Annotated in this window: 51 protein-coding genes and 3 rRNA genes (2 of these 54 cut by a window edge); 35 read left to right on the top strand and 19 right to left on the bottom strand. The window is 65.9% G+C overall.

Annotated features, from left to right (window positions below):
• The 3 genes from CLM74_RS01680 to rrf (CLM74_RS01690) form a co-directional block, all read left to right on the top strand.
• Positions 1–1,718, top strand: a 23S ribosomal RNA gene (locus CLM74_RS01680) (it extends 1,163 nt beyond the left edge of the window).
• Positions 1,719–1,887: 169 nt separating this feature from the next.
• Positions 1,888–2,002, top strand: a 5S ribosomal RNA gene (gene rrf / locus CLM74_RS01685).
• A 133-nt stretch (positions 2,003–2,135) separates the two neighbouring features.
• Positions 2,136–2,250: ribosomal RNA gene (gene rrf / locus CLM74_RS01690) — 5S ribosomal RNA — on the top strand.
• A 216-nt stretch (positions 2,251–2,466) separates the two neighbouring features.
• Here rrf (CLM74_RS01690) and CLM74_RS01695 read toward each other — a convergent pair.
• Complete coding sequence (locus CLM74_RS01695) at positions 2,467–4,182, bottom strand: M28 family metallopeptidase (protein ID WP_033830160.1); 1,716 nt, start codon at positions 4,180–4,182, stop codon at positions 2,467–2,469.
• Between the two features lie 78 nt (positions 4,183–4,260).
• Positions 4,261–4,923, bottom strand: coding sequence for a hypothetical protein (locus CLM74_RS01700; protein ID WP_032975637.1), 663 nt, complete (start codon positions 4,921–4,923; stop codon positions 4,261–4,263).
• A 169-nt stretch (positions 4,924–5,092) separates the two neighbouring features.
• On the opposite strand from CLM74_RS01700, the gene CLM74_RS01705 reads away from it, so the two are divergent.
• Positions 5,093–6,322 (top strand): peptidoglycan DD-metalloendopeptidase family protein, encoded by a 1,230-nt coding sequence (locus CLM74_RS01705; RefSeq protein WP_223483365.1) that lies wholly within the window; start codon positions 5,093–5,095, stop codon positions 6,320–6,322.
• Between the two features lie 107 nt (positions 6,323–6,429).
• Positions 6,430–7,887, top strand: a complete 1,458-nt coding sequence (locus CLM74_RS01710) for a S41 family peptidase (protein WP_105163296.1) — start codon at positions 6,430–6,432, stop codon at positions 7,885–7,887.
• An 86-nt stretch (positions 7,888–7,973) separates the two neighbouring features.
• On the opposite strand, the gene CLM74_RS01715 is transcribed toward CLM74_RS01710, so the two are convergent.
• Positions 7,974–8,666, bottom strand: a complete 693-nt coding sequence (locus CLM74_RS01715) for a rhomboid family intramembrane serine protease (RefSeq protein WP_025878304.1) — start codon at positions 8,664–8,666, stop codon at positions 7,974–7,976.
• A 226-nt stretch (positions 8,667–8,892) separates the two neighbouring features.
• Here CLM74_RS01715 and CLM74_RS01720 point away from each other — a divergent pair, with 226 nt between their 5' ends.
• From CLM74_RS01720 to CLM74_RS01740, 5 genes are all read left to right on the top strand, one after another.
• Positions 8,893–10,320 (top strand): outer membrane protein transport protein, encoded by a 1,428-nt coding sequence (locus CLM74_RS01720; RefSeq protein WP_105163297.1) that lies wholly within the window; start codon positions 8,893–8,895, stop codon positions 10,318–10,320.
• A gap of 109 nt (positions 10,321–10,429) precedes the next feature.
• Positions 10,430–10,870 carry a hypothetical protein gene (locus tag CLM74_RS01725; protein ID WP_051501537.1) on the top strand — a complete coding sequence of 147 codons (441 nt, stop codon included), beginning with the start codon at positions 10,430–10,432 and terminating at the stop codon, positions 10,868–10,870.
• A 71-nt stretch (positions 10,871–10,941) separates the two neighbouring features.
• Positions 10,942–11,550, top strand: coding sequence for a nicotinamide riboside transporter PnuC (gene pnuC, locus CLM74_RS01730; RefSeq protein ID WP_105163298.1), 609 nt, complete (start codon positions 10,942–10,944; stop codon positions 11,548–11,550).
• Positions 11,537–12,604 (top strand): AAA family ATPase, encoded by a 1,068-nt coding sequence (locus CLM74_RS01735; RefSeq protein WP_105163299.1) that lies wholly within the window; start codon positions 11,537–11,539, stop codon positions 12,602–12,604. The genes pnuC and CLM74_RS01735 overlap by 14 nt, the downstream gene beginning before the upstream one ends.
• 222 nt (positions 12,605–12,826) lie before the next feature.
• Complete coding sequence (locus CLM74_RS01740; protein WP_105163300.1) at positions 12,827–13,417, top strand: hypothetical protein; 591 nt, start codon at positions 12,827–12,829, stop codon at positions 13,415–13,417.
• A 54-nt stretch (positions 13,418–13,471) separates the two neighbouring features.
• Here the strand turns inward: CLM74_RS01740 and putA are convergent, their stop codons facing one another.
• Complete coding sequence (gene putA / locus CLM74_RS01745; protein ID WP_105163301.1) at positions 13,472–16,690, bottom strand: bifunctional proline dehydrogenase/L-glutamate gamma-semialdehyde dehydrogenase PutA; 3,219 nt, start codon at positions 16,688–16,690, stop codon at positions 13,472–13,474.
• A gap of 273 nt (positions 16,691–16,963) precedes the next feature.
• Between putA and CLM74_RS01750 the strand changes: the two genes are divergently transcribed.
• The 6 genes from CLM74_RS01750 (at position 16,964) to CLM74_RS01775 (ending at position 21,760) form a co-directional block, all read left to right on the top strand.
• Positions 16,964–17,440: a DUF2244 domain-containing protein gene (locus CLM74_RS01750; RefSeq protein ID WP_025878297.1), complete on the top strand. Its 477-nt coding sequence runs from the start codon at positions 16,964–16,966 to the stop codon at positions 17,438–17,440.
• 50 nt (positions 17,441–17,490) lie between these two features.
• On the top strand, positions 17,491–18,408 hold the full coding sequence (gene coxB, locus CLM74_RS01755) for a cytochrome c oxidase subunit II (protein ID WP_223494052.1): 918 nt from the start codon (positions 17,491–17,493) through the stop codon (positions 18,406–18,408).
• Positions 18,409–18,469: 61 nt separating this feature from the next.
• Positions 18,470–20,077: a cytochrome c oxidase subunit I gene (ctaD, locus tag CLM74_RS01760; RefSeq protein ID WP_025878294.1), complete on the top strand. Its 1,608-nt coding sequence runs from the start codon at positions 18,470–18,472 to the stop codon at positions 20,075–20,077.
• A gap of 8 nt (positions 20,078–20,085) precedes the next feature.
• On the top strand, positions 20,086–20,283 hold the full coding sequence (locus CLM74_RS01765) for a hypothetical protein (protein WP_099782535.1): 198 nt from the start codon (positions 20,086–20,088) through the stop codon (positions 20,281–20,283).
• A complete protein-coding gene (locus tag CLM74_RS01770; RefSeq protein ID WP_105163303.1) occupies positions 20,280–20,870 on the top strand; it encodes a cytochrome c oxidase assembly protein in 591 nt (196 codons plus the stop codon). The genes CLM74_RS01765 and CLM74_RS01770 overlap by 4 nt, the downstream gene beginning before the upstream one ends.
• A gap of 14 nt (positions 20,871–20,884) precedes the next feature.
• A complete protein-coding gene (locus CLM74_RS01775; protein WP_025878291.1) occupies positions 20,885–21,760 on the top strand; it encodes a cytochrome c oxidase subunit 3 in 876 nt (291 codons plus the stop codon).
• Between the two features lie 53 nt (positions 21,761–21,813).
• On the opposite strand, the gene CLM74_RS01780 is transcribed toward CLM74_RS01775, so the two are convergent.
• Positions 21,814–22,032, bottom strand: a complete 219-nt coding sequence (locus CLM74_RS01780) for a twin transmembrane helix small protein (protein ID WP_010484233.1) — start codon at positions 22,030–22,032, stop codon at positions 21,814–21,816.
• Between the two features lie 57 nt (positions 22,033–22,089).
• Between CLM74_RS01780 and CLM74_RS01785 the strand changes: the two genes are divergently transcribed.
• The 4 genes from CLM74_RS01785 to cyoE are packed head-to-tail and all read left to right on the top strand — an operon-like array spanning position 22,090 to position 25,498.
• A complete protein-coding gene (locus tag CLM74_RS01785; protein ID WP_080150744.1) occupies positions 22,090–22,806 on the top strand; it encodes an SURF1 family protein in 717 nt (238 codons plus the stop codon).
• A gap of 50 nt (positions 22,807–22,856) precedes the next feature.
• Positions 22,857–23,426 carry a hypothetical protein gene (locus CLM74_RS01790; protein ID WP_033830168.1) on the top strand — a complete coding sequence of 190 codons (570 nt, stop codon included), beginning with the start codon at positions 22,857–22,859 and terminating at the stop codon, positions 23,424–23,426.
• 10 nt (positions 23,427–23,436) lie between these two features.
• Entirely contained in the window at positions 23,437–24,600 is a 1,164-nt protein-coding gene (locus tag CLM74_RS01795; protein ID WP_025878285.1) for a COX15/CtaA family protein, read from the top strand.
• Between the two features lie 4 nt (positions 24,601–24,604).
• Positions 24,605–25,498, top strand: a complete 894-nt coding sequence (cyoE, locus tag CLM74_RS01800; protein WP_033830169.1) for a heme o synthase — start codon at positions 24,605–24,607, stop codon at positions 25,496–25,498.
• Positions 25,499–25,621: 123 nt separating this feature from the next.
• Here the strand turns inward: cyoE and CLM74_RS01805 are convergent, their stop codons facing one another.
• The 6 genes from CLM74_RS01805 to rpsU form a co-directional block, all read right to left on the bottom strand.
• Positions 25,622–26,593, bottom strand: a complete 972-nt coding sequence (locus tag CLM74_RS01805) for a bile acid:sodium symporter family protein (protein ID WP_025878282.1) — start codon at positions 26,591–26,593, stop codon at positions 25,622–25,624.
• Between the two features lie 40 nt (positions 26,594–26,633).
• Entirely contained in the window at positions 26,634–27,134 is a 501-nt protein-coding gene (locus tag CLM74_RS01810) for a protein tyrosine phosphatase family protein (RefSeq protein ID WP_105163304.1), read from the bottom strand.
• 26 nt (positions 27,135–27,160) lie between these two features.
• Complete coding sequence (gene dnaG, locus CLM74_RS01815) at positions 27,161–28,900, bottom strand: DNA primase (RefSeq protein ID WP_025878279.1); 1,740 nt, start codon at positions 28,898–28,900, stop codon at positions 27,161–27,163.
• Positions 28,901–28,960: 60 nt separating this feature from the next.
• Positions 28,961–29,920, bottom strand: a complete 960-nt coding sequence (locus CLM74_RS01820) for a YihY/virulence factor BrkB family protein (RefSeq protein WP_059065748.1) — start codon at positions 29,918–29,920, stop codon at positions 28,961–28,963.
• Between the two features lie 105 nt (positions 29,921–30,025).
• Positions 30,026–30,469, bottom strand: a complete 444-nt coding sequence (locus CLM74_RS01825) for a GatB/YqeY domain-containing protein (protein ID WP_032975623.1) — start codon at positions 30,467–30,469, stop codon at positions 30,026–30,028.
• A 133-nt stretch (positions 30,470–30,602) separates the two neighbouring features.
• Positions 30,603–30,818 (bottom strand): 30S ribosomal protein S21, encoded by a 216-nt coding sequence (gene rpsU, locus CLM74_RS01830; RefSeq protein WP_002808376.1) that lies wholly within the window; start codon positions 30,816–30,818, stop codon positions 30,603–30,605.
• A 166-nt stretch (positions 30,819–30,984) separates the two neighbouring features.
• On the opposite strand from rpsU, the gene tsaD reads away from it, so the two are divergent.
• Positions 30,985–32,010 (top strand): tRNA (adenosine(37)-N6)-threonylcarbamoyltransferase complex transferase subunit TsaD, encoded by a 1,026-nt coding sequence (gene tsaD, locus CLM74_RS01835; RefSeq protein WP_105163305.1) that lies wholly within the window; start codon positions 30,985–30,987, stop codon positions 32,008–32,010.
• Between the two features lie 41 nt (positions 32,011–32,051).
• Here the strand turns inward: tsaD and CLM74_RS01840 are convergent, their stop codons facing one another.
• Positions 32,052–32,711: a hypothetical protein gene (locus tag CLM74_RS01840; protein ID WP_105163306.1), complete on the bottom strand. Its 660-nt coding sequence runs from the start codon at positions 32,709–32,711 to the stop codon at positions 32,052–32,054.
• A 365-nt stretch (positions 32,712–33,076) separates the two neighbouring features.
• Between CLM74_RS01840 and folB the strand changes: the two genes are divergently transcribed.
• From folB to CLM74_RS01860, 4 genes are all read left to right on the top strand, one after another.
• Positions 33,077–33,430 carry a dihydroneopterin aldolase gene (folB, locus tag CLM74_RS01845; protein ID WP_025878255.1) on the top strand — a complete coding sequence of 118 codons (354 nt, stop codon included), beginning with the start codon at positions 33,077–33,079 and terminating at the stop codon, positions 33,428–33,430.
• 91 nt (positions 33,431–33,521) lie between these two features.
• Complete coding sequence (locus tag CLM74_RS01850) at positions 33,522–34,793, top strand: mechanosensitive ion channel domain-containing protein (protein ID WP_105163307.1); 1,272 nt, start codon at positions 33,522–33,524, stop codon at positions 34,791–34,793.
• A gap of 128 nt (positions 34,794–34,921) precedes the next feature.
• Positions 34,922–37,096: a glycoside hydrolase family 3 N-terminal domain-containing protein gene (locus CLM74_RS01855; protein ID WP_105163308.1), complete on the top strand. Its 2,175-nt coding sequence runs from the start codon at positions 34,922–34,924 to the stop codon at positions 37,094–37,096.
• Between the two features lie 137 nt (positions 37,097–37,233).
• A complete protein-coding gene (locus tag CLM74_RS01860; protein WP_033830175.1) occupies positions 37,234–37,827 on the top strand; it encodes a hypothetical protein in 594 nt (197 codons plus the stop codon).
• 106 nt (positions 37,828–37,933) lie between these two features.
• Here CLM74_RS01860 and CLM74_RS01865 read toward each other — a convergent pair whose 3' ends face one another.
• Entirely contained in the window at positions 37,934–39,100 is a 1,167-nt protein-coding gene (locus CLM74_RS01865; protein ID WP_025878249.1) for a PQQ-dependent sugar dehydrogenase, read from the bottom strand.
• Between the two features lie 171 nt (positions 39,101–39,271).
• On the opposite strand from CLM74_RS01865, the gene yiaA reads away from it, so the two are divergent.
• The gene (gene yiaA / locus CLM74_RS01870) at positions 39,272–39,724 is read left to right on the top strand and encodes an inner membrane protein YiaA (RefSeq protein WP_105163309.1); all 453 of its coding nucleotides are present in this window, start codon (positions 39,272–39,274) and stop codon (positions 39,722–39,724) included.
• A gap of 107 nt (positions 39,725–39,831) precedes the next feature.
• On the opposite strand, the gene CLM74_RS01875 is transcribed toward yiaA, so the two are convergent.
• The 6 genes from CLM74_RS01875 to CLM74_RS01900 form a co-directional block, all read right to left on the bottom strand.
• The gene (locus tag CLM74_RS01875; RefSeq protein WP_025878246.1) at positions 39,832–40,179 is read right to left on the bottom strand and encodes a hypothetical protein; all 348 of its coding nucleotides are present in this window, start codon (positions 40,177–40,179) and stop codon (positions 39,832–39,834) included.
• Between the two features lie 82 nt (positions 40,180–40,261).
• Positions 40,262–41,563, bottom strand: a complete 1,302-nt coding sequence (locus CLM74_RS01880) for an amino acid permease (RefSeq protein ID WP_033830177.1) — start codon at positions 41,561–41,563, stop codon at positions 40,262–40,264.
• Entirely contained in the window at positions 41,560–42,324 is a 765-nt protein-coding gene (locus CLM74_RS01885) for a L,D-transpeptidase family protein (RefSeq protein ID WP_025878244.1), read from the bottom strand. The genes CLM74_RS01880 and CLM74_RS01885 overlap by 4 nt, the downstream gene beginning before the upstream one ends.
• Before the next feature lie 12 nt (positions 42,325–42,336).
• Positions 42,337–43,185, bottom strand: a complete 849-nt coding sequence (locus CLM74_RS01890; protein WP_032975614.1) for a MurR/RpiR family transcriptional regulator — start codon at positions 43,183–43,185, stop codon at positions 42,337–42,339.
• 400 nt (positions 43,186–43,585) lie between these two features.
• Positions 43,586–44,680 carry a dipeptide epimerase gene (locus CLM74_RS01895; protein WP_025878242.1) on the bottom strand — a complete coding sequence of 365 codons (1,095 nt, stop codon included), beginning with the start codon at positions 44,678–44,680 and terminating at the stop codon, positions 43,586–43,588.
• On the bottom strand, positions 44,681–46,126 hold the full coding sequence (locus tag CLM74_RS01900) for an SH3 domain-containing protein (protein ID WP_080150761.1): 1,446 nt from the start codon (positions 46,124–46,126) through the stop codon (positions 44,681–44,683).
• Positions 46,127–46,258: 132 nt separating this feature from the next.
• Between CLM74_RS01900 and CLM74_RS01905 the strand changes: the two genes are divergently transcribed.
• The 9 genes from CLM74_RS01905 to CLM74_RS01945 form a co-directional block, all read left to right on the top strand.
• A complete protein-coding gene (locus CLM74_RS01905) occupies positions 46,259–47,731 on the top strand; it encodes a transglutaminase-like domain-containing protein (RefSeq protein WP_105163310.1) in 1,473 nt (490 codons plus the stop codon).
• 50 nt (positions 47,732–47,781) lie between these two features.
• On the top strand, positions 47,782–50,781 hold the full coding sequence (locus CLM74_RS01910; RefSeq protein ID WP_105163311.1) for a TonB-dependent receptor: 3,000 nt from the start codon (positions 47,782–47,784) through the stop codon (positions 50,779–50,781).
• Between the two features lie 83 nt (positions 50,782–50,864).
• The gene (locus tag CLM74_RS01915) at positions 50,865–52,421 is read left to right on the top strand and encodes a serine hydrolase domain-containing protein (protein WP_105163312.1); all 1,557 of its coding nucleotides are present in this window, start codon (positions 50,865–50,867) and stop codon (positions 52,419–52,421) included.
• On the top strand, positions 52,354–53,067 hold the full coding sequence (locus CLM74_RS01920) for a M15 family metallopeptidase (protein WP_105163313.1): 714 nt from the start codon (positions 52,354–52,356) through the stop codon (positions 53,065–53,067). The genes CLM74_RS01915 and CLM74_RS01920 overlap by 68 nt, the downstream gene beginning before the upstream one ends.
• 529 nt (positions 53,068–53,596) lie before the next feature.
• Entirely contained in the window at positions 53,597–53,968 is a 372-nt protein-coding gene (locus CLM74_RS01925) for a hypothetical protein (RefSeq protein ID WP_105163314.1), read from the top strand.
• A 227-nt stretch (positions 53,969–54,195) separates the two neighbouring features.
• Entirely contained in the window at positions 54,196–54,615 is a 420-nt protein-coding gene (locus CLM74_RS01930; protein ID WP_025878233.1) for an EF-hand domain-containing protein, read from the top strand.
• A 97-nt stretch (positions 54,616–54,712) separates the two neighbouring features.
• A complete protein-coding gene (locus CLM74_RS01935) occupies positions 54,713–55,465 on the top strand; it encodes an HAD family hydrolase (RefSeq protein ID WP_025878231.1) in 753 nt (250 codons plus the stop codon).
• A 31-nt stretch (positions 55,466–55,496) separates the two neighbouring features.
• A complete protein-coding gene (locus CLM74_RS01940; RefSeq protein ID WP_105163315.1) occupies positions 55,497–55,985 on the top strand; it encodes a hypothetical protein in 489 nt (162 codons plus the stop codon).
• Between the two features lie 162 nt (positions 55,986–56,147).
• Positions 56,148–56,836 carry the 5' portion of a VOC family protein gene (locus CLM74_RS01945; RefSeq protein ID WP_105163316.1) on the top strand. The gene runs 673 nt beyond the window's last position, so the window shows 689 of its 1,362 coding nt (coding positions 1–689); its start codon is at positions 56,148–56,150; its stop codon lies off the right edge, out of view.

The following is a 56,836-nucleotide window of genomic DNA, read 5'->3' on the forward strand; positions in this document are numbered from 1 at the left end:
TACGCGGTAGAGGAGCGTTCCGTAAGCCGTTGAAGGTGGATTGAGAAGTCTGCTGGAGGTATCGGAAGTGCGAATGCTGACATGAGTAACGATAATGCGGGTGAAAAACCCGCACGCCGAAAGCCCAAGGTTTCCTTGCGCAACGTTAATCGGCGCAGGGTGAGTCGGCCCCTAAGGCGAGGACGAAAGTCGTAGTCGATGGGAAGCAGGTTAATATTCCTGCACCTCGCGTAAGTGCGATGGAGGGACGGAGAAGGTTAGGCATACCGGGCGTTGGTTGTCCCGGGGAAAGGCGGTAGGTTTGGATCTTTGGCAAATCCGGGATCCTTTAAGACCGAGCACCGAGACGAGCCTTTATGGCGAAGTTGCTGATACCACGCTTCCAGGAAAAGCTCCTAAGCTTCAGCTTACGCAGACCGTACCGTAAACCGACACAGGTGGGTAGGATGAGAATTCTCAGGCGCTTGAGAGAACTCGGGTGAAGGAACTAGGCAACATGGCACCGTAACTTCGGGAGAAGGTGCACCCTTTTTGGTGGCTCGTGCGAGCTATAGCTGAAGAGGGTCGCAGTAACCAGGCCGCTGCGACTGTTTATCAAAAACACAGCACTCTGCAAACACGAAAGTGGACGTATAGGGTGTGACGCCTGCCCGGTGCTGGAAGGTTAATTGATGGGGTCAGCCGCAAGGCGAAGCTCTTGATCGAAGCCCCAGTAAACGGCGGCCGTAACTATAACGGTCCTAAGGTAGCGAAATTCCTTGTCGGGTAAGTTCCGACCTGCACGAATGGCGTAACGACAGCGGCGCTGTCTCCACCCGAGACTCAGTGAAATTGAAATCGCTGTGAAGATGCAGCGTTCCCGTGGCAAGACGGAAAGACCCCGTGAACCTTTACTATAGCTTTACACTGAACGTTGAGTTCGTCTGTGTAGGATAGGTGGGAGGCTATGAAACCATGGCGCTAGCTGTGGCGGAGCCATCCTTGAAATACCACCCTGTCGTGCTTGACGTTCTAACCTGGGCCCATTATCTGGGTCGGGGACCGTGTATGGTGGGTAGTTTGACTGGGGCGGTCTCCTCCTAAAGAGTAACGGAGGAGCTCGAAGGTACGCTCAGCGCGGTCGGACATCGCGCACTGTGTGCAAAGGCATAAGCGTGCTTGACTGCAAGATCGACGGATCAAGCAGGTAGGAAACTAGGACTTAGTGATCCGGTGGTTCTGTATGGAAGGGCCATCGCTCAACGGATAAAAGGTACTCCGGGGATAACAGGCTGATACCGCCCAAGAGTTCATATCGACGGCGGTGTTTGGCACCTCGATGTCGGCTCATCACATCCTGGGGCTGTAGTCGGTCCCAAGGGTATGGCTGTTCGCCATTTAAAGTGGTACGCGAGCTGGGTTCAGAACGTCGTGAGACAGTTCGGTCCCTATCTGCCATGGGCGTTGGAGATTTGAGAGGGGCTGCTCCTAGTACGAGAGGACCGGAGTGGACGAACCTCTGGTGTTCCGGTTGTCACGCCAGTGGCATTGCCGGGTAGCTATGTTCGGAAGCGATAACCGCTGAAAGCATCTAAGCGGGAAGCGCGCCTCAAGATGAGATCTCCCGGGGCACAAGCCCCCTGAAGGAACCATGTAGACTACGTGGTTGATAGGTCAGGTGTGTAAGTACAGCAATGTATTGAGCTAACTGATACTAATGATCCGAGAGGCTTGACCATATAACCTCAAGTTGCCTTGGCCGACATGACATGTCGATAGATCCAAGTGCACGCTACGTCACAAGACCAAACGAGAGGCAGGCGCTCAGGCGCGTCTCTTTGCATCGCTGGCATCACCATGCCCGCCCCCTGCAAAGACACGACGCCCAAGCGACACTCCAACCGCCTCCCTGGTGAAATTAGCGCTATGGAACCACCCGATCCCATCCCGAACTCGGAAGTGAAACGTAGCTGCGCCGATGGTAGTGTGGCCTAAGCCATGCGAGAGTAGGTCATCGCCAGGGTTTATACCCCGAAAACCCCGCTGCTCATGCAGCGGGGTTTTTTCTATTAAGTGAAGGCTCTGCTTTTTTGAGTTCCTTCCGCCCCAAGGGCAAGTACGCGAGCTGGCGCTGCAAGCGCTGCTGCAACCGTCTCCCTGGTGAAATTAGCGCTATGGAACCACCCGATCCCATCCCGAACTCGGAAGTGAAACGTAGCTGCGCCGATGGTAGTGTGGCCTAAGCCATGCGAGAGTAGGTCATCGCCAGGGTTTACATCCAAAAACCCCGCTGCTCACGCAGCGGGGTTTTTCTTTGCGCGCGAGAAACTGAAGGTAGTGCCGGCCGCTGGCCGGCAACCTCATGAACGTCACGCGGCTGCACGTGCCAGCCGGCCAGCGGCCGGCACTACCGGCGCCCAGCACTCACGCACAAAAAAAGCGGCGCCCAAGGGCGCCGCTTTCTTTGGAACTCAACGGCTGGGGGACTTACTTCGCCGCAGCGGCCGGTGCCTTGGCCTTCATCATCGTGTCGCGGGCAGCCTTGAACGGATTGCCTTCGTACCAGTTGGGCCAACGATCGCCGCCGGCCAGTTCCTTGCCGACGCCATACATCAGCTGCAGGTCCTCGACCGTGCCATCCAGCTTCCAGGTGGCCGGGTCATACTCGTCCTTCGGGCCGTGGTAACGGTTGGAACCGTAGTCCGCGGCCGCCTTGCGGCCAGCCTCGACACCGCCGTCGCGCAGGTCCTCACCGCCGTCGGCGTACAGCGCCGGCACACCCGCCTTGGCGAAGTTGAAGTGATCCGAACGGAAGTAGAAGCCGCTCTGCACCGAGGTCTCGCCGTGCAGGGTGCGATCCTGGGCTGCAGCCAGCGGCTTGAGGATGTCTTCCAGCTCCGAACTGCCGAAGCCGGTCACCGTCACGTCCTTGGCACGACCGGCCACCGACATCGCGTCGATGTTGATGACACCGGCGATCTTGTCCAGCGGGAAGGTCGGGTGGGCGACGTAGTACTTCGAACCCAGCAGGCCGGATTCTTCCAGGGTCACCGCCAGGAACACCACCGAACGTTCCGGCTTCGGTTCCTGATGGGCCATCGCTTCGGCCACCTCAAGAATGCCGGCCACGCCGGTCGCGTTGTCGACGGCACCGTTGTAGATGTTGTCGCCCTGTTCGCCCTCATGCTTGCCGAGGTGGTCCCAGTGCGCCATGTACAGCACGGCCTCATCGGCACGCTTGCTGCCAGGCAGCACGCCCACCACGTTGCGCGACTGCTTCTGCGCGACCTTGCTTTTCAGGTCCACCGAAGCGGTTGCCTTCAGCGGTACCGGCTTGAAGCCGGGCTTGCTGGCGTCCTTGTAGGCCTGGTCCAGATCCAGCCCGGCACCGGCGAACAGGGCCTTGGCCGCGTCGGCGCTCAACCAGCCCTGTACCGGCAGGCGCGGCTCCGCATCGTCCTTGGCCGGCAGGTCGTACTGCGGGCCGGCCCAGGAGTTCTTCACCACGTCCCAGCCGTACGAAGCGCCTGCCGTGTCATGGACGATCAGCGCGGCAGCAGCTCCCTTGCGCGCAGCTTCCTCGAACTTGTAGGTCCAGCGGCCGTAGTAGGTCATGCGCTTGCCGTCGAACAGCTTTTCGTCATCGACATGGAAGCCTGGGTCGTTGACGAACATGACCACCGTCTTGCCCTTCCAGTCCTGGCCGGCGTAATCGTTCCACTTCTGTTCCGGTGCATCCACGCCGTAGCCGACGAATACGAGGTCGCTGGCATCGACCTTCACTTCTGTCTGGCCGGTACGGGTGCCCACCACCATGTCGGTGCCGAACTTCAGTTCGCGGGTCTTGCCGCCCTGGGTGAGGGTGAGCACGGTCGATTCATCGGCCGTGGTCTCGGTCATCGGCACGTCCTGGAACCAGCTGTCGCCGTTGCCGGGCTGCAGGCCGATGCGCTGCATCTGGTCGCGGATGTAGTTGACCGTCAGTTCTTCGCCCTTGCTGCCGGGCGAGCGGCCTTCGAACTCGTCGGAGGCCAGGGTCTTCACCATCTCGGCGAAGTCGGCGGCGTTGATCGCCGCTGAGAAGGTGTGCGTGGCCGGCTTGGCGGCGCTGTCGACGCTGGGCGCCGGAGCCGGGGTGTCTTCGCCTTTGCAGGCGCTGAGCGCGGCCGCGGCGGCCAGGCACAGGAGGAGTTTGCGGGGCATCATCGGTTCCTGGAAACACAAGGGACGGCCACGCAGCACGCGCGGCCGGTAGCGGGGAGTATCGCCCAAGCCGCAGGCTCAGTCGGCCGGGGCGGTATCGGTATCGAAGGGGATCGGATCGGCGCCGGTGACCGGGCCGATCCGCGCACTGCGGTGGACGTACAGCACCACCTCGCGCTCGAACAGCAGGCTCCCGTTGACCACGGCATTCGGCCCGATGATGACCCGCGGCTTGCGACTGGCCGTCAGCGAGACGCTGAAGTTCGGCTTGCGCACATGCACGCCACCGCCGACCTGTGAGCCGATGCCGACGGTGATGTCGCCGTTGACGGTCTCCACGTCCTTGCGCACGCGGCTGCCGACCAGGCCGATGCCACCGTTGACGGTTTCCACGCCGCCTTCGATCTGGCTGCCCTGGTCGCTGAAGATGCTGCCGTTGACCGTGCTGACATCGCCGTGGGCCGTCACTTCGCGACCCAGGCGGATGCCGCCGTTGACGGTCTCGATGCTGCCCGTGCGCGCACGATCGGCGACCTTGACGCCGCCGTTGACGGTATCGATGCTGCCGGTTTCCACGCCTTCGCCGACACGGATGCCACCATTGACGGTGTCCAGCTTGCCGTAGCGCTGGCCCGGATCGGCGCTGATGCTGCCGTTGACCTTGCTCACGTCTGCCTGGGCCCAGGCCGGTCCACTGGCCAGCGCAATGCCCAACAGCAGCGGAATGGAGAGAGCTTTCATGGGAACCTCGTTGTTGTGCGGCTGGCAGGCCGCGTGCGGAGATGTCACCATTCCCTGCACGTCTCCGCATCTGCCTGAAGTCACTGGAAAGCCCTTGCGCAACAACGTCTTCCCCTCACGCCGGCATCACATCGCCACCCTGCGCGGTGGACGTTGCCTGTTGCTGGGAATGGCGCTGGCCCTGGCGCTGCCATTGCCGGGTGCGGCGCAGACCTCTTCGGCCCGCGAGGCCGAACGCAAGCTGCAGAAGCTGCGCACCGAACTGAAGGGCGTGGCGCAGGAGCGCCGGCAGATCGAGGGCCAGCGCGGACAGGCGTCGCAGCAGCTGCGCGAGGCCGATGAAAAGGTGGCACGCAGTGGTCGTGCGCTGGCCCAGACCGAATCGGCGCTGCGCGAGCAGACCCAAGCGCTGGCCCAGGCCGAACAGCGGCGCAATGCACTGCAGTCCAACCTGGAAAAGCAGAATCGCGAACTGGCCGGACTGCTGCGCGCGGCCTACCAGCTTGGCAACCACGCGCCGTTGAAGCTGCTGCTTTCGCAGGACACGGTGGCCGATGCCAACCGTGCCCTGGCCTATCACCGCTACCTGCAGCGCGAGCGCGCGCAGCGTATCACCACGCTGACGGCCGACCTCAAGGAACTGGAGACGCTGCAGGCACAGATCGCCCAGCGCCAACAGCAGTTGCAGGGCACTCACCGCGACCAGAAGCAGCAGGTCGCCACGCTCGCGTCGGACCGTCGCGAGCGTGCGCAGACCGTGGCTTCGCTGGAAGAGCGCTTCAAGGACAAGCGCGAGAAGGAACAGGCACTGGGCCAGGACGCCAAGGCACTGGAAACCTTGCTGGCCAACCTGCGCGCTGCCGCGGCCCGTGCCGAGGCCGAGCGCCGTGCCGCCGCCCGCAAGGCCGCTGCGGAGAAGGCCGCTGCCGAAAAGGCCGCACGCCAGGCCAAGGCCGAAGGCCGTCCGGCACCGGCAACCAAGATCCCGCCGGCCGTGGCGTCGGCACCAGCGCCCAAGGTGGGTGGCCTGGGCTGGCCACTGTCGGGCAATCTGCTGGCCCGCTATGGCGGCAAGCTGCCGGATGGCCGTACCAGCAGTGGCGTGTTGATCGGCGCCCCCGCCGGAAGCACCGTCACCGCCGTGGCCGACGGTACGGTGGTGTTCTCCGATTGGATGACCGGCTACGGCATGATCCTGATCGTCGACCATGGCAACGGCTACATGAGCCTGTACGCGCACAACGACACCCTGCTGAAGGATGCCGGTGCGCGGGTCAGCCGTGGCGATGCAGTGGCCAAGGTCGGCAACTCCGGTGGCCAGGGCGTGACGGCGCTGTACTTCGAACTGCGCCGCGGCGGGCAACCGGTCAATCCGGACAGCTGGCTGCAGCGGCGCTGAATTCCGCCTGGCCGCAGCAGGGCGGATTCAACGGGAATTTAGCCACGCTTCGCGCATAATCGGTGCATGTGCCTTGGGCACGATGCCATCGTCGACAGGAGTGATCCATGCGCGCAGCCCGTACCGCCACCCTCTTGCTGGCTCTGTTGCCGGCCCTGTCCTGGGCACAGCAGACCGCCCCCGTCCCGTTGAAGGAAACTCCCGGGAAGGCGGCCAGCAGCGAGGAGGCGGTGACCTCGAAGGTGCCGCTGGACGACATCCGGCGCTTCGTGGCCGTCTACAACGCGGTGCGCGCGGCCTACGTCGATCCGGTCGATGACAACAAGCTGATGCAGTCGGCTGTGCGTGGCCTGCTGCTCGACCTCGATCCGCACAGCACCTACTTCAACAAGGAGGATGCCGAGGCGTTCGACGAACAGGCCAATGGCGCCTATGAAGGCATCGGCGTGGAGCTGCAGCAGCAGCCGGACAACGCCAGCATGAAGGTGATCTCGCCGATCGACGACACGCCGGCGGCCAAGGCCGGCATCCTCGCCGGCGACCTGATCATCGCCATCGATGGCAAGCCGATCAGCGCGATCGATGCCAGCGAACCGCTGCGTGGCCCGGCGGGCAGCAAGGTGGTGCTGACCATCGTCCGCGACGGCAAGCCCAAGCCCTTCGACGTCAGCCTGACCCGGCAGACGATCCGCGTGACCAGCGTGCGCAGCCGCCTGCTGGAACCGGGCTATGGCTACATCCGCCTGAGCACGTTCCAGGCCGACACCGGCTCTGATTTCCAGAAGCACCTGCAGCAGCTGCAGAAGCAGTCCGGTGGCAACCTCAAGGGGCTGGTGCTGGATCTGCGCAGCAATCCGGGTGGTCTGCTGACCGCTGCGGTGCAGGTGGCCGATGACCTGCTCGACAAGGGCAACATCGTCAGCACCCGCGGCCGCATCAGCATCAGCGATGCACGCTTCGACGCAACCCCGGGCGACCTGCTGAAGGGCGCGCCAGTGGTGGTATTGGTCGATGCCGGTTCGGCCAGTGCATCGGAAGTGCTGGCCGGCGCACTGCGCGACAACAAGCGCGCGCGCGTGATCGGCAGCCGCACCTTCGGCAAGGGCTCGGTGCAGACCGTGCTGCCGCTGGACAACGGCGATTCGGTGAAGCTGACCACGGCGCGCTACTACACACCCAGCGGTAAATCGATCCAGGCCACCGGTATCGTGCCGGAAGTGGAACTGAAGGCAGCACCGCGTCCGGAAGACGAGGCATTGCCGGCCAGCCTGAGTGACTACAGTGAGGCGACGCTGCCGGGCCACCTGCGCGGTGACGAGGAAGGTACCGAGGGGTACCACGCAGGCGCCGTGTTGCCGGGCGATGGCCCGATCAACGATGCACTGGCCGAATTGAAGAGCCCGGGTTCGGTTGCGGCGCGCTTGAAGGCAGAAGCTGCGAAGGCCGAAGCGGACAGGGCAGCAAAGGCCGCCGCCAAGCCTGCACCGAAGGCGGAGCCCAAGGCTGAAGCAAAGCCGGAAGCCAAGCCCGAAGCCAAGCCTGCAGAGATCCCGGCCAAGCCTTGATTGCGTAGCGTCGAGCCATGCTCGACTGATGTGCGGACACCGCCCGAGCATGGCTCGGGCGTTTCGCAGAATGCAGCAAGCGGACGCTAGAACCCGTGCCGCTTGCGCAGACGCCGCGCGATCGCTGCGCGCACGTACATGCCGTACACCACGCCGAACACGAAGCCCCCGATGTGCGCCCACCAGGCGACCATGCCGAAGGTCGGGCCGATGTAGGCGAACACCACCTGCAGCGCCGCCCACACACCGATCAGCAGATAGGCCGGGGCCCGCACGAACTCCAGGAACAGCCCCAGCGGGATCACCACGCCCAGGCGCGCGCCGGGGAACAGCGCCAGATAGGCACCGATCAGCGCCGACACCGCACCGCTGGCGCCGATGATGATCTGGTCCGGGCTGCCCATGGTGTAGATCGCGACCAGGTTGGAGATCGCCCCGCCCACCAGGAACAGCAGCAGCAACCGCCACGGGCCCAGCACCCGCTCGGCCGGCAGGCCGAAGATCAGCAGGAACACCAGGTTGCCCAGCAGGTGCGACCAGTCGGCGTGCAGGAACAGGGCGGTGAACAGGCGCAGCACGCTGCCGTCCTGCAGCGTTGCCCACCAGTCCAGCGGGTGGGTCAGGCCGGTGGACAGGGCGCCCCAGTCCAGCCACAGGCTTCCGCGGGCATCGTCCGGGCGCGAGATCGACCACAGGAATGCCAGCCACAGTGCCGCAAACAGCACGGGTGTAGCCCAGCGCAGGGTCGCCTTCTTGCGCGAGGGGAGGGAGACAAACATGGCACTAGCCTAGCGTGCGGGCGCTTTTGGCGGGGAAGGAGCCTGTTCAGCTTTTGCGACGAAGAATGCGCCAGCGCTGTTATTGTTTCATTAACGGCTCTGGGTAATACTCGCATACGGCGTCGTATGTCGGGAGGGGAATCCGGCGCGCTTCGAAAGGCCATCCGGCCTGTCGGGCGCAGGCGCACTTAGAGCACCATCACCGCTTACCGGAGAGAGAACTACGATGCAAACTGCTTCTACCATTGCCCGCCTGACCCTGCTGGCCGTCGGCGTTGCCGGTGCGCTGGCCGCCGCCGACGCCAATGCCGCCGCCTTCCAGCTGAAGGAAAACAGCGCCAAGGGCCTGGGCCGCGCCTTCGCTGGTTCCACCTCTGCCGAAGGCGATGCCTCGGTGGTCGCCACCAACCCGGCCTCGATGCGCCTGCTGGAAGGCACCCAGATCCAGGGTGACGTCAGCGCCATCAGCTTCGGCGCCAAGTTCCGCGGCGAAGGCCGCTATGCCAACGGCGCTCCGATTTCCGGCGGCAACGGCGGCGACGCCGGCATGATCGCTCCGGTCCCGGCGGCGTACTTCCACGTGCCGTTCGGCGAGAAGGACAACATGCATTTCGGCGTGTCGCTGAGCGTGCCGTTCGGCTTCAAGACCGAATACGACCGCGACTGGGTTGGCCGCTACAACGGCGTCAAGACCGAACTGCAGGCCATCGACCTGGGCGCTGCGTTCTCCTATGACGTCAACCCGTACCTGTCGTTCGGTGCCTCGATCTTCGCCGAGCGCCTGAATGTCGACCTGACCAGCGCTGTCGATACCGGCACCGCGATCAATGCCACCGCCCAGCGCACCGCTGCTGCGCGCGTGCTGGCCGCCGGTGGCACCCAGGCCCAGGCTGCTGCTGCTTCGCAGGCTGCCGCTCGCCAGGCTGCCCAGCTCGGCTTCTCGCCGGGTACCGCTGATGGCTACCTGCGCATCAAGGGCGACGAAGTGTCCATCGGCTACACCCTGGGCATGACCGTCAGCCCAGTGGAAGGCACCAACATTGCCTTCAGCTACCGCTCGGAAGTGGAGCACAAGATTACCGACGGTGATGCCACCTTCGATGTCCCGCAGAACGCCGCTGCCTTCCTGGCCACCGCCGCCCCGGGCACCTTCATCGACAGCAAGGGCCGCGCCACCATCACCCTGCCGGCCAGCGCCAACGTCAGCGTGACCCATCGCGTGAACGACCAGTGGAAGATCATGGCCGACGTGTCGCGTACCGCCTGGAGCAAGTTCGACCAGGTGACCGTGGACTATTCGTCCAACCAGCCCGACAGCGTGCTGCCGTTCCACTACCGCGACACGACTTTCGCTTCGATCGGTACCGAGTACCGTTTGAACGAGCAGCTGACCCTGCGTGGCGGTCTGGCGTACGACCAGACCCCGACCACCGACGCCCACCGCGACGTGCGCGTGCCGGACACCACCCGCAAGTGGCTGTCGCTGGGTCTGACCTGGGCACCGTCGGAGAAGATGGAATACAGCGTGGGCTACACCCACCTGTTCACCAAGGATCCGAACGTCAACTCGACCTCGGCAACGGCCAACACCGTTACCGGCAAGTACAAGGTCACCGGCGACGTGCTGGCTGCGTCGATGCAGTACAAGTTCTGATTCCGGCGATTGCCTGAAGCAGTACGAAGGAGGTCCCGCGCAAGCGGGGCTTTCTTTTTTCCGGGGATCTGCATCCACGCATGGCGTGGATCTACGCGACAATGGCCTGATGGCCGATCGCCGATACCTGAAGAAGATGACCCGCTACTGGGCCGCCGAAGAGGCGAGGGCCACCGTGGCGCTGCAGGATGCGCTCGCATCGGAATGGTTCGACTACTGGCATACCCACTTGGACTGGAAGGGGCGTGGCAATCGCCACGGCAGTGATCGCACCGCCGTTGCCGCCGCGTTGCTGCGGCTGCTCGAGCGCGCGGTGGCCTGCAGGCGGCAGGACACCCAGTGCTGGGTGGTGTTGGCGCCGGATAGCGGCCAGAGCGCGCTGTTCCTGCATTCGCCGAATCCGCAGGGTACGCCTTGGCCGCATCCGTTCGATGGCGTGACCTGGGATATCGAAGCACCGGATTGGCTCGCGCCTGTGATGGCGCCGCACCATCAACTGGGCCGCTGGGGTAGCGCAGAGCCCCGGCTGCTGGTGCGCGTGCGCGCTTGATTTCCATCCACGCATGGCGTGGATCTACTGGCTCAATCCCGCGGGGCGTGGATCTACGCGACAATAGCGCGATGAACCTGTCCGACCCGAATTTCCAGCTGGAGCTGGCTGCCAACATCGCCGTTGCCGGCTCGATACTGCTGGCCGGCCGCAACAACGTGCATACGTGGTGGCTGGGCATCGTCGGCTGCGCGTTGTTCGCCGCGGTGTTCGAGCGCTCGCACCTGTACGCGGACATGGTCCTGCAGTTCTTCTTCGTGGTCATCAGCGTGTTCGGCTGGTGGCAGTGGCTGCGTGGTGACCATGGCGCGCCGTTGCCCATCACCCGCTTGCCAGCACGCGCGTGGAGCTGGCTGCTGCCGTTGGCGGTGCTGGCGACCTTCGGTTACGGCTGGATGCTGACCCGGCTGACCAATGCGTATGCGCCCTACATCGACTCGGCGGTGCTGGTGTTGAGCGTGATCGCACAGATCCTGATGATGCGGCGCAAGCTGGAATCGTGGTGGGTGTGGCTGCTGGTCAACACCATCGCGGTGCCGCTGTACTACAGCCGCGGGCTGCACCTGACCTCGATCCTGTATGCCGGTTTCTGGATCAACGCGCTGGTGGCGCTGCGTCACTGGCGGCACCTGATGCGCGCCGAAGCGGATACGGGCAGGGCGGCCGATGGCATTGCCTGAGCGGGTACCGCGCGGGTTGGTGGTCGGCAAGTTCTGCCCGCTGCACCTCGGCCACGAGCGCCTGATCGAATTTGCTTCTACACGCTGCACCCAGCTGCTGGTGATCGGGTGGTCTCAGCCGGGCTTTGCCGGCTACAGCGCGGCGCGTCGCGAGCGTTGGCTGCGCGCGCGCTTCCCGCAGGCGACGGTGGCGGTGCTGGATGATGCGCGGCTGGCGGCGTTGTGCAGGCAACAGGGTGTTCCCGTGCGTGCGCTGCCGCAGGACAAGGACAGTGAGCAGGTGCAACGCGCGTTCACCGCATGGCTGTGCGTGGCGCTGTTTGGCGGACCGGTCCAGGCTGTTTTCACCGGTGAAGACTACGGCGATGGTTTCGCTGCAGCCCTGGCGCAGCATTTCAATGCGCCGGTGCAGCACCATCGGCTGGAGCGTTCGACCGACATCGGTCAGGCCAGTGGTACCGAACTGCGCGCCGATCCGCATGCGCATCGACAGGGCCTGAGCCGGTCGGTCTATGCCGACCATGTGCAGCGGGTGGCCTTCATCGGCGGTGAGTCCACGGGCAAGAGCACGCTGGCGCGGGTGCTGGCCGAACGCCTGGGTACGGCATGGGTGCCGGAGTTCGGGCGTACGTTGTGGGAGCAGCAGGGCGGCGAGCTGCAGGCGCAGGATCTGCTGCGTATCGCTGCGACCCAGCCGCAGCACGAGCACCAGGCCGCGCAGCATGCATATCGCTGGGTGTTCTGCGATACCACGCCGTTGGTGACGCTGGGCTACAGCGGCTGGATGTTCGGCACTGCGCCCGAACCACTGCAGCGGGCCGCGGCGCGTGCGTACGACCTGCTGTTCCTGTGCGCCCCGGATATCCCGTTCGAGCAGGATGGGACGCGTGTGGGCGAGGAATTCCGCATGCAGCAACACGCGTGGTATCTGCAGCAGTTGCAGGCGCGTGGGATGGAATACGTGCTGCTGGAAGGTGACCTGGAAGCGCGTACCGCGCGCGTGCAGGCGGAGCTGGCAAAGCGTGCGGACAACCGGTTCAGTGTTCTTGCGTGATCGGCCAGCCGTTGCGATCTGGCATGGCTGTCCTCAGCATCCAGACCGGGAGGGCTCAAGTAGTGGCAAGTGCGACCAGCTATGACGGGTCTGCCTCCTGACGATGCGAAGGGGAGGCTTTAGCCTGATTTCCCTATGAATATCCCTTCACTTTCGCCGAGATCCGTGCGGCTTCGCTGTTCCCTCCTGCTCCTGCTTGTACCGGCTGCCAGCATCCCGGCCATGGCGGCAGCTGACTTTGCAGAGTGCTTCGTGCTCAAGCCGGGGGTTTCCTGGTCCAACGGTCAGTACAGCTTTTCCACGGCGACGGCCTCCTTCGGAGGTAAACCCAGCATGGTCGCGATTACCCACGGAGATGGAGTCAGGACCGCAGAGTACTTCGACCCTTCCGGTCGCGTACTTCTGGCGGAAATCCAGTACGGAATCGCAGGATTCGGCGGAGATCCTGCCAAGGCAGCGATAACCGACGAGTACGATGCCATGCCCACCTTCCCGCAGCGTGCCAAACCCGGAGAACAGTTCCATCGTTCTGGAAAGGGCGTACGTTTCCTGGCCTCAGAGCCTGGTGAAGCGCCAGAGGCAATCGAGTATCGGGGGATGTCCAACTTCACCTTCGTCGGTTTCGTTGATCTGGAGGCGACGGTCAACGGTGTGCCGCGAACGTTTGCCAACACCTGCCACCTGAAGGCGCAGGACGCCCAGCACACGATGGAGTACTGGTATGCACCGGGCTATGGTCCGGTCCGAAAGCGAGCCTTCTCCAACGGGACACGCTTGTTCGATGACACGATCAGGCGCATCACGGAAGAATGAGCACAAAAAACCCCGCTTTCGCGGGGTTTTTCGTTTACTGCATGACGCCTGGGATCAGTCGCCCAGGGTCAGCAGCGAGGCGTTGCCGCCGGCGGCGGTGGTGTTCACCGTCACCGTCTTTTCGGTGGCGAAGCGCAGCAGGTAGTGCGGGCCGCCGGCCTTGGGGCCGGTGCCGGACAGGCCCTGGCCGCCGAACGGCTGCACGCCGACCACCGCACCGATCTGGTTGCGGTTGACGTAGACGTTGCCGACGTGGACGCCGTTGCTGATGCGGTCGACGGTTTCGTCGATGCGCGAATGCACGCCCAGGGTCAGGCCATAGCCGGTGGCGTTGATCTGGTCGATCACCGCGTCGAGCTGGTCGCCCTTCCAGCGGATCACGTGCAGGACCGGCCCGAAGATTTCCTTCTGCAGCTGGCCCAGGTCCTTCAGTTCGTACGCACGCGGTGCGAAGAAGGTGCCGTTGGCCGCTTCGGCGGACAGTTCGGCCGCAGCGATCAGGCGCGCTTCGCGGTCCATGCGCGCGGCGTGGTCCTGCAGGATCTTCAGTGCATCGGCGTCGATCACCGGGCCGACGTCGGTGGACAGCAGACCGGGGTTGCCGACCTTCAGTTCCTTCATCGCACCGGCCAGCATGGTCATCACCTTGTCGGCGATGTCGTCCTGCACGAACAGCACGCGCGCGGCCGAGCAGCGCTGGCCGGCCGAGGTGAAGGCCGAACCGATGGCGTCCTTGACCAGCTGTTCCGGCAGTGCCGAGGAGTCGGCGATGAAGGCGTTCTGACCGCCGGTTTCGGCGATCAGCACGCCGATGGCGGCATCGCGTGCAGCCATCGCGCGGTTGATCGCACGGGCGGTGTCGGTGGAGCCGGTGAAGGCCACACCGGCCACGCGTGGGTCGGCGGTCAGCGCGGCACCGACGGTGGCGCCATCGCCCGGCAGGTACTGCACCACGTCAGCCGGCACGCCGGCATCGTGCAGCAGCTTCACTGCGTAGTAGCCGATCAGGTTGGTCTGCTCGGCCGGCTTGGCGATCACGCTATTGCCGGCGGCCAGTGCGGCAGCCACCTGGCCCAGGAAGATCGCCAGCGGGAAGTTCCACGGACTGATGCAGACGAACACGCCGCGGCCATGCAGCTGCAGTTCGTTGGATTCGCCGGTCGGGCTGGGCAGCTTCTCGGCGTGACTGAACTGCTCGCGCGCCTGCTTGGCGTAGTAGCGCAGGAAGTCCACGGCTTCGCGTACTTCGGCGATGCCGTCGGGCAGGCTCTTGCCGGCTTCCTTCACGCACAGCGCCATGAATTCGGGCATGCGCGCTTCGAGCTGGTCGGCGGCGTGCTCGAGGATGGCGGCGCGGCTGGCGGCCGGGGTGCGGTTCCAGGCCGGCTGTGCGGCCACGGCATTGGCCAGCGCCTTCTGCACGGTGGCGGCATCGGCGGCCTGCCACTGGCCGACCACTTCACGGGTGTCGGCCGGGTTGGTCACCGGCAGCGAGGCACCGGTCGGGTCCGCGCCCGGCACCAGCGGTGCGGCCTGCCAAGGCTTCACTGCAGCGTTGAGCTGCTCGGCCAAGGCGCGCAGTTCGTTGTCGTTGGCGAGGTTGGCGCCCATGGAATTCTTCCTGTCGTGGTTCTGGCTGCGCAGCAGGTCAACCGGCAGCGGGATCTTGGGATGCGGAATCGATTTGAACGAGGACACCATCTCGACCGGATCGCGGACCAGGTCGGCGATCGGCACGCGCTCGTCGGTGATGCGGTTGACGAAGCTGGAGTTGGCGCCGTTTTCCAGCAGGCGACGCACCAGGTACGGCAGCAGGTCTTCATGCGAACCGACCGGCGCGTACACGCGGCAGGGCAGGCCAAGGCGATCGGCCGGCACTACTTCGGCGTACAGGTCATCGCCCATGCCGTGCAGCTTCTGGTGCTCGTAGACGCCACCGTTGGCGATACTGCGCACTGCGGCGATGGTGTGTGCGTTGTGCGTGGCGAACATCGGGTAGATCGCGTCGGCATGGGTAAACAGACGCTTGGCACACGCCAGATAGGACACGTCGGTGTTCTGCTTGCGGGTGAACACCGGGTAGCCGGCATAGCCTTCGATCTGCGCGCGCTTGATCTCGGCGTCCCAGTAGGCACCCTTGACCAGGCGCACCTGCAGGCGACGACCGGCGCGACGCGCCATGTCGGCCAGGTGGTCGATCGTGTACGGCGTACGCTTCTGGTAAGCCTGCACGACCACGCCGAAACCATCCCAGCCGGCCAGCGAGGCATCGCCGAACACCTGCTCGATGATGTCCAGCGACAGTTCCAGGCGATCGGACTCTTCGGCGTCGACGGTGCAGCCGATGCCGTAGCTCTTGGCCAGCTGCGCCAGTTCCAGCACGCCGGGCACCAGGTCCTTCAGCACGCGCGCGCGCTTGGCGTGCTCGTAGCGCGGGTACAGCGCCGACAGCTTGATCGAGATGCCCGGTGCGTTGTTGACGTCGCCATCGGCACGGCCACCGCGCGCCTTGTGGTCACCACCGATGGCGTGGATCGCACGACGGTAGTCTTCCAGGTAACGCAGGGCGTCCTTCATGGTCAGCGCGCCTTCGCCGAGCATGTCGAACGAGTAGCGGTAGCTGGCGCTGTCGCCCTTGTGCGAGCGTGCCAGCGCTTCGCCGATGGTGCGGCCCATGACGAACTGGTGGCCCATGATCTTCATCGCCTGGCGCACGGCCAGGCGTACCACCGGCTCACCGACGCGGCCGACCAGGCGCTTGAACGCGCTGGGCGCATCGGCGCGGGTGGCGTCGTTCATCTGCACCAGCTTGCCGGTCAGCATCAGGCCCCAGGTGGAGGCGTTGACCAGCACCGAGTCGCTGCCGCCCAGGTGTTTTTCCCAGTCGGCATCGGCCAGCTTGTCGCGGATCAGCTTGTCGGCGGTCTCCTGGTCCGGAATGCGGAGCAGCGCCTCGGCCACGCACATCAGCAGCACGCCTTCCTCGCTGCCCAGGTCGTACTGGCGCATGAAGGCTTCGATCGCGCCCTGGTCCTTGGCGCGCACACGCACGCGGGCGACCAGGTCGGCGGCCAGCGCCTGCACCCGGGCCTGCTCGTCGGCCGGCAGGCGTGCCTGCGCCAGCAGTTCGCGCACATGGCTGGCCTCGTCCTTCAGCCAACCATCGGTAATGGCCTGGCGGAACGGGTTGGGGGACGCCGGCAGTTCCGGCGACAGCAGCGCCGAGTGACGCGGAGCGTCGCTGGCGGCAATGGGAGAGGAGGGTGCGTTCATGCCGGTCCGGCCAGTGGAAAACTTGGCGATTTTAATCATTTTTTCGACTTCAGGAAGGCCCGCGCAGCCACCTTCATGAATGCTGATAGCCCCTAGCGGTGGTGGATTCAGCGTGTTCAGCAAAGTCGGGCCGTTTTGTGCCGAATTCGTCATTCGTGCCGCTGGGCTCATGCTGTATTGCAGCATCGGAAAAAGTGTGAATGCACCCTTGCTACCGGCGAGAGGGCAGGGCTACCATCGAGACGTTTCCCGCGGCAGGAACGCGGTTGCGACATGATCGAGGTGCTTACAGCTCCGGATGGGTCAGGTACGCAGCTGCGACTGCGTCCCCCACGGGCGCTCGATGCCCGGCAGTTCGTCCTGTTGTTTGCTGTGTTGTCGGGAGTGATGTGGCTGGTGTCCGCCTTCGGGTGGGTGGCCGGCAACGCATTCGCCCCCCTGTTCGCGCTGCTGTACAGCCTGTTGCTGGCAGCTGCGTTGCGCGCGTTGTGGCGCAGTGGTGAACGGCAGGAGGAAATCCGGGTAGTGCCGGCGTGCGTGGAGGTCATCCCCGTGCCCGGTGGATCGCCGGTGTTCCGGGCTCATCCGCACTGGGTGCGCCTGCTCACCGACGACCAGAGGGTCCGGCTGGCATCCAGCGGCCGGCAGGTGGAGGTGGGGAGTTTCCTCGCGCCGGCCGAACGTCAAACGCTTGTTGAAACGCTTGAAGATTTGCTCGCCGCCAGCGATGGCGGCAACCGACGACGCTAAGGGTCTAGGCAATGAAGCAAAGCAGAGGGTGGGGCACGAAGTGCGTTGCAATGGCCGCTGCGATGGGGGCCCTGCTGTCGATGACGGGGACGGTGCTGGCCCAGGCGGCCGATCCAAAGCCGTGGCAGTTGAACATGGGCAAGGGGGTGACCCAGACCTCGCGCCTGGCCTGGGAATCGAACAACCTTTCGCTGATCGTCTGTACGGTGATCGGCGTGATCGTGTTCGGCGCGATGGCCTACGCGATGTTCAAGTTCCGCAAGTCCAAGGGTGCGGTCGCTGCCACCTTCAGCCACAACACCAAGGCCGAAGTCATCTGGACGGTGATCCCGGTGATCATCCTGGTGGTGATGGCGTGGCCGGCCACGGCCAACCTGATCAAGATGTACGACACCCGCGATGCCGAGATGACGGTCAAGGTCACCGGCTACCAGTGGATGTGGAAGTACGAGTACCTGGGCGAGAACGTGACCTTCACCAGCCGCCTGGACCGCGAGTCCGACCGCATGCGGCAGAGTGGCAAGGTACCGACACGCGAGAGCCATCCGCACTACCTGCTGGATGTCGACAACCGGCTGGTACTGCCGGTGGACACCAAGGTGCGCTTCGTCATCACCTCCGACGATGTGATCCACGCCTGGTGGGTGCCGGCGCTGGGCTGGAAGCAGGACGCCATTCCCGGCTTCATCAACGAAGCCTGGACCAGCATCGAGCAGCCCGGTGTCTACCGCGGCCAGTGCGCGGAGCTGTGCGGCAAGGACCATGGCTTCATGCCGATCGTGGTCGAGGCGGTGTCCAAGGAAGAATTCAAGCAGTGGCTGGCGCAGCGCAAACCCGCGCCTGCACCGGCAGCGCCTGCCGCGCCCGCCGAACCCACCGCACCTGCCAGTGAAACGCCGGCGCAGCCGGCGGCACCGGCAGCCGCCGAGGCCGGCAACGCGCCTGCGGCGGCGGCCAGCGGAGCCTGATGTAACTGCCCGCGGCCGTATCGCGGCTGCGGCGACAACCGATCCTGAGAGGTGTTTTGCAATGGCGCACTCGGCAGTTGGGCACGACGATCACCATCACCCGCAGAGCTTCTTCGAGCGTTGGTTCTTCTCGACCAACCACAAGGACATCGGCACGCTGTACCTGGGTTTCAGCTTCATCATGTTCGTCATCGGCGCGTTCATGAGCGTGCTGATCCGGCTGGAACTGGCCCAGCCCGGCATCCAGTACATCCGTCCGGAAATCTTCAACCAGCTGACCACCGTGCACGCGCTGGTGATGATCTTCGGCGGGGTGATGCCGGCCTTCGTCGGCCTGGCCAACTGGATGATCCCACTGCAGATCGGCGCGCCGGACATGGCGCTGCCGCGCATGAACAACTGGTCGTTCTGGCTGCTGCCGGTGGCCTTCAGCCTGCTGCTGCTGACCTTCCTGCTGCCCGGTGGCGCGCCGGCCGGTGGCTGGACGCTGTACCCGCCGCTGTCGCTGCAGGGCGGCTACAACGTGGCGTTCACCGTGTTCGCCATCCACGTGGCCGGCATCAGTTCGATCATGGGCGCGATCAACATCATCGCCACGGTGCTGAACATGCGCGCGCCCGGCATCGACCTGCTGAAGATGCCGATCTTCTGCTGGGCCTGGCTGATCACCGCGTTCCTGCTGATCGCGGTGATGCCGGTGCTGGCCGGTGCGGTGACGATGCTGCTGACCGACAAGTTCTTCGGCACCAGCTTCTTCAATGCGGCCGGTGGTGGTGACCCGGTGATGTTCCAGCACATCTTCTGGTTCTTCGGCCATCCCGAGGTCTACATCATGATCCTGCCCGCCTTCGGCGTGGTCAGCGAGATCATTCCGACCTTCAGCCGCAAGCCGCTGTTCGGCTACCAGGCGATGGTCTACGCCACTGCGGCGATCGCGTTCCTGTCGTTCATCGTCTGGGCCCACCACATGTTCACCGTGGGCATGCCGCTGGGCGGTGAGATCTACTTCATGTTCGCCACCATGCTGATCTCGATCCCGACCGGGGTGAAGGTGTTCAACTGGGTCAGCACGATGTGGCGCGGCTCGCTCACGTTTGAAGCCCCCATGCTGTGGTCGGTGGCGTTCGTCATCCTGTTCACCATCGGTGGGTTCTCCGGCCTGATGCTGGCGATCGTGGCCGCCGACTTCCAGTATCACGACACCTACTTCGTGGTCGCCCACTTCCACTACGTGCTGGTGACCGGCGCGGTGTTCGCGCTGATCGCGGCGGTGTACTACTGGTGGCCGAAGTGGACCGGGCGCATGTACAGCGAGAAGTGGGCCAAGGTGCACTTCTGGTGGTCGATCGTGTTCGTCAACCTGCTGTTCTTCCCGCAGCATTTCCTGGGCCTGGCCGGCATGCCGCGCCGCATCCCCGATTACTCGGTGGCGTTCGCCGACTGGAACCTGATCAGCTCGATCGGTGCGTTCGGCATGTTCGCCACGCCGTTCATGATGGCTGCGATCCTGCTGTCCTCGCTGCGCAATGGCGAGAAGGCCGAGGCCCGCTCCTGGGAAGGCGCGCGCGGTCTGGAGTGGACGCTGCCGTCGCCGGCACCGGCGCACACCTTCACCACGCCGCCGACCATCCGCCCGGGTGACCTGGCCCACGACGATATCGGTCATTGAGGTGATGCATGCATAACGAGAGCCCGATCACCCCGGCCAGAGCCGAGCCACGCGTGGCCGCAAGCGCATCGCCAGGCCTGCGGCCGGGCACCGCGCCGCTTTATGCGGAGCAGCGCCAGCGCGCCAAGCGCACCGCGTTGTGGGTGGGCGCGATCGCCGTGCTGGTGTACGTCGGCTTCATCCTCAGCGGCGTGATCGGTCGATGAGCGAAACACCGGCCACCGCTCCGTCACGCAGCGCCGGCCTGCCCCGCCTGATCGGCGTTGCGGTGGTGGTGTTTCTGCTGACGTTCTCGCTGGTACCGCTGTATCGCATCGCCTGCGAGAGGGTATTCGGCGTGCGCCTGGAACGTGGCCCGGGCAGCGAAGCCAGTACCGGTGCTGCCACCGGCAAGCGCACCGTGCGGGTGGAATTCGATGGTGGCGTCAATTCGCGGCTGCCGTGGTCGTTCCATCCCGAGCAGCTGACCATGGATGTGGTGCCTGGCGAGCTCAACGAGGCGCTGTACTTCGCCCGCAACGACAGCCAGCAGGCCGTGGTCGGCAGCGCGGTGCCTTCGGTGGCGCCGGCACGCGCGTCCGGGTTCTTCAGCAAGACCGAGTGCTTCTGCTTCACTGCGCAGACCCTGCAGGCCGGCGAAAAGCGTGACATGCCGGTGCGCTTCATCGTCGATCCGGACCTGCCGCCGGAAATCCGCACGATCACCTTGTCCTACACCTTCTACCGCAACGATGCGTTGTCCGATCGGCTGGCGCCCGCCGCCACGTCGGAAGGCGCCCACGCTGCTCCCTGACCCGGATACCGACCATGGCCCAGACACCTACCGACGCCAACGTGTACTTCGTCCCGGCCCAGAGCAAGTGGCCGTTCGTCGGTTCCATCGCGATGATGGTGACCATGGTCGGCGTGGCCAGTTGGCTCAATGACGCCAGCTGGGGCCGCTGGACGTTCTACATCGGCGTGGCGATGCTGGTGCTGACCCTGTTCTGGTGGTTCAGCGATGTGGTGCGCGAGTCGCAGGCAGGCAACTACAACCGGCAGGTGGATGGTTCGTTCCGGATGGGGATGGTCTGGTTCATCTTCTCCGAAGTGATGTTCTTCGGTGCCTTCTTCGGTGCCCTGTTCTACACCCGCCACCTCGGCCTGTCGTGGTTGAGCGGCGAAGGGCGCGGGGTGATGACCAACGAGCTGCTGTGGCAGGGCTACTCGGCCGGCTGGCCGACCAATGGCCCGGCAGCGATCGGTGGCGCGTTCCAGACGATCCCGGCCTGGGGCCTGCCGCTGATCAATACGCTGATCCTGCTGACCTCGGGCGTGACCCTGACCATCGCCCACCATGCGCTGAAGGCGGGCAACCGCCGCCAGCTGTTGATCTGGCTGGGCCTGACCGTGCTGCTCGGCTTGGGCTTCCTGACCCTGCAGGCCGAGGAGTACATCCACGCCTACAAGGAATTGAACCTGACGCTCGGCTCGGGCATCTACGGTTCGACCTTCTTCATGCTGACCGGCTTCCACGGCGCACACGTGCTGCTGGGAACGATCATGCTGATCGTGATGTGGCTGCGGTCGGCGAAGGGACACTTCACCCGCGACAACCATTTCGGCTTTGAAGCGGCCGCGTGGTACTGGCACTTCGTCGACGTGGTGTGGCTGATGCTGTTCCTGTTCGTCTACGTGCTTTGACCGCGCAGGCGTCGGCAGCGTCAGCCGCCGGCGCTGCCTGGTCTGATGGGGCGTCAGCCGCCGATGCCGTGCGGTTTGATCCAGCCCATGTAGATGCTGACGATCACCAGTACGATCAACGCCACCGACACTCCGATGCGGCGGGTCAGTGCATTGACCGTGCGCTTGGTCTGGCCGCGGTCCACCAGCAGGTAATACAGGCCGGCGCCCAGATTCCAGACGATGACGATCAGAAACGCGATTACCAGCAGGGTCTTCAGCGAATCACTCATGCGCGGCTCGAGGGCAGGGTGGATGTGCCTATCTGACCGCGTTTGCGCGGACTTGTCATGATGCGCCAGCACACGCGCCTGATCGGCTGGCTGATGGCGTTGCTGGCGATGGCCGGATTCACCGCGCTGGGGCTGTGGCAGCTGCAGCGGATGCAGACCAAGCAGGCGTTGCTGGATGCACAGGGGCCAGCTGTGGCGCAGGCGCTGCCGTTGGCGCAGGCGCTGGCGGCGCAGGGCGCGCTGCATGGCGTGGCCGATCACGGTCGCTTCCTGCCGGGCGTGGTGCTGCTGGACAACCAGACCCGCCACGGCCGCGCCGGAGTGAAGATCTATCGTCCGTTCCGCAGCGATGCGGGCAGCGTGTTGCTGGTGGACCTTGGCTGGCGCGCGCTGCCGCCGGACCGCAGGTTGCCGGTGGTGCCGGCACCGCCGTCGCCGGTGGCCGTGCGAGGCCTGTTGGCGCCGCCCCCTTCGTCCGGGCTGGCGCTGGGGCCGGCGTTCACTACCACCGATGTTGCAGGGCGCTGGCTGGCCAGTCGCCTTCCCGCCGATGGCCTGGCTGCGGCACTGGGCCTGCCATCGTTGCCCGAGCGCGTGCTGCGGCTGGACCCGGCGCTGCCGTTCGGCGATGAGCGCGATCTCGACCTGCTGCCGAACACGCTGCCGCCGCAGCGCCACCTGGGTTACGCCGTGCAGTGGTTCGGGCTGGCGCTGACCGTGCTGGTGGTGGCGCTGGTACTGGAATGGCGCAGAAGACGGCCCGTTGCCCGGTAGTGCCGGCCGCTGGCCGGCATCCCTTTCCCAACCATGAGAAAATGCCCTGCATGAACACTGCTACCTCCCCGCAGGCGCGCGGCAACGGCCGCCGGACCCTGGTGCTGCTGTTCGCCGTTTTCTTCGGGGCGATGGCGCTGGCCGCCCTCCTGCGTTTCTCCGGCTGGCAGCCAACCGCGCACCGCAATGCAGGGCAATTGCTGAAGCCGCCGGTGGATCTGCGCCAGCAACCGCCGACGCTGGCCAATGGCGCGGCCTACCCCTGGAACCCCGAGGCGCGCACATGGCGCCTGTTGGTGGCCCCGGCCGGAGCCTGCGACGCGCAGTGCGTCACTTTGTCGCAGGGACTGGGCAAGGTGTGGCAGCTGTTCGGCCATAACGCCGATAATGTCGAGATCCTGTGGCTGGGAACGCCACCGGCGTCGATCGCCTCGCTGCCCGCGCTGCGGCCGCTGGCCCCGTCGCCAGCCCTGCGCGCGGCGCTGCCTGGCGTCGATGATCCGGCGGGTCTGCCGGTCTACGTGATCGATCCGAACGGCTTCGTGATCATGCGTCATGCCCCCGGGAGCGATCTCGGCGGCCTGCGCAAGGACATGGCCACGTTGCTGAAACTGAAGTGAGTCCCGTTTGATGAGCCTTTCCGCGCGTCCGGCGCTGCACCGCAATTTCCACCGCCTGGCGTGGTTCGCCATGATCATGACCGCGAGCACGATCATGTTCGGTGCCTTCGTGCGCCTGTCCGATGCCGGCCTGAGCTGCCCGGACTGGCCGACCTGCTATGGGCAGGCGACCTGGCCGCAGCACGTGGAAGAGACCATCGGCCACCCGGCAGCGGAGATCCGTCCGCTGGAAACACACAAGGCCTGGCGTGAGCAGGTGCACCGCTTCCTGGCCGGCGCGCTCGGAATCGAGATCCTGACCCTGGCCCTGCTGGCCACGCGCAAGCGGCGTTTCGGAAGCACGGCGGTGGTCACCGCCTGCGTGCTGGTGGCCGCGGGCATACCGCTGTACATGATGGGCTGGCATGGAACCGCCAGCGCACTGGCGCTGGTCGGCGAGGCCATCCTGCTGATCGCGGCGCTGCGCTGGAGCAACATCGACCTGGCGCGCGCTGCGCTGCTGACGTTGGCGGTGGTGATCTTCCAGGCGCTGCTGGGCATGTGGACGGTGACCCTGCTGCTCAAGCCGATCGTGGTGATGGGTCATCTGCTGGGCGGCATGCTGATGTTCGGCCTGCTGGTGTGGATGGCCTGGCGTGCCACGCACATGCCGATCACCCTGGCTGAGGCGCCGAAGCTGAAGTGGCTGCTGCGCATTGGCGTGGCGGTGCTGGTCACCCAGATCGCGCTCGGTGGCTGGGTCAGCGCCAACTACGCGGCGCTGGCGTGCGGCGGCGGCAGCGCCTCGCTGGACAACTTCCCGCGCTGTGCCAACCAATGGTGGCCGCAGCACAACTTCGCCGAGGGCTTCACCCTGTGGCGCGGTATCGGCGTGGACTACGAAGGCGGCGTGCTCGACGGTGCCTCGCGCATCGCCATCCAGATGGCCCATCGCCTGTTTGCCATCGTCGTTGCCGTTTACCTGCTGTGGCTGGGCCTGCGCCTGTTCCGGCTGCCGAGCATGCGCGGCTGGGCTTCGGCCCTGGTCGCGCTGCTGGTGCTGCAGGTCACCCTCGGCATCCTCAACGTGAAGCTGGCGCTGCCGCTGGAAGTGGCAGTGGCGCACAACGGCGTTGCCGTTGCCCTGTTGTTTGTATTGGTCAGCCTGCTGGCCCGCCTGCGTGCCCCGGACTGATCCCATGTTTTCCAACTATCGCCAGTACTGGGACCTGACCAAGCCCAAGGTCGTTGCCCTTATCGTCTTCACCGCCCTGGTCGGCATGGTCCTGGCCATTCCCGGCGTGCCCAGCTGGGAGCAGGTGCGTGCCGGCCTGCTCGGCTTCCTCGGCATCTGGCTTGCCGCGTCCGCCGCTGCAGCCATCAACCAGCTGCTGGATGCGCACATCGACGCGCAGATGGCGCGCACCTCGTGGCGTCCGCTGGTGGTGGGCAAGGTCAAGCCGTGGCAGGTGCTGGTATTCGCCGGCGTGCTGATCGTGCTGTCGATGGCGATCCTGGTGCTGTGGGTGAACTGGATCACCGCGGTGCTGACCTTCGCCTCGCTGATCGGTTATGCGGTGATCTACACCGTCTACCTGAAACGTGCGACCTCGCAGAACATCGTCATCGGTGGTCTGGCCGGTGCGATGCCGCCGATGCTGGGGTGGGCGGCGGTAACCGGCATGCAGGGGCAGTCGGACTGGGCGTACTCGTCGCTGCTGGTGCTGATCATCTTCATCTGGACGCCGCCGCACTTCTGGGCGCTGGCGATCTTCCGTCGCGAGGATTACGCCAAGGCGGAAATCCCGATGCTGCCGGTCACCCATGGCGTGGTGCACACGCGCAAGCAGATCATGGCGTACTCGGTGGTGCTGGCGCTGGTCTGCCTGCTGCCGTACCTGGTTGGCATGAGCGGAGCGTTCTACCTGGGCGGGGCGATCGTGCTCAACGCGGTGTTCCTCTGGTACGCCTGGCGCATGCTCAACCCGCCGGACGAGCTGTTCTCGATGAAGATGTTCAGTTACTCCATCGTCTACCTGATGGCGCTGTTCGCCTTCCTGCTGGTGGACCACTGGATCCTGCCCTGGTTGTGACGGGGTGACGCCGCCGGGCATGGCCCGGCGCTACCTGTGAAACATCCACGCATGGCGTGGATCTACTTTTGTGGGCGCGGCCGACAGTAGATCCACGCCATGCGTGGATGGCTGTTCCACAGGTCAGGGCGCGCGCTTGGCATACCGTTGCGCGATCACCCCGCAGACGATCAGCTGGATCTGGTGATAGATCATCACCGGCAGCACGATCGCGCCGAGGCTGCCGCCAGCGAACAGCACCTTGGCGATCGGAACGCCGGTGGCCAGGCTCTTCTTCGAGCCGCAGAATACGATGGCGATCTCGTCTTCGCGGTTGAAGCGCAGGCGGCGGGCGATGAAGGTGATCAGCGGCATGGCGATGCCCAGCAGTACCGCCGCCACCACCGCCACCGCGAACAGTGACAGCAGCGGCGTCTTGCTCCACAACCCCTCGGTAACCGCTTCGCCGAATGCCGAGTACACCACCAGCAGGATCGTGGCCTGGTCGGTGTAGCGCAGCAGCGCGCGCTGCCTCTCAACCCAGCCGGCGATCCACGGGCGCAGCAGGTGGCCGGCCACGAAAGGCACCAGCAGCTGCAGCATGATGCCGCCGATGGCATGCAGCGGGTCGTGCACGCCGCCGGAGGTACCGGCCAGCGCGGTCAGCAGCAGGGGCGTGAGGAACACGCCGAGGATGCTCGACAGCGAAGCACTGCACACGGCCGCCGGCACGTTGCCGCGCGCCATCGAGGTGAACGCGATGGACGACTGCACGGTGGAGGGCAGGGTGCACAGGAACAGCACGCCCAGGTACAGCTCAGGCGTCAGCAGCCAGCCGGACAACGGCTTGAACAACAGCCCCAGCAGCGGGAACAGGATGAAGGTGCAGGCGAGGATCGTCAGGTGCAGGCGCCAGTGCAGCATGCCGCCGATGATCGATTCGCGCGGCAGGCGCGCGCCGTGCAGGAAGAACAGCGCGGCGATGGCGACGGTGGTGACATCGTCGAGCACCAGGGCGGCGGCGCCTTTCATCGGCAGCAGCGAGGCCAGGCCGACGGTGCACAGCAGGGCGAGGGTGAAGTTGTCCGGTCGCAGGCGCGACCACCAGCGGGTCATGGTGGATGGGCTCCTTGGTGCGGGGGGATTACCCCGGGAATCAGGGGGTGGGAGAAGGGATCGCCAGACGCTCGCGGGTGGCCGCTTCCAACGACTTCAGGCCGGCTCGCTGGCCCAGTTGCAGCGCCTGTTCCGGGCTGGCGTGTTCGTAGCGTGCGTTGACCAGGCCGAGCACGGCACCGGCGCGGTTGCCGGAAGCGCAGTGCAGCAGCACCGGCCCCTGGCTCTGCTGCAGCGCCTGGTGCACGGCGCGCAGGTTGGTGGCATCCAGGCCCTCGGCGCCGGCTACCGGGATGCGCACATAGCGCAGGCCGAGCGCTTCGGCCTCGCGTGTTTCATCGAAGCCGCGATCTTCATCGGGTTGGCGCAGGTCGATTACCGTGCGCACGCCTTGGGCAGCCAGTTCGTGCAGTTGCGCGGCCGTGGGCTGGCCACCGGCGTAGAGGCCGGGGCGGACTTCAGAAAGAACAGGGTCCGCAGCCCAGGCCGGCAGGATTGGGCAGAGCGACAACAACAGCAGGCAGGTCAGGCGCAGCAGCATGCTCTCTCCGGGGATGTGTTCTGCCGCTACAGGCGCAGATTGGCGCGCGCCTTCAGCAGCTCGCGCATCTCGTACTTGTCAGTATCGTCCAGACCCTGTTGTCGCTGCTTGGCGTTGAGGTCGTCGATCCGCTGGAACAGCAGCTGCTTCTCCAGCTGGCCGACCGCGTCATGCAGTTCCACCGTCCACATCGCTTCATCGCCCGCCAGCGTCTGCGCGGCCAAGGTGTGCAGCGAGGCCTGTTCTTCGCGGCCGTCGAAATGCTCCAGCAGGGCGCCGGTACTGATGTCCGGGCGCTGTTCGACCAGCCCCAGCAATTCCAGCAGCAGCTCAACGCCCGGCAGGCGCAGGCCCTGGAAGTGGTGCTTGCCGCCCAGGGTCAGGGCCAGCGACGGCTGCTGCAGCAGGACGGCGATCGCGCCACGCACCAGGCTGCGCTTGGCCGCCGGCTGGATCGTGCGCGGAGCGGCGCGTTGCGGCATCTGCGGCCGGCCCGCCTGCGCGTTGCCGCCCAGGCCGGTCAGCTGTGCCAACTGCTGCTTCATCAGGTCGCCGAAGGCACCATCGGGAATCTGCGCCAGCATCGGCTTGGCGCGCTCGGCCAGCCGTGCCTTGCCATCCAGCGTGCCCAGGTTGATCTCGCGGGTCAGCTCGTCGAAGAAGAACTGCGACAGCGGCGTGGCCTGCTTCAAGCGTTCGTCGAAGGCCTCGGCGCCTTCCTTGCGCACGATGCTGTCCGGGTCTTCGCCGTCGGGCAGGAACAGGAAGAAGGCCTGGCGGCCGTCCTTCATGCGTGGCAGCACCGATTCCAGCGCCTTCCAGCCGGCGCGGCGGCCGGCGGCGTCGCCGTCGAAGCAGAAGAACACGTCCGGCGCGTTGCGGAACAACAGTTCGGCGTGGTCCGGCGTGGTTGCCGTGCCCAGCGTCGCCACCGCCTGGGTGACGCCGAACTGGAACAGCGAGACCACGTCCATGTAGCCCTCGACCACGATCAAGCGCTCGATCTTCTGGTTGGCCTGGCGCACCTGCCACAGGCCGTACAGCTCGCGGCCCTTGTGGAACAGCGCGGTCTCGGGCGAGTTGAGGTACTTGGGGCCGTCATCCTTCTCGAACACGCGCCCGCCGAAGGCGATCACCCGGCCACGGCGGTCGAAGATCGGGAACATCACCCGGTCGCGGAACTTGTCGTAGACGTGGCCGCGGTCGTTCTTGGAGAACAGGCCAGCGCGGTCGAGCAGCTTCATCCGCCGCTCGTCCTTGCCCAGTGCGTCGCGCAGGCCGCTGTAGCCATCAGGCGCATAGCCGATCTGGAAGCGTGCGCGGTTCTCTTCATCCACGCCGCGGCCATCGAGGTAGCTGCGGGCTTTCTCGCTGCCCTCAAGGTTCTTCTGGAAGAACTTGGTTGCCGCGTCCAGCGCCGAATACAGCTCGCGACTATCATCCTGCTGCTGGGCGCTGCGCGGGTTCTCGCTGCGCGGCACTTCCATGCCGGCACGCTTGGCCAGTTCATCCACCGCGTCGAGGAATTCGAGGCGGTCGTAGTTCATCAGGAAGCTGATGGCCGTGCCGTGCGCGCCGCAGCCGAAGCAGTGATAGAACTGCTTGGTCGGCGAGACGGTGAAGGAGGCCGAGCGTTCGTCATGGAACGGGCAGCGCGCGGCGTACTCCTTGCCCTGGCGCTTCAACGGCACGCGGCTGCCCACCACCTCGACGATGTCGGAGCGGGCCAGCAGGTCGTCGATGAAAGCGTCGGGGATACGGGCCATGGGCAACGAGGCAGGGCGCGGCGGCAGCCACGCGGAAGGGGGGAAGTCAGTCCCCCTAGTTTACCCCTTGCCGGCCACGTTCCCGGGCGCGTTCGCCGCAGTGCCAGGGTCGATGCCGGCAGCCAGCAGATGATGGCGTGCGCGCAGGCGTTCATCGATCACCGCGGTCATCAGCGCGCCGACGAAGAAGACCACGGTGGCGTAGTAGATCCAGACCAGCGAGATCACCAGCGCACCCATCGAGCCGTAAGCGCTGCCCGGTGCGACGGTGGCGATGTACACGCCGATGCCATAGCGGCCGAGTGCGAACAGCGCCGAGGTGATGAGGCCGCCGATGAAGGCCTGGCGCCACGCCACGCGCCGGTCCGGCAGGTAGTGATACATGAAGGCGAAGCCGACCGCGTACAGCAGCAGGCTGGTCAGGTAGCCGATGGCCGGCAGGATCGAGGGCAGCTGCGCAAAGGCCACCTGCAGCACGGTGGTGGCGGTCATCGACAGGATCAGCAGGAAGCCCAGCGCCAGCACCACGCCGAAGGAGAACACGCGCTTGCGCAGCCAGGCCTTGATGCCCTCCAGGCGTTCGCCGCTGGTGCGGAAGATCAGGTTCAGTGCGTTCTGCAACTGGGCAAACACCGCAGTGGCGCCAACGAACAGCAACAGCGTGCTCCACAGCCCGGCCAGCGATCCGACGTCGGGCTGGTTGTCGGCATTCTTCAGCACGGTTTCGGCCACAGTCGCGGCACTGCTGCCGGCCACCGAGCTGATCTGGTCGACCAAGGCCTGCTGTGCCGGCGGATACAGCGAGGCGGTCAGCCACAGCAGCAGCACCAGCAGCGGCGCCATCGACAGCAGGGCATAGAAGGAAACCGAGGCGGCCTGGGTCAGCACGTCGATTTCGACGAAGCGCTTGACGACGGCCATCGGGAAACTGTCCTGCAGGCGCTTGATGTACTTGTGCAGGGACGCGGGGCCGCCGTGCGGCGCGCTGTCTTCGGGGGCGTGGGACGTTGGATCAACCATGCCGGAGTTGTAGCAGCACCACGTCGAAGACGCGGTGAAGCAGGTGCGCAGGAGCGCGTCCCGCAGTCCCTTCGCAGTGCGGAAGGGACCCGGGTCTGGCGTTGCTTACGACAGCGCCTGCTTGACCAGCTTGGATACCAGGCCCATGTCGGCCTGGCCGGCCAGCTTGGGCTTCAGCGCGCCCATCAGCTTGCCCATGTCGGCCGCGCTGCTGGCGCCGGTTTCGGCGATGGCCGCCTGGATGGCCGCGACGATCTCGGCTTCGCCCATCTTGGCCGGCAGGTAGGCTTCGATCACCACGATTTCGGCGCGCTCGATTGCCGCCAGGTCTTCGCGGTTGGCCGCTTCAAACTGGCTGACCGAGTCCTTGCGCTGCTTGACCATCTTGTCGAGCACCGCGATCACGGCGGTGTCGTCGAGCTCGATGCGCTCGTCGACTTCCTTCTGCTTGATGGCGGCGTTGATCAGGCGGATGACGCCCAGCTTGTGCTTCTCGCCGCCCTTCATGGCGGCCTTCATGTCTTCGGTGAGCTGCTGCTTCATGCTCATGACGAACCTCGTGGTGGTAGTGGGGCAGGGCGGATGCCCGGGCCCGGAAACGCAAAAAGCCGGCGACGCTCGCGCGTGCCGGCTTCGACTCCATCGCGGCAGGGAATGCCCACCGCAATGAAGATGCGTCCGATCAGTACAGGCGCTGACGCTTGGTAACGTCGCGCGACGAGCGGCGCAGCTGACGCTTCACAGCAGCGGCGGCCTTGCGCTTGCGCTCCTGGGTCGGCTTTTCGTAGAACTCGCGCTTGCGGGTTTCGGCCAGCACACCGGCCTTTTCGCAAGTGCGCTTGAAGCGGCGAAGAGCAAACTCAAAGGGTTCGTTCTCGCGGACTTTGACGCTGGGCATGGAATCTCCGGGACACAGTAGAACCGGGTCACGCCCGGCGAGCCGCACATTATAGTGGCGAATAAACAAACTGCAAGCCACAAATCCTGAATAGGGGCAAGTTGTTGGATTGCAGTGAGGCCTGCCAGTTCCCCGAGGGGTTGGCAGGGGCGTCATAATAGCAGGCATGCGAGTCCTTGGCATCGAATCTTCCTGTGACGAGACCGGCGTGGCGGTGTATGACACCGACCTGGCCGGCAGCGCTGCCCTGCGCGCCCATGCGGTCTACAGCCAGATCGCCCTGCACGCCGAGTACGGCGGTGTGGTGCCTGAACTGGCCAGCCGTGACCACGTGCGCAAGCTGCTGCCGTTGATCCGGCAGACGCTGGCCGAGGCCGGGCTTGGCGTGAACGACATCGACGGGGTGGCCTACACCGCCGGCCCCGGCCTGGTCGGGGCGCTGCTGGTGGGTGCCGGCGTGGCCCGGTCGCTGGCCTGGGCGCTGGAGGTCCCCGCCGTGGGCGTGCACCACATGGAAGGTCACCTGTTGGCGCCGCTGATGGAAGACGATCCGCCGCAGGCCCCGTTCGTGGCGCTGCTGGTGTCCGGTGGCCATACCCAGCTGGTGGCCGTCGATGCCATCGGCCAGTACCGGTTGCTGGGCGAAACCCTGGACGACGCCGCAGGCGAAGCCTTCGACAAGAGCGCCAAGATGATGGGCCTGCCGTACCCGGGCGGGCCGCAGCTGGCCGCGCTGGCCGAGCAGGGCACGCCGGGCGTCTACCGCTTCACGCGGCCGATGACTGATCGCCCGGGCCTGGATTTCAGCTTCTCCGGCCTGAAGACCCAGGTCCTGATGGCCTGGCGCGACAGCGACCAGAGCGAACAGACCCGCGCCGACATCGCCCGTGGCTTTGAAGACGCCGTGGTCGAGACCCTGTGCATCAAGTGCGAACGCGCGCTGGAAGCGGCCGGCACCAATGTGATCGTGGTGGCCGGCGGCGTGGGTGCGAACAAGCGCCTGCGCGCCCGCCTGCAGCAGATGGCCGAGCGCCTCGGCGGCCGCGCCTGCTTCCCGCGGCCGGCGTTGTGCACCGACAACGGCGCGATGATCGCCTTCGCCGGCGCGCTGCGCCTGCTGGCGGGCCAGCACAGCCCCCCGAAGGTGGACGTCACCCCGCGTTGGGACATGGCGACGCTGCCGGCGGTGTGAGCCCCGCAACCGGTAGCGCCGGGCCATGCCCGGCGGACGCATTATGGACGCCCTGCCAACGGCGAGGCCGCCAGCACCGTGGTGGCCCGTTCATGGCGCTGCAGCCATGCCAGCGTGTGCGGGCACCGGGCGTGGATCAGCCGCCCGATCGCGGCCAGGTCGGCGCCGATGTCGCGCTCAAGGATCGGTTCGTGGTGGGCGATGCGGTTGCGCAGTTGGCGGATGCGTCCGATGTCTGCGTGGATGGCTTTCCTGGTGACACTGGGATGGGCCGAAGGCGCATGGCGTAGAACACCGCTGAGTGCTGGTATCCACAGCGAAGCGTCGAAGCGGCAGGTGAAGAGCTGCTGCCAGAAAACCATCGGCAGGTTGGCGACGATCTCGGGCGTGTCGGTGGTACGGCCGGTGACCAGTTCCAGTGCGGTTCTCGCCGAAGCGGATGAAGATGCCGGCAACCTGCGTCGGAAGGCATCATTCCACGGCCATCGAGGCCCATGTTGCCGGGCCAGCGCCGATGCGGCTGCGTTGCGGATGACCACTTCGCACAGATGCACCGGCATCATCAGCGCACCGCACATCCGCATGTTCCACAGGTACAGGGATTCGGCGGTGACACCTGGGCTGCAGGCCGATGCAATTCTCTCGTAGGTCGACAGGCGCTCCGCTGACAGAGCGCGCCTCAATGCATCGTATGCAGCCATCGTGATGTGCGGTGGTGAAGGAAGGGTCGATGCTGGCCAGAGACGGCGGCGATCACCATCGGGGAACGCCGTTGCCTGCGTGCCTGATTTCCTGTGTTTCGGCTCGGACGAATTCCGTGAGTTGCTTTGTCGCAATTGGCCTTGACCGGCGATTGGGTCCTTGCCTAACCTCAGTGCCTGCGCCACCGGGACCCGCGGCTTGAGAAAGCTCCCCCCGGGGACAAAACGGTAGTACCAAAGGGCCCCGCTAGCAGGGCCCTTTGTCTTTTCCAGACCTTGCGAATGCCCGGCGCCCCGCCTCCGTTCCGGGCAGGCTCACTGCCGTCCCGTTACCATGGCCGCCTGTTTTCCGGCTGGTAACCGCAATGGACAAGGTTTTCATCGAAGGGCTGACGATCGACGCCCTGATCGGCATCTACGATTGGGAGCGGCGGATCCGCCAGGACCTGGTGTTCGATCTGGAGATGGGGTTCGACAACCGTCGCCCGGCCGCCAGCGATGACATTGCCCATACCCTGAACTACAAGGCGGTCAGCAAGCGCCTGGAGCAGTTCGTGCGCGAATCGGAGTTCGGCCTGGTGGAGACCCTGGCCGAGCGCTGCGCGCAGATCGTGCTGGACGAGTTCGACGTGAAGTGGCTGCGCCTGAAGCTGAGCAAGCCCGGGGCGGTGCGCGGTGCACGTGCGGTCGGCGTGATCATCGAACGCTCGCGGGACTGACACGCCGGTAGTGCCGGCCGTCGGCTGGCAACCCCCGGTAGTGCCGGCCGCTGGCCGGCAACCTCAACAGCAATGAAGAAGGAGACAACCGATGGTGGACGCAGTGGTGGCGGTACAGTGGCTGGAAAAGCTGCAGAACACACTGGAACCCTATCCTGGCGCCTACCTGGCGTTGATGATCTCGGCGCTGCTGGTTGCCGCCGGCCTGGCCAACTGGGTGACCAAGCGCATCCTGCTGCGCGGCCTGCGTCGCCTGCTCAACCGCATGCCCGGCGCCGATACCGGCCGCGGCAGCCATCTGATGCGGGTCATTTCGCGGCTGTCCAACGTGGTGCCCAGCCAGGTGATCGCCTCGGGCATCCGTATCGTGCCGGACCTGCCGCCGGGCCTGGTCGGCTTCATCATCGGTGCCTGCCAGGCGTGGGCGATCCTGACCGTGGTGCTGGCGCTGTCGCATGCGCTGGATGCGGCCAACGACCTGTACGAACGTCGCCCCGAGGCGCGCAACAAGCCGATCAAGGGGTACCTGCAGGTCGCCAAGATCATCATCTTCGTGATCGCCGGGCTGTCGATCGTTGCCACCCTCGCCGGTGTCGACCTGCGCTACCTGGTCACCGGCCTGGGCGCGGCCACCGCAGTACTGATGCTGATCTTCCAGGACACCATCCTGTCGCTGGTGGCCAGCGTGCAGATCAGTGGTGATGGGCGTATCCGTATCGGCGACTGGATCGAGATGCCCAGCCAGAATGCCGACGGCGATGTCATCGATATCGCCCTGCATACGGTGACGGTGCAGAACTTCGACAAGACCATCACCACCATCCCGACCAAGAAGCTGGTGACCGAGTCGTTCAAGAACTGGCGCGGCATGCAGGAGGCCGGTGGCCGCCGGATCAAGCGCGCGCTGTTCCTGGACCAGCACAGTGTGCGTTTCATGGAGGAGGACGACCTGGCCTTCCTCGGCCAGTTCGCCCTGCTGGGCGACTACCTGCGCGGCAAGCAGCAGGAGCTGGGCCAGTGGAACGGGCGCCTGCGCGAGCAGGGCGTGGCCGAGGTCAACAGCCGCCGGGTGACCAACCTGGGCACCTTCCGCGCCTACGTGGAGCGTTATCTGGCCAGCCACCCGGGCATCCATACCGATATGACCCTGCTGGTGCGCCAGCTGCAGCCGACCACCGAAGGCCTGCCGCTGGAGCTGTACTGCTTCACCCGCAGCACCGCCTGGGGCGAATACGAGGCGGTGCAGTCGGACATCTTCGACCACCTGCTGGCGATCCTGCCGGCCTTTGGCCTGCGGGTGTTCCAGGCGTCCAGCGACGCGATGTTGATGGCCGGGCAGCGCCAGTTGGCCGGCTCGGAGTAAGCTGCGATGCCGCCGGCCGGACCGTACGGATCCGGCTGGTGGCTGAAACTGAATGACGAAACCTCTCGCCAAATCGTCCGGGATCGCTAGAATGCCGGGCTTGTAAACGTTTTCATCAAGGACTGCCGGTGGCCTCCGATCGCATCGAATCCCTCATTGCCCAGATGACCGTCGAGGAAAAAGTCGGCCAGCTGGGTGTCTTCGCGGACATGGTCCGCCCGTTCGCCCCGGACGTGAACCCGGAAGCCAACGTGCGCAATGCCGACCAGGTGCTGCAGCAGGTGCGCGAGGGCAAGGTCGGCTCGCTGTTCAACGGTGTCGGCGCCGAGCTCGGCCGCCGCATCCAGCAGGTCGCCACCGAGGAGAGCCGCCTGGGCATCCCGGTGATCCTGGCGGCCGACGTCATCCACGGCATGCGCACGGTGTTCCCGATTCCGCTGGGCGAGGCCGCCAGCTTCGAGCCGGACCTGGCCGAGCGCACCGCGCGCGCCACTGCGGTTGAAGCTACCGCTGCCGGCCTGCACTGGACCTACGCACCGGCAGTGGACATCGCCCGTGACCAGCGCTGGGGCCGCGGTGCCGAAGGTGCCGGTGAGGACGTGGTACTGGGCTGTGCCTTCGCCGCTGCCCGCGTGCGTGGCTTCCAGGGCAGCGACCTGCGGGCCGCCGACTCGCTGCTGGCCACGCCCAAGCACTTCGCCGCCTATGGCGCGGTGATGGCCGGCATGGAATACAACATGGTGGACATTTCGCCGCAGACCCTGCGCGATGTGCACCTGCCGCCGTTCAAGGCGGCCTTCGACGCTGGCGCGATCACCGTGATGTCCTCGTTCAACGACATCAACGGCGTGCCGGCCAGCGCCAACGCCGAGCTGCTGACCGACATCCTGCGCGGTGAATGGAAGTTCCCGGGCGTGGTGATCTCCGACTACACCGCCGACATGGAACTGGTCGCGCACGGTTATGCCGCCGACGACCGCGATGCTACCGCCAAGGCGTTCACCGCCGGCCTGGACCTGAGCATGCAGAGCGGCTTCTACGCCGAGCACCTGCCGGGCCTGGTGGAGAGCGGCGAGGTGCCGATGAGCGTGCTGGATGAAGGCGTGCGCCGCATCCTGTGGCTGAAGGAAGCCATCGGCCTGTTCGACGACCCGTACCGTTCGCTGGACCCGGCGCGCGAAGCTGATACCTCCCATATCGCCGCCCATGACGAACTGTCGCGTGATGCCGCGCGCCGTTCGATCGTGCTGCTGAACAACCGCGACAACGTGCTGCCGCTGCAGAAGAACGGGCAGAAGATCGCGCTGATCGGTCCGTTCGTGCAGGACCGCGACAACATCGAAGGCTGCTGGACGCTGTTCGGCGACAAGCAGCGCTACGTGGATCTGGAAACCGGCGTGCGCGCGGCCATCGGCGATGACGCGCTGCTGGAAGTGGTGCCGGGATGCGAACTGGAAGCCGCCATTGCCGGTGGCACCGAGGCGGCCGTGGCCGCTGCGCTGCGCGCCGACGTGGTGGTGCTGGCGCTGGGCGAGCCGCAGCGTTACAGCGGCGAGGCGCAGTCGCGCGTGGAGATCACCCTGCCGCCGGCACAGCAGGCGCTGGCCGAAGCGGTGGCGATGACCGGCAAGCCGCTGGTGGTGCTGCTGCGCAATGGTCGCGCGCTGGCCCTGCAGGGCGCCGTGCGCAATGCGCATGCCGTTGCGATCACCTGGTACCTGGGCACGCAGACCGGCCATGCCGTGGCCGATGTGCTGTTCGGCGATTACAGCCCCTCCGGCCGCCTGCCGGTCAGCTTCCCGCAGGTGTCCGGCCAGCAGCCGTACTTCTACAACCACCCGCGCACCGGTCGCCCGGAACTGCCGACGATGTCGGAATTCAAGGCACGCTGGCGCGAGATTCCGAACGAGCCGTTGTACCCGTTCGGCCATGGCATCGGCTACACCACCTTCGCCTACGGCGTGCCGCAGCTGAGCACTGCGCGCGTCGGCTGGGACGACACCCTGACCGTGACCACCACGCTGACCAATACCGGCGGCGTGGCCGGCGAGGAAGTGGTGCAGCTGTACATCCACGACCGCGTGGCCAGCCGCGTGCGGCCGGTGCGCGAGCTGAAGGACTTCCGCAAGGTGGCCCTGCAGCCGGGCGAGTCGGCCGAGGTGGTGTTCACCCTGACCCGTGAACAGCTGGCATTCACCGGCCGCGACGGCGTGCTGCGTGCCGAGCCGGGCCTGTTCGACGTGTGGGTGTGCGCCTCGTCGATGGCTGGTGACGCGGTGCAGTTCGAACTGCTGAAGGCCTGATCGGTAGAGCATCCACGCATGGCGTGGATCTACTGGCAATGAGTAGCGCCGGGCCATCCCCGGCGTCCTCACCCATGGCGAACACGCCGGGCACCGCCCGGCGCTACCATCGGTGCCTGATCCGATGGAGACCGCGCATGCGCACGATGGCCTACCTTGTTCCTGTCCTGTTGCTGGCAGCGTGCTCGCAGCCGGCACCGCCGCCCGAACCTGCCGCCGATGCGCCTCCGCCGATGACGGGCGCGACGCCGGCCGAAGCGGCCGCCAGCACCACGCCCGATGCGGTCGCCGCGCCACAGGCTGCGGCGGAGCACGCCAAGGATGCGGCTGCGACGCCGGCCGATGCTGCCAACCCCGCAGCACCTGCGGCGGCAGACGACGCCCGCGCGCGCATCGAGACGCTGCTCGGCGATGCGGCGCAGTATGAAAAAGTATTCACTGCCTTCAAGACAGCAGTGGTCGGTGGCGATCGCGCGGCGGTGGTTGAAGAAGTGCGTTTCCCGCTGAACATCAGCGGTGGCAGGAAGATCACCGGGCCCGGTGAATTCCAGCGCAACTACGAAAAGATCATCACCCCGGCGGTGGTCAAGGCGGTGTCCGCGCAGGACTTCGGCACGGTGTTTGTCAACCAGCAGGGCGTGATGATCGGCGATGGCCAGGTCTGGCTGACCGGCGAGTGCCTGGACAAGGCCTGCACGCGCACCGAGGTGAAGGTCGGCACCATCCAGTAACGAAAACGGCCCCGTATGCAGGGCCGTTCCAGATCGGTAGTGCCGGCCGCTGGCCGGCAACCAGGGCTCCTGCAGGTGCCGGCCAGCAGCCGGCACCACCCGGCCGTCAGGCCTTCGGCGTGAGCTTCAGCAGCCGTGCCTTGCTGCCGTCTTCCAGCAGCCACAGCGCGCCGTCCGGGCCCTGTTCCACTTCGCGGATGCGCTCGCCCATGTTGAAGCGTTCGGCCTCGCGCGCGCTGTCGCCGTCGAAGGCAACCCGCACCAGCGAGGTGGACGACAGCCCGCCGATGAAGGCGCTGCCCTTCCACTGCGGGAACAGGCTGCCGCTGTAGAACATCAGGCCGGCCGGGGAAATCACCGGGTTCCAGGTCACCTTCGGTGCGGCAAACTCCGGGCGGGTGTCATGGTCGGGAATCGGACGGCCGTCGTAGTGGTCGCCGTTGGACACGATCGGATAGCCGTAGTTGGCACCGCGCACGATCAGGTTCAGCTCATCGCCGCCGGCCGGGCCCATCTCCTGCGCCCACAGCTTGCCATTGGCATCGAAGGCGATGCCCAGCACGTTGCGGTGGCCGAGCGACCACACCTGCGCGGCCACGCCGCCCTGCGAGGCGAACGGATTGTCGGCCGGCAGGCTGCCGTCGTCGTTGAGGCGGATGATCTTGCCCAGGTTGCCGCTCATGTCCTGCGCAGGATCGAACTTCTGCCGTTCGCTCGAACTGATCCACAGCTTGCCGTCCGGGCCGAAGGCCAGGCGGTGGCCGTAGTGGCCTTCGCCACTGACCTTCGGCGTCTGCCGCCAGATCACCTTCAGGTCCTTCAGCTGGCCGCCACCGTTGGCATCGAGGGCGAGGGTGGCACGGGCCACGGCCGCGCCGCGCGTGTCCAGCGTGCCTTCCTCGGCGTAGCTGACGTACACCACACGGTTGCGGGCGAAATCCGGATGCAGGATGACGTCACCGAACCCACCCTGGCCGCCGTAGGCGACCTTCGGCACACCGGTGATTTCATGTTTCTGGCCGCTGGCCAGGTCAAGGTGCTGCAGCTTGCCGCGCTTTTCGGTGACCAGCAGGCTGCCATCGGGCAGGAAGGTCATCGCCCACGGCTGGTCGAACCGGCTGACCTCGGTGGCGGTGAAGGGACGTTGGTCTGCGCTGGCCGCGGCGGTCGCCGGGGCCTTCTGGCCAGACGCGTCAGGGCCGGCCGCGTTGCAGGCGGTGGTGGCGAGGATCGGCAACAGGCCGAGGGCGAGCAGCAGGGGCGTGCGGGTCATGGGTATCTCCAGCGGAAGGGGATGCGGATGGCCAGGCTCTCCCTTGTATACCACCGGGGCGGTGACGGTCGTGGCCCGAAGGTCCTGCTCCCCCTGTGCGGCATGGCGCGGATCGTCTAGGGTGTTGTCGCCCGGGCAAAGCATTGCCCGCCTGTCTGCCAAGGACCTGCAATGAACGCACTCCTCATCCATCGACCCTCGCCCGCCTTCATCGCCGCCTCGTGGGTGGCCCTGCTGCTGGGCGCGGTGGCCTACCTGGTCGGCCTGTTCAATGCCGAGATGCCGCTGAACGAGAAGGGCTATTACCTGACCCTGCTGCTGTTCGGCCTGTTTGCAGCGGTATCGCTGCAGAAGAGCGTGCGTGACCGCGTCGAGGCCATTCCGGTGAGCGGCCTGTACTACGCGCTGTGCTGGTTCGCACTGCTGTCGGCGCTGTTGCTGCTGCTGGTCGGCCTGTGGAACGCCACTCTGGTGCTGAGCGAAAAGGGCTTCTACGGCATGGCGTTCGCGCTGTCGCTGTTTGGCGCGGTGGCGGTGCAGAAGAACACCCGTGACCTGATTGCCGCCAACGCGGCCGAGCCCAAGCGCGCTTCGTCGATCCCGCCGCTGCCGGAACAGGAATGACCGGCTGAGGTAGCGCCGAGCGCCTGCCCGGCCCAGGCCTGCAACGCAGAAGGCGCCGAGCAGGGGCTCGGCGCTACTGGGGCTGCATCAGTCAACTGCTGGAGGGGTCAACCGTGGCGCGTCAGCCGCGGATCGGCTACATGGGCTTCATCCCAACCGCGGCGGACAGCGGCGCGGGCCTGATCCCATTCCAGGCGGCTCTTGCCGCGCTCGGTCGCCCAGCGGGACTGCAACTCCGCTTCGACCTGTTCGTAGGCGCGGATCACCTGATCGGCGCGGGTTTCGTTGAAGCGTGCTGCGTGGCCGATCTGATAGGCCGGCTCGTAGTCATCGAACAGCAGGCTGGCGTCGTAATACGGTTCGGCGCTGTAGCGGTCGCGCCAGTAGTCGGAAATGGCCTCGCGCGGGGTGCTGTCTTCCGGCACGCGACCGGGGATCTGGTAATCGGGGCTCATGGACAGAAGGCTCCGTAGTGGACGAAGCCTGATCGTGCCCATCGGCCGGTTAACGCGCCGGACCGGCAGCGTGATCGGCAGGTCAATCAGCAGCGGCATCCTTGCGCGGCAGCTTGTAGATCACCGCGCCAACGGCGAAGGCGACCAGCGCTGCGACGATGTTCTGCCAGCTGGCACTGGCAAACAGGGCCACGCACAGCAGCAGGGCCAGCACCGGAATCAACGGGCCGCCGGGCAGCTTCAGCGCGCCGGGACGGTCGGCATAGCGCTTGGCCAGTACCAGCACTGCGGCGGCCGTGCCGATGTAGGCGAACAGGCGCGTGGTCATCGACAGCAGTGCCAGCTGCACGAACGACCCGGACAGCGCCAGACCGAGGGCGATCAGGCCCTGGCAGAAGATCGCCGCGGCCGGGGTACGGAAGCGCGGGTGCACCTGCGCCAGCACCTTCGGGCCGTAGCCATCGCGGGCCAGGGCGAACAGGAAGCGCGGGCCCATCATCATCGTGTTGCTGTTGGTGCCGAGGATGGAGATGGTCGCGCCCACGGTGAGGATCAGCGCCAGCGCCTCGCCGCCGAAGCTGGAGGCCGCATCGGCCAGTGGCGTGGCCGAGTTGGCCAGGCCGGGCAGCGTGCCCTGCGCCACGATCTGCACCGCCGCGTAGATCACGGTGACGGTGACGATCATGGTGATCAGCGCGAACGGGATGTCGCGGCGTGGGTTGCGGTACTCGCCGGCTGCGGCCGGAATGTTCTCGAACCCGGCATAGGCATACAGCAACAGCAGCGCCGCCTCGCCCATGCGCTGCAGGTCGTGCGGGTCCGGGCGCTGGCCGGAGAAGGCCAACTGCGGGTCGATGTAGAACGCGCCGATGGCCACGAACAACAGCAGCGGCAGCATCTTGCCGATCACCAGCACGATGCCGGTGCGGGCGGCCGAACGCACGCCGATGATGTTCACCCCGGTGAGGAAACCGAGCGAGACAACGATGATCGCGATACGGCCCATGCCTGCGCCTGCCCACGGCCAGAACCGCGCCACAGCGTCGGCCAGCGCATTGCTGAGCGCTGCGGCCGAGCTGATGCGGGTCAGCCAGATCATCCAGCCGATCTCGAAACCGGCGAAGCGGCCAAAGGCTTCGCGCGCGTACAGGTAGCTGCCACCAGGTTCATCGAAATAGCTGGCCGCCTGCGCGTAGCACAGCACCAGCAGGGCGACGACGATGCCGGCGGCGACCACGCCCCACAGGCTGAAGGGGCCGAGCAGGGCGACCGTGGCCGCCGGTAGCAGGTAGATGCCGCTGCCGACCACATCGTTGATGGACAGGCCGACGATCTGCCAGCGGCTGACCGCGCGCTGCAGTTGGGGTTCGTCGGCGGCGCTCAACGTACGGCTCCTTCAAGCGCGGGCAGCTTCCACTGTGCCTGCAGGCGCTGGTATTCGGCCCTTGGCAACAGGACGAAGCGTGGCGTGTCCTGCGGGCGCAGCCAGTCCAGCAACGCCTGCATGCGCACCTCTGGCATCGCAGTGCAGCCAGCGGTGGCCTCGCCGGGCTGGCGCCACAGATGGGCGAAGATGCAGCTGCCCTTGCCGGGTTGGTTGTCCGGGTTGTGCGCGATCACGAAGCCTTCCCGGTAACGCACGTCACCCTGGTTGTGCAGGTCCAGCCGCATCGGTTCGGTGGAACCGGCTATGGCGGCGCTGCCCACCTTCTTCGCATCGACGATGCGGTTGTAGAACGGCGATGCTGGCACGTCCATGCAGTAGCTGCTCTCGAGCATCGGCTGATAGGTCATTGCCGTGCCGGGCCGGGTGATGGCATAGCCGAACGCGCTGCCCAGCGCGAACACACCGGCCGGACTGCGGCCATCGCCTTCCTGTTTCTGCGGACCGTCGGTCTGGGCAGGATGCAGGCCCAGGCCCCAGGCACTGCCGGTGCGACCCAGCGCCACCGGGAAGGCTTGGCCGTGCCTGCGCCAGTGCTTGCCGTCGCGCACGAAGGCCTGCAGCTGGCCCTGCGTGCTGTCCCAGGTCTCGCTGGTAACCACGATCAGTTGGCGAGCGTTGTCCAGCGGGGCAGCGTGGAGAGCAGCTGCGGCAACGAGCAGCAGCGCGGCAGATGCAAGGCGGGCCAGCAGCAGGTTCATCGGGCGCTCCGGTCAGGAATCCAGCAGGTGGTCGATCCGTTCCAGGTTCACCGCCAGCTGCTGCTGGCGATCCGGATTGGCGTGGCAGAGCAGCACGAACAGGAAATCGAGCAGGGCATGCATGGCGCTACGGTACAGCAGCTGCGCCACCTGCGGCGCGCGGTCGTGCGCGCACACCACCAGTGCCGCATCGGCATGGGCACGCAGCGGGTTGGCGGTGTGGCGGGTGATCGACACCACCTTGCCGCCCATGTCCTGGAACTGGCGCGACAGCTGCGAAAGCTGTGGCAACTTGCCGAACTCGGAGAACATCAGCAGCACATCGCCCGGGCGCGCGGCGGACAGGTTGGCCAGCATCAGGATCGGATCGGTATGCGGCACCACCAGCAGGCCGAGCAGCGACAGCCGCATGGCGAATTCGCGCGCATACAGGCCGTCGTCACCGAGGCCATGCACAAACAGCTTGGGCGCGCCGTCGAGCAGCTGCACGATGCGCTCGATCTCCTCGCGTGGGTTGGCCTGGCGGGTTTCTTCCTCGGCCTGGGCCTTGCTGCGGCGCAGGGCGTCGCCCAGGCGCAGGTAGTCATCGCTGATGTCCGGTTCGGCGGGCGCCTGCTGTGGGTCGGCACCGGCGCGGGCGACGTCCTCGCCGATGGAATATTTCAGGTCCGGGTAGCCCTTGAAGCCGAGCTTCTGGCTGAACTTGACCACGCTGGACTGGCTGATGCCCAGCGCGCTGGCCAGCTGCTGCGAGGAGTAGTCGCGCAGCAGGTGCGCGTTGTCGAGGATGAAGTCGGCGATGCGGCGTTCGATGGCCGACATCTGCCCGCGCTCGGTGCGGATTTTCAGCAGGGGCGGCATGCGGGGCGTCCGGGCATGTGTAGGCGCGTTGCGGTTGGCGGCGTAGAGCAGAGTATGTGGTGGCTCGGGCGGGTGCCAGCCGCGAAGGGGGTACGGAGTGGGGCAAAAGCAGGAGCAAGGACATCCACGCATGGCGTGGATCTACCCGGAGCTGCAGTTGAGTCCGCCTTCAAGCGAGCCGAGCACCGCAGGTCCGGCGAGGGCGAAGAGGCGCGGGTGTCTGAGCGCAGCGAGTTCCGCGCCGTCCCTCGGCGGACCGAGGAGCGCAGGGCACCGGCGTGCGCAGCACGTCGGCTCGCGGCCGGCGGAGCGTTTCTTTTGGTTACTTTTCTTTTCGCGAAAAGAAAAGTAACGCCCGACCCAACGTCAGTTGTACGCCAAGCCAGCCGCAAGGCAGAAATCAACCCAGCATCTCCAACCCCCGCACTTCGGTGATGCCCAACCCCGGCACATCGCTGATGCTGATCTCCGACTCGTTGAAGCGCACCCCGCCGCTGACCGGATCGAACTGCCCCAGCGAGGGGCCATCCAGGTCGACCTTGGTGATCACATCGCTCTTGGCTACCGCCAGGTGCACCGCTGCAGCCACGCTGATGCTGGATTCGATCATGCAGCCGATCATGCACGGCACGCCGTAGATGCCGGCGATGTCGGCAATGCGGATTGCGTTGGACAGGCCACCGGTTTTCATCAGCTTGATGTTGATGATGTCGGCGGCGCGCTGCTGGATCAGGTCCATCACCTGGCTCGGGCTGAACACGCTCTCGTCGGCCATCACCGGGGTGTTGACCCGATCGGTCACGTACTTCAGGCCGCTGATGTCGGCGGCCTTGACCGGCTGCTCCAGCAGTTCCAGCACCACACCTGCATCTTCCAGCGTGCGCATCGCATGCACCGCCTGCTTGGCGGTCCAGCCCTGGTTGGCATCCAGGCGCAGCAGCGCGCGGCCTTCGACGGCGGCATGGATCGCCTTGACCCGCTCGATGTCCACGCCGATGTCCTTGCCGACCTTGATCTTCAGCGACTCGAAGCCGCGTTCGATCGCCGACAGCGAATCGGCCACCATCTTGTCGATGTAGTCCACGCTGATGGTGATGTCGGTGGTGATCACCGGGTCGCCACCACCGAGCATCTGGTACAGCGGCGCGCCATGCAGCTGCGCCCACAGGTCGTACAGGGCGATCTCCACCGCCGCCTTGGCGCTGGTGTTGCGCTCCATCGCGGTCTGCACCAGCGTGCACAGGCGGTTGAGGTTGACCACCTCCTGGCCGATCAGGCGCGGGGCGATGAAGTGCCGGATCGCTTCGATGATCGAGCCGTGGGTATCACCGGTGATCACCGCGGTGGCAGGCGCCTCGCCGTAGCCGGTGTGGCCGCTGTCGGTGCGGATCAGCACCACCACGTCCTCCACGGTTTCCACCGTGCGCAGCGCGGTCTTGAAAGGGGTCTTCAGCGGCACGCGCAGCATGCCCAGTTCGATGGCGGTGATCTTCATTCAGGGGTTCTTGGCACGCAGGCGTTGGATGTTGGTGATGCGATCGATGTAGCGGACGCTGTCGCTGGCCATCATCGGCTCCAGCGGGGTGACCGATACGCCATTGAGGTGGGCCTGCACACGCTTGCCGTCGGCGCCGAACCAGCTGCCGCCCGCGGTATCGTGGATCACCCAGGTGCGGCCATCGACGTGGCCGATGGCCATCATCACGTGGCCGGGGATGTAGACCAGGTCACCCACCTGCAGATCGGTGACGGCGCGGTCGCGCACGGCCTTGCCGTCCTTGGCGGTGAACGGCAAGCGGTCCAGCGCGGGACTGACCGCCTGTGCGCTGGTATTGCGTGGCAGCAGCACGCCGAAGCTGCGGTAGATCTCCGATACGAATCCACTGCAGTCGCGGGTGTCGTAGTCGTGGCCCCAGCCGTAGCGCTCGCCGAGGAACTTGAACGCTTGCTGCAGCAGCAGGCGCGGAGTCAGCGGCAGGTAGTCGGCGGCGGTCTCCTGCGAGCGCGGCAGCAGCGCCGGCACCAGCTTCAGGCGGCCATCGGCCTCGCGCACCGGCAGCTGCACCACCCACGAGGCGTGCGCTTGTTGCCCGTTCACTGGCTCGGCGGCGGGCCAGTCGGCCAACACCGGCAGGCGCACGCCCATGTCCAGCTGCAGGCGCGATACGCGCGGTTCTTCGGGTGTGTAGGCGGTGTGCGCTGTGGCGGCGGTGACGACGCGGTACGGGCCCTTCGCGCCGTAGCCGAGCACCGTGGCCTTGTCACCGCTGGCCACCGCGTCGGCTTCAATCCATGCGCTGTAGCGCTCGCTGTGCACGAACAGCCAGCGGCCGTCGGTGCTGCGGTGGACGACGGCAACCTTGTCGCCGGGGAACAGTGCCGACTCCTGGAAGCGGTCGATGTCGGTATCGCCGACGGTGCTGAAGACACGCTGGCGGGTGGGGAAGGTGCGCAGCGCGGCGCGCTTCACCACCAGGGCGTAGTCCGGCGACACCTGCGACGGAACTGCGTCGAGACCGAGGTTGGCTTCGATCGCGCTGCGCACGTCCGGTGCGATGGCGCGGCCCTTGTCGTCATACAGCGCCCGCGTGGGCCAGCTCGACAGCGCGCCGATGCTGTCACGCACCTGTGCCGTGCTGAGCTGCGCAGGCAGGGTGGCGATGTCCTGGATGTGCTTGTCCTGCGCGCGCATCCGTGCGTTCTGCGCCTCGATCTGCGCGCGGTCCAGGATAGGTGCGTCGGCATTGTCCAGCCGTGCCGCCCAGTAGTCCGCGGTGAGGTAGGCCTCGTGCAGGCCGATCACGTAAGGCAGCGGGGCGCCGGGGTCGGGTGCAGGCGTGGCCGCCTGGGTGAATGCGGGTGCGCCCAGCAGGCCCAGGGCCAGTGCCAAGGTCAACCGGTGCGGCCAGTGCCGACGCGGTTCGCGGGAAGCCAGGATCATGCGCTGCACACCCTCCTCGAATGCCTGTTGGAATATTTATTCCTTTCGGCCCCGAAAGCAAGAATAAATTATTGACCGGTCTTCCGGCCCGTGTTACACAGCCGTTACCACCCGCGCTTGGGAAGTGTCGCTGTGGATCCTGCCGTTCGCAAACCGTCTCTGCCTGCCGCTGCCGGCCTGTGTGCCGCGCTGCTGCTGTGGGCGTCGGCGGCACCGGCCGCGGATCCGCGCAGCGCCACTGATCGCGAACGGGAAACCCAGCTGATCGATCTGGTCGACAGCGGTCGTTTCAGCGATGCCGATGCGTTGCTGGCGACCGCTGGCGATGCTGCCGAAAGCGCGTTCCAGCGCGAGCGCATGCGCCGCATCAAACTGGATTTCTCCCTTGACCAAGCCGCAGCCAAAGCAGCGGTACGCCGCTGGATTCCCGACCTGACCGACGAGGAATTCGCGCGCTGGGACCAGCTTGGCCTGATCGAGCATCTCGACATCGATGGCACGCGCTGGTACTTCAAACGCGCACCATCGAACCTGTTCCTGCTCAGCGATGAAGCACGCGCACGCCGCCGCGCGGATGCGCCTATGCCGGCGCCGGGCCCCAACGAGGTGCTCAACGCGCATCACGCGCGCGTAGTTGCTGCCACCGAACAGAGCGGCACGGCATCCGTGCTGCCGCAGCGCATCGAATTCACCCAATCGTTGACGGTCAAGGCGGATGCCGTACCGGCCGGCGAAACCGTACGTGCCTGGATTCCGTACCCGCGCGAGATTCCCGGCCAGCAGGAGCGCGTGCAGTGGATCGGCAGTGCACCAGGCAAGGCTCGAGTCGCCCCGGCCAGCACCCAGCAGCGCACCGCCTACCTGCAAGCCAAGGCGGTGGCCGGGCAGCCGACGCACTTTGAAATCCGCTATGCGGTGACGATCTTCGCGCGCCACACGGCAATCGATGCGACGAAGGTGCAGGCCACGCCGGATGATCCAGCATTGAAGCCCTATCTGGCCGAGCAGCTGCCGCACGTGCGCTTCACGCCGGCGCTGAAGCTGTTCTCCGAGCAGGTGCTGCAGGGCGAGACACGCCCGTATGAAGTGGTACGCAAGCTGTTCGCCGCGGTCGACCGCATTCCATGGGCCGGTGCGCGCGAGTACTCGACCCTCAGCAACATCAGCGACTACGCGTTGCGCGCCGGTCATGCCGATTGCGGGCAGCAGACACTGCTGTTGATCGCCCTGCTGCGCATGAACGGCATTCCCGCGCGCTGGCAATCGGGCATGGTGTTCTCCGACGATGGCAGCGGCTACAACAACCTGCACGACTGGGGCCAGGTCTACCTGGCGCCCTATGGCTGGCTGCCGATGGATGTGACCACCGGCGCGTTGGCCAGCGACACGCCCGCGCTGCGTGACTTCTACCTCGGTGGCCTCGATGGCTACCGCATCGCCTTCAACGACGATTTCGGCCAGGCGTTCGTGCCGGCCAAACAGCACTACCGCTCGGAAACGGTCGACTCGCAGCGCGGCGAGGCCGAGTGGTCAGGCGGCAACGTGTACTTCGACCAATGGAGCTACGACTTCCAGTGGCGGGTACTGCCAGCCGGGCAACGCTAGCGCGACACACCACCCCACCACCATTCAATTCTTGCAGGAGAGAGCAGGGGATGAAGGCTTACAACATCAAGCGGGCGGCCTTGTGCGTCGCCCTCGGCGCGTGCATGGCCACGCTGGCGCCCAGCGCATTCGCACAGGACGGAGCCGTGGTCGGCCGCCTGACCAGCGATGCCGGACAGGTGCCTGCCGGTGCCACCGTTACCGTGCGCAACCCCGCCACTGGCTTTGTGCGTTCGGTGCAGGCCGACAGCAAGGGCAGCTACCGCATTCCGCTGTTGCCGGTCGGCACCTATGACATGGAGGTCAGCCTGCCGGGTGGTGCTGCCAGCCGCGTCGGCCAGGTCACCGTTAGCCTGGGCAGTGCAACCACGGTGAATGTGCCGCTGGGCGCGGTCAGCACGTTGGGCACCGTTGAAGTACGCGCGCCGCAGGTGGTGTCGATGGTGGACGTGAAGTCCACCGAGTCGGCCACGAACATCACCCGCGAGGAACTGTCGCGGCTGCCGGTGGACCGTGACATCACCGCGGTAGCGCTGCTGGCGCCTGGCGCGGTGAAGGGCAAGGGCTCGCTGGGTGGACAGGGCATCTCCTTCGGTGGTTCGTCGGTGGCGGAGAACACCGTCTACATCAACGGCCTGAACGTCACCGATTTCTACAACCGGGTCGGGTTCTCGTCGGTACCGTTCTCGTTCTACCAGGAGTTCCAGGTGAAGACCGGCGGCTACTCGGTGGAGTTCGGTCGCAGCACCGGCGGCGTCATCAACGCCGTCACCCGCTCGGGCAGCAACGACTTCAAGGCCGGTGCCGAACTGGTGTTCGAGCTGCGCGCTTGGCAGTCGCAGGCGCGCGACCGCTATGACGGCGACGGCAGCCGTTACATCACCGCCAGCCGTGACGACTACTCGCGCAGTGCGCTGAATGTGTTCGCCTCCGGTGCGCTGGTGCAGGACCGGCTGTTCTTCTTCGGCATGTACGAAGCGCGCGACTACACGCCCAATTCGACCAATGATGCCGGTACCGTGTTCAACCGGGGTACCGCCGATGATCCGTTCTGGGGCGGCAAGCTGGATTGGCAGATCACCGACAACCAGATGCTGTCGCTGTTCGGATTCTCCGACAAGAGCGATACCGTCACCGACGTCTATCGCTACGACCATGACACCGGCACTGTCGCAGCCGAGCGCAACAACCAGATCTACAACACGGTGGGCGGCAGGAACTGGTCGGGCACCTACAGTTGGCAGGTCAACAACGATCTGACCATGAAGCTGATGTATGGCGAGAACAAGCGCAACCGCACGCAGAGCTCGTTGATGGACGAGAACTGCAACCGCGTGTTCGATAACCGCACTGCCAGCCAGGGCGTGCCCTCCAACCTGCAGGGTGACCGCAGCTGCACCAGCAGCTCGCAGCTGGAGTCGGCGCTGGATACGCGCAAGGCCGCGCGCGCCGACTTTGAATGGTCCATCGGCAACCATCTGCTGCGCTTTGGCCTGGACCGCGAAGAAAACACCTCCGACTACGAGCGCGCCTATCCCGGTCCCGGTGGCCTGCGCTACGACATCTACTACCGCACGCCGGGCAGTTCACTCAACGGCGGCACCGTGCCCGCCAGCGGCCTGGTCGCGCGTACCCGCCGCTACGAAGTGGCCGGTTCGTTCGAGACCATCAACTCAGCCTACTACCTGGAAGACAACTGGCAGGTCACCCCGAACTTCCTGCTCAACATCGGCGCGCGCGTGGAAGGGTTCGACAACAAGGGCGGCGACGGCGACAGCTACATCAAGATCGACAACATGATCGCACCGCGCCTGGGCTTCGCCTGGGACGTTCGTGGTGATGGCACCACCAAGGTGTTCGGCAACCTGGGTCGTTACTACCTGCCGGTGGCCAACGTCATCAACATCAAGCAGGCCGGTGGCTTCCTCGATGAGCGCACCTGGTATGAGTTCCTGGGCTACACCGGCGCCGCCAACAACGTGCCGAACCTGGGCGGCCAGATCGGTCCGGTCGACAATTCGCAAGGCGATGGCAGCGTCCCGGACCTGCGCGCCGAAGTGAACCGGGACATGGATCCGGTCTACCAGGATGAGGCGATTCTAGGCTTCCAGCACATGCTGAGTGAATCGTGGTCGGTTGCCGCAAGCGTCACCTACCGGCGCCTGAGCAACGCCATCGATGACATGAACATCACCGCCACCGGCCAGTGTGGTGCGATCGACGGCGTCTGGATCATGGGAAACCCCGGGCGCACGAACACAGTCTGGGGGGACACCAATTGCGATGGCAGCAACGATGGCTGGATCGACATCGACACCTCCAAGGAAGGCTGGGCGTTGTATGACGACGACGGCAATTACGTGGGCCAACGCGGCTGGGTGAAGCCCAAGCGTGACTACAAGGCGCTGGAACTGCAGGTCGATCGCGCGTGGGATGGCAAGTGGGGCTTCAATGCCTCCTATACGCTGGCCTACGGCCGCGGCAACGCCGAAGGCCCGGTCAACTCCGATACCGACTTCGCCGACGCTGGCCGCACCGAGAACTTCGACAACCCATGGGTGAACTACCGCGGTTATGGCTATCTGGCCAATGACCGCCGCCATCAGTTCAAGTTCCGCGGCAGCTACGCGCTGACCGAGAATCTCAGCGTGGCCGCCACCCTGGGCGTGCAGTCGGGCAGCCCGATCACCCGCTTCGGTGCGGGCAATCCCTTCGACGACACCGACTTCCACAGCTATTACGTGTGTGTGTCCAACTGCCAGTCGACGGTCCCCTCCGAACGTGTGTTCGTGCATTCGCCGCGCGGTGGCGATGGCCGTACCCCGTGGACCTACGATCTGGACGTCAGCGTTTCTTACAAGGTGCCGATCCCCACTGACCTGCGCCTGAAGCTGGCGGTGTACAACGTGCTCAACCAGCAGCGCGTGGTCACCGTGGACCAGGACTACGAACCGCAGGACAGCATCGGCACGCCGAACCCGATGTATGGTTATGGCATGGGATTCCAGTCGCCGCGCTATGCGCAGTTGACGGTGACCTGGAATTATTGAGGATGCATCTGCGCGCCGCCCTGCGGGGCGGCGTGGCTTGATGAACGCCGTACCTGCCTGCGCGCTGCCTGACGGAGACTGACTTGCATCGTCTGTTGCTACTGGCTGCAGCACTGGCCAGCCCCGCCGCCCCAGCAGGGGCGGTGGACACCGCACGCCTTGACGCCGACATCGCCTTCGTGGGCCAGCACGAGCACCTGCCGGGGCTGGCGATGGCGGTGGTCGAGGATGGCCAGGTGGTCTATCGCCACGCCGAAGGCGCGCGCGGTGACGGCGGCCGCATCGACGAAGACACGCTGTTCAAGATCGCCTCCAACAGCAAGGCGATGACCGCCGCGCTGCTGGCCACGCTGGTGGAGCAGGGCAAGCTGCGCTGGGACGACCCGGTACGCCGCCACCTGCCGGCGTTCCGCATGCATGACCCCTGGGTGGGCGAACACCTGCAGGTGCGCGATCTGCTGATTCACAACAGTGGCCTCGGCCTGGGTGCCGGTGACCTGATGCTGTGGCCCGAGCCCAATGCCTTCACCCGCAGCGATGTCATCGCCGGGCTGGCACACCTGAAGCCAGTCACCAGTTTCCGCAGCGGCTACGCCTACGACAACCTGATGTACGTCGTTGCTGGTGAGGTGGCTGCGGCCGCCGGTGGCAAGCCGTATGAGCAGCTGATGCGCGAGCGGGTGTTTGAACCGTTGGGGATGACCCGTTGCCAGGTGGGCGCATGGTCGGTGAAGCAGGTCGGCAATGTCGCCCAACCGCATGTGCGTCGCGATGGCCGCAATGTGGTGGCCGGTGCCGATGGAACGCTCAGCCCCGATCTGACGTCGATGGCGGCCGGTGGCATCCGCTGTTCGCTGCGCGACATGACGCGCTGGATGCAGGTGCTGCTGGACCCGGCGCTGGCACCGGCGTGGTTGGGCGCCGAGCAACGCCGCATGCTGTGGACGCTGCACATGCCGATGCCGTTGGGCGAACGCCAACGCAAGTGGGACAACGCCCACTTCTATGGCTATGGGTTGGGCTGGCGGGTGTCGGACATGGACGGGCACTGGAAGGTCGCGCACACCGGTACGCTGTCGGGCATGTATTCCTCGCTGGCGCTGCTGCCGGATCGCAAGGTCGGTGTGGTGATGCTGATCAACGGCGAGGCCGAGGACGCGCGTACCGCGCTGATGCAGTCAACACTGAAACAGTTCACCGCGCCGGATGACGCGCAACCTGTGGGGTACTACCTGGCCGAGCTGAAGGCCGATCGGGCCGCGCGTGCCGCCACAGGAAGTCGTGCACCCTCTACCCGGGCTGCCCGACCGGCTGCAACCACCGATCTGGCGCATTGGCAGGGGCGTTACCGCGATCCCTGGCTTGGCCCCGCCTCGCTATGCCCCACCAGCAATCGCCTGCGCTTCAGCGTGGACAAATCGCCCGCGCTGCAGGCAACAGTGAAGCAGTTGGAAGGGCGCTGGCTGTTGCAGTGGGATACGCTGGAACCCGCGGCACAGGCGTGGCTGAATCCCGATGCAGGCACGCCGACGCTGGAACTGCGCGCCATCGATCCGGAGATCGACTTCAGCTATGACTTCCAGGACCTGCATTTCACTCGTACTGGCGATTGCCCTGGCAGCGGCGGCGCACGCCGCTGAGCCGCCGCGCATCTCGCCCGCCACCGACGTCACTGCGGCGGGACTGGTGGAGATCCGCACGCTGTCGCCGCGCATCGAGATGGACATCCGCTACGCCGGTGCCAACAACTTCACCGCTGCGCGCGTGCCCGGCTATGAGGCGCCCGCGTGTTATCTGCTGGCGCCGGTGGCAAAGGCGTTGGCCGCTGTGGAAACCGACCTGCGCGCGCAGGGCTTTGGCTTGCGTCTCTACGATTGCTATCGCCCGGTGCGCGCGGTACAGGCGTTCATGGCCTGGGTGAGTGATCCGCAGGAACAGTCGCGCAAGGCGCTGCAGTATCCGGATCTGGACAAGCCGCAGCTGCTGAGCGACGGCTACATCGCCGAGCGCTCCGGCCACAGCCGTGGTGCCACCGTGGATCTGGGCCTGCTGGATTGCCGCAGCGGGCGCTGTACGCCGATGGACATGGGCACCGATTTCGATTTCTTCGGCCCGCGCGCGCATACGCAGACGCCCGGCCTGAATGACGCACAGAAGGGCAACCGCCAGCAGCTGGTACAGGCGATGGCACGGCGAGGTTTCGCCAACTATTCGCAGGAGTGGTGGCACTACACGCTGCAGCCCGAGCCGGACTCCGGTACCGCCTACGACATGCCAGTGCGGTAAGGGGTTGTCGGCAGGGCTGCGCCCTGCACCCGCCGAATCGACGGCAACGGCAACAGCAACAGCAACAGCAACAGCGGGCATTCCGTGGGATGGCGGGGTGGGGCCGGTTGCGGGGGCCGCTGCAAGTACGTCCATGTAAGCTCGGTCGCCGCATCCATGCGGCTCACGCCCCCGCAACCGGACCCACCCCGCCTTCGACAGATTTCCGCGATCTGTCGGAATGGCTTGGCGTGCTCCTGGTGGGTGTCGACCTTGGTCGACACGTAGATCCACGCCACGCGTGGATGCTCTTCGTTCAATTGTCGAAATATTCGATTCGATGGAAATCCATCCACGCATGGCGTGGATCTACTGAAGCCGCCGGTACTCGTCTGGGGAAGAGCCCCCTGAGTCAGGGGGCGGCCGCGAAGCGGCGGGGGTGTGGAAGCTGGTAAGCGTGGGAGCGACAGCGCGTATGCGATGGCGCGTACCAGAGCGCAGCCCTGCCGATACCCCTTACACTGGCCGCCTTCTCCTGCGTCCCCGCCTGATGAACCTTCCCCTGCATTTCGGCCTGTTCGGTACGCTCGAGGCGGGTCTCATCGCCCTGCTGGTCGGCCTGCTGGTGTATTTCCTGTGGCACCACCTGTGCCGGGTGCTGCACTGGACCGTGGGCCATGCGATCGGCTGGTCGTGCGTGATCGCGGTGATCATCTCCGCCGGCATCGACGCCTGGAAGCTGTTCTACATGGGCATCGTGCGGCTGGAGTCGCCGCTGTATGCGCGCCTGTTCCTGTCCACCATCCACGATCCGAACGAACTGGGCAGCCGCGTGGTGCTGGAGATCGCCGGTGCGCTCTCCGGTGTTGCATTGGGATGGGTGTTGTTCAGTTCGCGGTCATCGGAAAAAACCGTCGACTGACGCAGGTTTTTCGTTCGCTGCCGGTTAAATCCTGCAGCGCTGAATGCTCGTCTTACTACCTGCTCACTTCGCACTAACCATCGCGCTAACGCATGCGTCTGCGCCAGTGGTTAACCATGCGTGTTCGAGGGAATCGCGGCGCAAAATCGATTCAGAAACGCGGTGGCAGGGTAGGTGCCGTGCGGAGACAACGACCGCGCACTACCACCCTTCAGGAGACACCCCAGATGACTATTCGCAACCGCAAGCCCCTGATCGCCCTGATCGTCGCCGCCGGCAGCGTGTTGGCCATCCCGGCGATGGCGCAGTCGGCCAAGCAGCAGGCCGCGCATGCACAGAACGAAGCGGCGCAGGCCCAGCAGGCGGCGGCACAGGCCGGCCAGGCGGCCGACCAGGCTACCGACGCGGCCGCAGCAGCCTCGGCGCAGGCCAACGGCGGTGGCCAGACGTGGGCCAGCATCGATACCGATGGCAACGGCACCATCAGCAAGAGCGAGTCGCAGGTGAATGCGGGCCTTGCGCAGGTGTTCGACCAGGCTGATGCCAACAAGGACGGCCAGTTGAGCGCCGACGAGTACAAGGCCTACGTGGCCGCCCAGCAGGCGGGTGCCGGCGCGGGTGGCACGGCCGCGGGCCAGGGTCGCTGATCCACGGTTGAATTCGGGACAACCGGTGCATGGGCAACCCGGGTGGCTTCGGCCACCCGGGTTTTTTTCGTCATCGCCGCGCCTGTATCCTAGGGCGATGAACACCTCCACGCCTGCGCCCTCGCGCGCCATCGGCCTGGTCGGTTTTGACGGTGACGACACGCTGTGGAAGAGCGAGGACTACTACCGCAAGGCCGAGCAGGATTACCTGGACCTGCTGTCGCGCTACATCGACGTCCACGACACCCAGACCGCCCGCCACCTGCTGGAAGTGCAGCAGCGCCACCTCGGCGTGTTCGGCTACGGGGTGAAGAGCATGACGCTGTCGATGATCGAAGCGGCCATCGAGATCACCTCGCAGCGGATCGAAGCCAAGGACATCCAGCGCATCCTCGACATCGGCCATGACACCCTGCGCCATCCGGTCGAACTGATCGACGGCGTACGCGAGTCGGTGGCGGCCATCGCCGCGCGGTACCCGGTGGTGCTGATCACCAAGGGCGACCTGTTCCACCAGGAAGCCAAGATCAAGGTCGCGGCGCTGGCGGACCTGTTCCCGCGCATCGAGATCGTGTCCGAGAAGGACCCAGAAACCTATGCCCGCGTGCTGGCCGAGTTCGACCTGCCGATGCAGCAGTTCGTGATGGTCGGCAATTCGCTGCGCTCGGACATCGAACCGGTGATCACCCTCGGCGGCTGGGGTATCCACACCCCGTACGCGGTGACCTGGGCGCACGAGACCCAGCACGGCGTGGCTGACGACGAACCACGCATGGTCAACGCCGATACCGCCTGGGACTGGCCGGCGGCGCTGGCGACGATCGAGGCCAAGGCCGCTGCCGCGGCCTGACACGGCGCGGCCGCTGCGGCAGAATCGAAGCATGAAACTGCCACTGCGCGCCCTGCTGTTGTCCCTGCTGCTGGCGCCGGCCATCGTGCTGGCGCAGCAGACCGCCGAACGTTCGGCGACCTATGAGGTGGATACCGGCGATGCCTGGGTCGACACCCAGCTGGCCGACATCAACCACTACGCCGAGCGTTACCCCGATGCCTTCCTCGACGAGGTATCGCGCTATGCCGGTGTACCGCGCGGTTACATCGCCGCGCTGGCCACCACCCACCGGTGGCAGGCCGGCGACATCTATTTCGCCTGTTTCTGGGCCAAGGCCAGTAGCCAGACCTGCCGCGACAGCGTGCGCGCCTTCAGCCAGGACCCCGAGGGCGGCTGGGCCGAGGTGGTGAAGCGGATGCCGGCCAAGCCGCAGAACCTGCACTACCGGGCCGTTCGCCACGCCATCGTGGCCAGTTACGAGCACTGGGATCGGCCGATCACCCTCGATGCCACGCTGAAGCGCCAGTTGAAGCAGTAGCGCCGGGCCACGCCCGGCGAGCGCGCAGCGCGGCCCTGGGATTCGCCGGGCATGGCCCGGCGCTACCGATGTTCTTCATGTTGCTCTGCGTATCGCCGCCGCCGCGCGCTCCGGCGACAATACGGGTCCGAGCTGTTCCCCGTTCCCGTAATCGAGTGACTGATGAGCGCCTCTTTCGTTTCGCCTGATGTGATCCGCCGCCTGTTCGCCCAGGCCATGTCCCGCATGTACCGCACCGAAGTGCCGTTGTACGGCACGCTGGTGGAACTGGTGGAGCGGATCAACACGCAGAACCTGGCGCAGGACCCGGCGCTGGCCGCGCAGCTGCTGCGCAACGACGAGCGTGCCCGCCTGGATGAAGAACGCCACGGCGCGATCCGCGTCGGTACCCCGCAGGAACTGGCAACCCTGCGCCGCCTGTTCGCGGTGATGGGCATGTACCCGGTGGGCTACTACGATCTGTCGGTGGCCGGCGTGCCGGTGCATTCCACCGCCTTCCGCCCGCTGACCGCCGCTGCGCTGGCACTGAACCCGTTCCGCGTGTTCACCTCGCTGCTGCGCCTGGAGCTGATCGAAGACGAGGCGCTACGCGCACAGTCGGCCGAGATCCTCGCCCGCCGCCGCATCTTCACCGACGACGCACTGGCGCTGATCGACCAGGCCGAGCGTGACGGTGGCCTGACCCAGGCCGATGCCGAGCGCTTCGTCGAACAGGCGCTGGAAACCTTCCGCTGGCATGGCGACGCCACCGTCGACCTGCCGACCTACCATGCCCTGCACAAGGCGCACCGGCTGGTGGCCGACGTGGTCAGCTTCCGTGGCCCGCACATCAACCACCTGACCCCGCGCAC

Origin of the sequence: Stenotrophomonas sp. MYb57, assembly GCF_002966815.1 — a bacterium.
GTDB lineage: Bacteria > Pseudomonadota > Gammaproteobacteria > Xanthomonadales > Xanthomonadaceae > Stenotrophomonas > Stenotrophomonas indicatrix.

Coding starts and splice junctions, on each gene's coding strand:
- CLM74_RS01695 (WP_033830160.1), bottom strand. CDS start 4,182: ATGCCCCGCAAACTCCTCCTGTGCCTGGCCGCCGCGGCCGCGCTCAGC.
- CLM74_RS01700 (WP_032975637.1), bottom strand. CDS start 4,923: ATGAAAGCTCTCTCCATTCCGCTGCTGTTGGGCATTGCGCTGGCCAGT.
- CLM74_RS01705 (WP_223483365.1), top strand. CDS start 5,093: ATGGCGCTGGCCCTGGCGCTGCCATTGCCGGGTGCGGCGCAGACCTCT.
- CLM74_RS01710 (WP_105163296.1), top strand. CDS start 6,430: ATGCGCGCAGCCCGTACCGCCACCCTCTTGCTGGCTCTGTTGCCGGCC.
- CLM74_RS01715 (WP_025878304.1), bottom strand. CDS start 8,666: ATGTTTGTCTCCCTCCCCTCGCGCAAGAAGGCGACCCTGCGCTGGGCT.
- CLM74_RS01720 (WP_105163297.1), top strand. CDS start 8,893: ATGCAAACTGCTTCTACCATTGCCCGCCTGACCCTGCTGGCCGTCGGC.
- CLM74_RS01725 (WP_051501537.1), top strand. CDS start 10,430: ATGGCCGATCGCCGATACCTGAAGAAGATGACCCGCTACTGGGCCGCC.
- pnuC (WP_105163298.1), top strand. CDS start 10,942: ATGAACCTGTCCGACCCGAATTTCCAGCTGGAGCTGGCTGCCAACATC.
- CLM74_RS01735 (WP_105163299.1), top strand. CDS start 11,537: ATGGCATTGCCTGAGCGGGTACCGCGCGGGTTGGTGGTCGGCAAGTTC.
- CLM74_RS01740 (WP_105163300.1), top strand. CDS start 12,827: ATGGCGGCAGCTGACTTTGCAGAGTGCTTCGTGCTCAAGCCGGGGGTT.
- putA (WP_105163301.1), bottom strand. CDS start 16,690: ATGAACGCACCCTCCTCTCCCATTGCCGCCAGCGACGCTCCGCGTCAC.
- CLM74_RS01750 (WP_025878297.1), top strand. CDS start 16,964: ATGATCGAGGTGCTTACAGCTCCGGATGGGTCAGGTACGCAGCTGCGA.
- coxB (WP_223494052.1), top strand. CDS start 17,491: ATGGCCGCTGCGATGGGGGCCCTGCTGTCGATGACGGGGACGGTGCTG.
- ctaD (WP_025878294.1), top strand. CDS start 18,470: ATGGCGCACTCGGCAGTTGGGCACGACGATCACCATCACCCGCAGAGC.
- CLM74_RS01765 (WP_099782535.1), top strand. CDS start 20,086: ATGCATAACGAGAGCCCGATCACCCCGGCCAGAGCCGAGCCACGCGTG.
- CLM74_RS01770 (WP_105163303.1), top strand. CDS start 20,280: ATGAGCGAAACACCGGCCACCGCTCCGTCACGCAGCGCCGGCCTGCCC.
- CLM74_RS01775 (WP_025878291.1), top strand. CDS start 20,885: ATGGCCCAGACACCTACCGACGCCAACGTGTACTTCGTCCCGGCCCAG.
- CLM74_RS01780 (WP_010484233.1), bottom strand. CDS start 22,032: ATGAGTGATTCGCTGAAGACCCTGCTGGTAATCGCGTTTCTGATCGTC.
- CLM74_RS01785 (WP_080150744.1), top strand. CDS start 22,090: ATGATGCGCCAGCACACGCGCCTGATCGGCTGGCTGATGGCGTTGCTG.
- CLM74_RS01790 (WP_033830168.1), top strand. CDS start 22,857: ATGAACACTGCTACCTCCCCGCAGGCGCGCGGCAACGGCCGCCGGACC.
- CLM74_RS01795 (WP_025878285.1), top strand. CDS start 23,437: ATGAGCCTTTCCGCGCGTCCGGCGCTGCACCGCAATTTCCACCGCCTG.
- cyoE (WP_033830169.1), top strand. CDS start 24,605: ATGTTTTCCAACTATCGCCAGTACTGGGACCTGACCAAGCCCAAGGTC.
- CLM74_RS01805 (WP_025878282.1), bottom strand. CDS start 26,593: ATGACCCGCTGGTGGTCGCGCCTGCGACCGGACAACTTCACCCTCGCC.
- CLM74_RS01810 (WP_105163304.1), bottom strand. CDS start 27,134: ATGCTGCTGCGCCTGACCTGCCTGCTGTTGTTGTCGCTCTGCCCAATC.
- dnaG (WP_025878279.1), bottom strand. CDS start 28,900: ATGGCCCGTATCCCCGACGCTTTCATCGACGACCTGCTGGCCCGCTCC.
- CLM74_RS01820 (WP_059065748.1), bottom strand. CDS start 29,920: ATGGTTGATCCAACGTCCCACGCCCCCGAAGACAGCGCGCCGCACGGC.
- CLM74_RS01825 (WP_032975623.1), bottom strand. CDS start 30,469: ATGAGCATGAAGCAGCAGCTCACCGAAGACATGAAGGCCGCCATGAAG.
- rpsU (WP_002808376.1), bottom strand. CDS start 30,818: ATGCCCAGCGTCAAAGTCCGCGAGAACGAACCCTTTGAGTTTGCTCTT.
- tsaD (WP_105163305.1), top strand. CDS start 30,985: ATGCGAGTCCTTGGCATCGAATCTTCCTGTGACGAGACCGGCGTGGCG.
- CLM74_RS01840 (WP_105163306.1), bottom strand. CDS start 32,711: ATGGCTGCATACGATGCATTGAGGCGCGCTCTGTCAGCGGAGCGCCTG.
- folB (WP_025878255.1), top strand. CDS start 33,077: ATGGACAAGGTTTTCATCGAAGGGCTGACGATCGACGCCCTGATCGGC.
- CLM74_RS01850 (WP_105163307.1), top strand. CDS start 33,522: ATGGTGGACGCAGTGGTGGCGGTACAGTGGCTGGAAAAGCTGCAGAAC.
- CLM74_RS01860 (WP_033830175.1), top strand. CDS start 37,234: ATGCGCACGATGGCCTACCTTGTTCCTGTCCTGTTGCTGGCAGCGTGC.
- CLM74_RS01865 (WP_025878249.1), bottom strand. CDS start 39,100: ATGACCCGCACGCCCCTGCTGCTCGCCCTCGGCCTGTTGCCGATCCTC.
- yiaA (WP_105163309.1), top strand. CDS start 39,272: ATGAACGCACTCCTCATCCATCGACCCTCGCCCGCCTTCATCGCCGCC.
- CLM74_RS01875 (WP_025878246.1), bottom strand. CDS start 40,179: ATGAGCCCCGATTACCAGATCCCCGGTCGCGTGCCGGAAGACAGCACC.
- CLM74_RS01885 (WP_025878244.1), bottom strand. CDS start 42,324: ATGAACCTGCTGCTGGCCCGCCTTGCATCTGCCGCGCTGCTGCTCGTT.
- CLM74_RS01890 (WP_032975614.1), bottom strand. CDS start 43,185: ATGCCGCCCCTGCTGAAAATCCGCACCGAGCGCGGGCAGATGTCGGCC.
- CLM74_RS01895 (WP_025878242.1), bottom strand. CDS start 44,680: ATGAAGATCACCGCCATCGAACTGGGCATGCTGCGCGTGCCGCTGAAG.
- CLM74_RS01900 (WP_080150761.1), bottom strand. CDS start 46,126: ATGATCCTGGCTTCCCGCGAACCGCGTCGGCACTGGCCGCACCGGTTG.
- CLM74_RS01910 (WP_105163311.1), top strand. CDS start 47,782: ATGAAGGCTTACAACATCAAGCGGGCGGCCTTGTGCGTCGCCCTCGGC.
- CLM74_RS01920 (WP_105163313.1), top strand. CDS start 52,354: ATGACTTCCAGGACCTGCATTTCACTCGTACTGGCGATTGCCCTGGCA.
- CLM74_RS01925 (WP_105163314.1), top strand. CDS start 53,597: ATGAACCTTCCCCTGCATTTCGGCCTGTTCGGTACGCTCGAGGCGGGT.
- CLM74_RS01930 (WP_025878233.1), top strand. CDS start 54,196: ATGACTATTCGCAACCGCAAGCCCCTGATCGCCCTGATCGTCGCCGCC.
- CLM74_RS01935 (WP_025878231.1), top strand. CDS start 54,713: ATGAACACCTCCACGCCTGCGCCCTCGCGCGCCATCGGCCTGGTCGGT.
- CLM74_RS01940 (WP_105163315.1), top strand. CDS start 55,497: ATGAAACTGCCACTGCGCGCCCTGCTGTTGTCCCTGCTGCTGGCGCCG.